Source organism: Myxococcus sp. CA023, from assembly GCF_010998615.1.
Lineage (GTDB): Bacteria > Myxococcota > Myxococcia > Myxococcales > Myxococcaceae > Myxococcus.
Map to the genome: position 1 here is coordinate 57,672 of NZ_JAAEAH010000006.1, position 56,086 is coordinate 113,757.

The 56,086-nt window shown below is 69.1% G+C and carries 48 protein-coding genes and 1 pseudogene (2 of these 49 only partly in view); 34 read left to right on the forward strand and 15 right to left on the reverse strand.

The window, feature by feature from the left end:
- A pseudogene (locus F8M74_RS03545) lies at positions 1-751 on the forward strand (ISL3 family transposase); it begins 899 nt to the left of the window's first position.
- 422 nt (positions 752-1,173) lie between these two features.
- Here the strand turns inward: F8M74_RS03545 and F8M74_RS37685 are convergent.
- Both F8M74_RS37685 and F8M74_RS03555 read right to left on the reverse strand, forming a co-directional pair.
- Positions 1,174-1,908, reverse strand: coding sequence for a hypothetical protein (locus F8M74_RS37685; RefSeq protein ID WP_228559908.1), 735 nt, complete (start codon positions 1,906-1,908; stop codon positions 1,174-1,176).
- Positions 1,909-1,960: 52 nt separating this feature from the next.
- Positions 1,961-2,143 (reverse strand): hypothetical protein, encoded by a 183-nt coding sequence (locus F8M74_RS03555; protein WP_090491820.1) that lies wholly within the window; start codon positions 2,141-2,143, stop codon positions 1,961-1,963.
- Positions 2,144-2,239: 96 nt separating this feature from the next.
- Between F8M74_RS03555 and F8M74_RS03560 the strand changes: the two genes are divergently transcribed.
- Positions 2,240-2,914, forward strand: coding sequence for an SOS response-associated peptidase (locus F8M74_RS03560; protein WP_141257524.1), 675 nt, complete (start codon positions 2,240-2,242; stop codon positions 2,912-2,914).
- Between the two features lie 10 nt (positions 2,915-2,924).
- Here F8M74_RS03560 and F8M74_RS03565 read toward each other — a convergent pair whose 3' ends face one another.
- Both F8M74_RS03565 and F8M74_RS03570 read right to left on the reverse strand, forming a co-directional pair.
- On the reverse strand, positions 2,925-3,314 hold the full coding sequence (locus F8M74_RS03565) for a DoxX family protein (protein ID WP_140876523.1): 390 nt from the start codon (positions 3,312-3,314) through the stop codon (positions 2,925-2,927).
- Between the two features lie 58 nt (positions 3,315-3,372).
- The gene (locus F8M74_RS03570; protein ID WP_141257523.1) at positions 3,373-4,887 is read right to left on the reverse strand and encodes an Hsp70 family protein; all 1,515 of its coding nucleotides are present in this window, start codon (positions 4,885-4,887) and stop codon (positions 3,373-3,375) included.
- A gap of 250 nt (positions 4,888-5,137) precedes the next feature.
- Here F8M74_RS03570 and F8M74_RS03575 point away from each other — a divergent pair, with 250 nt between their 5' ends.
- The 3 genes from F8M74_RS03575 to F8M74_RS03585 all read left to right on the forward strand — a co-directional run bounded on the left by F8M74_RS03575 (position 5,138) and on the right by F8M74_RS03585 (position 7,134).
- A complete protein-coding gene (locus tag F8M74_RS03575) occupies positions 5,138-5,887 on the forward strand; it encodes an AzlC family ABC transporter permease (RefSeq protein WP_141257522.1) in 750 nt (249 codons plus the stop codon).
- Positions 5,884-6,192: an AzlD domain-containing protein gene (locus F8M74_RS03580; RefSeq protein WP_141257521.1), complete on the forward strand. Its 309-nt coding sequence runs from the start codon at positions 5,884-5,886 to the stop codon at positions 6,190-6,192. The genes F8M74_RS03575 and F8M74_RS03580 overlap by 4 nt, the downstream gene beginning before the upstream one ends.
- 99 nt (positions 6,193-6,291) lie before the next feature.
- On the forward strand, positions 6,292-7,134 hold the full coding sequence (locus F8M74_RS03585) for a pesticin C-terminus-like muramidase (protein ID WP_141257520.1): 843 nt from the start codon (positions 6,292-6,294) through the stop codon (positions 7,132-7,134).
- 146 nt (positions 7,135-7,280) lie between these two features.
- Here the strand turns inward: F8M74_RS03585 and F8M74_RS03590 are convergent, their stop codons facing one another.
- Positions 7,281-8,777: a sigma-54 dependent transcriptional regulator gene (locus F8M74_RS03590; RefSeq protein WP_141257519.1), complete on the reverse strand. Its 1,497-nt coding sequence runs from the start codon at positions 8,775-8,777 to the stop codon at positions 7,281-7,283.
- 219 nt (positions 8,778-8,996) lie between these two features.
- Here F8M74_RS03590 and F8M74_RS03595 point away from each other — a divergent pair, with 219 nt between their 5' ends.
- Genes F8M74_RS03595 through F8M74_RS03625 form a run of 7 tightly spaced genes read left to right on the forward strand, consistent with a single transcriptional unit; the run spans position 8,997 to position 17,761 of the window.
- Entirely contained in the window at positions 8,997-9,746 is a 750-nt protein-coding gene (locus tag F8M74_RS03595; RefSeq protein WP_141257518.1) for an OmpA family protein, read from the forward strand.
- 22 nt (positions 9,747-9,768) lie between these two features.
- A complete protein-coding gene (locus tag F8M74_RS03600; protein ID WP_163884324.1) occupies positions 9,769-10,203 on the forward strand; it encodes a chemotaxis protein CheW in 435 nt (144 codons plus the stop codon).
- A 3-nt stretch (positions 10,204-10,206) separates the two neighbouring features.
- The gene (locus F8M74_RS03605; RefSeq protein ID WP_141257517.1) at positions 10,207-10,578 is read left to right on the forward strand and encodes a protein CrdC; all 372 of its coding nucleotides are present in this window, start codon (positions 10,207-10,209) and stop codon (positions 10,576-10,578) included.
- A complete protein-coding gene (locus F8M74_RS03610; RefSeq protein ID WP_141257516.1) occupies positions 10,575-12,362 on the forward strand; it encodes a methyl-accepting chemotaxis protein in 1,788 nt (595 codons plus the stop codon). The genes F8M74_RS03605 and F8M74_RS03610 overlap by 4 nt, the downstream gene beginning before the upstream one ends.
- Positions 12,359-14,176: a methyl-accepting chemotaxis protein gene (locus tag F8M74_RS03615; protein WP_141257515.1), complete on the forward strand. Its 1,818-nt coding sequence runs from the start codon at positions 12,359-12,361 to the stop codon at positions 14,174-14,176. The genes F8M74_RS03610 and F8M74_RS03615 overlap by 4 nt, the downstream gene beginning before the upstream one ends.
- On the forward strand, positions 14,173-16,563 hold the full coding sequence (locus F8M74_RS03620) for a response regulator (protein WP_141341380.1): 2,391 nt from the start codon (positions 14,173-14,175) through the stop codon (positions 16,561-16,563). Before F8M74_RS03615 ends, F8M74_RS03620 begins: the two co-directional genes overlap by 4 nt.
- A gap of 16 nt (positions 16,564-16,579) precedes the next feature.
- A complete protein-coding gene (locus tag F8M74_RS03625; protein WP_141253595.1) occupies positions 16,580-17,761 on the forward strand; it encodes a hypothetical protein in 1,182 nt (393 codons plus the stop codon).
- A gap of 281 nt (positions 17,762-18,042) precedes the next feature.
- Here the strand turns inward: F8M74_RS03625 and F8M74_RS37445 are convergent, their stop codons facing one another.
- Entirely contained in the window at positions 18,043-18,453 is a 411-nt protein-coding gene (locus F8M74_RS37445; protein ID WP_171410112.1) for a DUF6209 family protein, read from the reverse strand.
- A 460-nt stretch (positions 18,454-18,913) separates the two neighbouring features.
- Here F8M74_RS37445 and cheB point away from each other — a divergent pair, with 460 nt between their 5' ends.
- From cheB to F8M74_RS03660, 7 genes are all read left to right on the forward strand, one after another.
- A complete protein-coding gene (cheB, locus tag F8M74_RS03635) occupies positions 18,914-19,972 on the forward strand; it encodes a chemotaxis-specific protein-glutamate methyltransferase CheB (protein WP_011555116.1) in 1,059 nt (352 codons plus the stop codon).
- A 6-nt stretch (positions 19,973-19,978) separates the two neighbouring features.
- A complete protein-coding gene (locus F8M74_RS03640) occupies positions 19,979-21,301 on the forward strand; it encodes a CheR family methyltransferase (protein ID WP_141253594.1) in 1,323 nt (440 codons plus the stop codon).
- An 88-nt stretch (positions 21,302-21,389) separates the two neighbouring features.
- Complete coding sequence (locus F8M74_RS03645) at positions 21,390-22,232, forward strand: tetratricopeptide repeat protein (RefSeq protein WP_171410113.1); 843 nt, start codon at positions 21,390-21,392, stop codon at positions 22,230-22,232.
- A complete protein-coding gene (locus F8M74_RS38400; RefSeq protein ID WP_002634075.1) occupies positions 22,229-22,363 on the forward strand; it encodes a hypothetical protein in 135 nt (44 codons plus the stop codon). Before F8M74_RS03645 ends, F8M74_RS38400 begins: the two co-directional genes overlap by 4 nt.
- A gap of 72 nt (positions 22,364-22,435) precedes the next feature.
- Positions 22,436-23,374, forward strand: a complete 939-nt coding sequence (locus tag F8M74_RS03650; protein WP_141253592.1) for a 5'-nucleotidase — start codon at positions 22,436-22,438, stop codon at positions 23,372-23,374.
- 111 nt (positions 23,375-23,485) lie between these two features.
- Positions 23,486-23,707, forward strand: coding sequence for a 50S ribosomal protein L31 (rpmE, locus tag F8M74_RS03655; protein ID WP_140794272.1), 222 nt, complete (start codon positions 23,486-23,488; stop codon positions 23,705-23,707).
- Between the two features lie 220 nt (positions 23,708-23,927).
- Positions 23,928-24,812, forward strand: coding sequence for a site-specific DNA-methyltransferase (locus F8M74_RS03660; protein ID WP_141253591.1), 885 nt, complete (start codon positions 23,928-23,930; stop codon positions 24,810-24,812).
- A 21-nt stretch (positions 24,813-24,833) separates the two neighbouring features.
- Here F8M74_RS03660 and F8M74_RS03665 read toward each other — a convergent pair whose 3' ends face one another.
- Positions 24,834-26,588 carry a M1 family metallopeptidase gene (locus tag F8M74_RS03665; RefSeq protein WP_141253590.1) on the reverse strand — a complete coding sequence of 585 codons (1,755 nt, stop codon included), beginning with the start codon at positions 26,586-26,588 and terminating at the stop codon, positions 24,834-24,836.
- Between the two features lie 127 nt (positions 26,589-26,715).
- Between F8M74_RS03665 and F8M74_RS03670 the strand changes: the two genes are divergently transcribed.
- Positions 26,716-29,094, forward strand: coding sequence for a 3-hydroxyacyl-CoA dehydrogenase/enoyl-CoA hydratase family protein (locus F8M74_RS03670; RefSeq protein ID WP_141253589.1), 2,379 nt, complete (start codon positions 26,716-26,718; stop codon positions 29,092-29,094).
- Between the two features lie 79 nt (positions 29,095-29,173).
- Complete coding sequence (locus tag F8M74_RS03675) at positions 29,174-30,346, forward strand: thiolase family protein (protein WP_026114036.1); 1,173 nt, start codon at positions 29,174-29,176, stop codon at positions 30,344-30,346.
- A gap of 74 nt (positions 30,347-30,420) precedes the next feature.
- Here the strand turns inward: F8M74_RS03675 and F8M74_RS03680 are convergent, their stop codons facing one another.
- Positions 30,421-32,265 carry a DNA mismatch repair protein MutS gene (locus F8M74_RS03680; RefSeq protein WP_171410117.1) on the reverse strand — a complete coding sequence of 615 codons (1,845 nt, stop codon included), beginning with the start codon at positions 32,263-32,265 and terminating at the stop codon, positions 30,421-30,423.
- A 179-nt stretch (positions 32,266-32,444) separates the two neighbouring features.
- Here F8M74_RS03680 and F8M74_RS03685 point away from each other — a divergent pair, with 179 nt between their 5' ends.
- Complete coding sequence (locus tag F8M74_RS03685; RefSeq protein ID WP_171410114.1) at positions 32,445-33,539, forward strand: hypothetical protein; 1,095 nt, start codon at positions 32,445-32,447, stop codon at positions 33,537-33,539.
- A 12-nt stretch (positions 33,540-33,551) separates the two neighbouring features.
- On the opposite strand, the gene F8M74_RS03690 is transcribed toward F8M74_RS03685, so the two are convergent.
- A complete protein-coding gene (locus tag F8M74_RS03690) occupies positions 33,552-35,273 on the reverse strand; it encodes a HEAT repeat domain-containing protein (protein ID WP_141253586.1) in 1,722 nt (573 codons plus the stop codon).
- Between the two features lie 156 nt (positions 35,274-35,429).
- Between F8M74_RS03690 and F8M74_RS03695 the strand changes: the two genes are divergently transcribed.
- Together F8M74_RS03695 and F8M74_RS03700 are read left to right on the forward strand one after the other, a co-directional pair.
- Positions 35,430-36,200, forward strand: a complete 771-nt coding sequence (locus F8M74_RS03695; RefSeq protein WP_141253585.1) for a metallophosphoesterase — start codon at positions 35,430-35,432, stop codon at positions 36,198-36,200.
- Positions 36,200-36,796, forward strand: a complete 597-nt coding sequence (locus F8M74_RS03700; RefSeq protein ID WP_141253584.1) for a hypothetical protein — start codon at positions 36,200-36,202, stop codon at positions 36,794-36,796. Before F8M74_RS03695 ends, F8M74_RS03700 begins: the two co-directional genes overlap by 1 nt.
- Before the next feature lie 45 nt (positions 36,797-36,841).
- On the opposite strand, the gene F8M74_RS03705 is transcribed toward F8M74_RS03700, so the two are convergent.
- Positions 36,842-38,737 (reverse strand): sulfatase-like hydrolase/transferase, encoded by a 1,896-nt coding sequence (locus F8M74_RS03705; protein WP_228559719.1) that lies wholly within the window; start codon positions 38,735-38,737, stop codon positions 36,842-36,844.
- Between the two features lie 92 nt (positions 38,738-38,829).
- On the opposite strand from F8M74_RS03705, the gene F8M74_RS03710 reads away from it, so the two are divergent.
- Positions 38,830-39,750 (forward strand): LysR family transcriptional regulator, encoded by a 921-nt coding sequence (locus F8M74_RS03710; RefSeq protein ID WP_141253582.1) that lies wholly within the window; start codon positions 38,830-38,832, stop codon positions 39,748-39,750.
- Positions 39,751-39,853: 103 nt separating this feature from the next.
- A complete protein-coding gene (locus tag F8M74_RS03715; RefSeq protein ID WP_163884325.1) occupies positions 39,854-41,425 on the forward strand; it encodes an aromatic amino acid hydroxylase in 1,572 nt (523 codons plus the stop codon).
- 1 nt (position 41,426) lies between these two features.
- Here the strand turns inward: F8M74_RS03715 and F8M74_RS03720 are convergent, their stop codons facing one another.
- The 4 genes from F8M74_RS03720 to F8M74_RS03735 all read right to left on the reverse strand — a co-directional run bounded on the left by F8M74_RS03720 (position 41,427) and on the right by F8M74_RS03735 (position 45,597).
- Positions 41,427-42,005, reverse strand: coding sequence for an SMI1/KNR4 family protein (locus tag F8M74_RS03720; protein ID WP_141253580.1), 579 nt, complete (start codon positions 42,003-42,005; stop codon positions 41,427-41,429).
- A gap of 126 nt (positions 42,006-42,131) precedes the next feature.
- On the reverse strand, positions 42,132-42,878 hold the full coding sequence (gene mrpC, locus F8M74_RS03725) for a Crp/Fnr family transcriptional regulator MrpC (protein WP_002634092.1): 747 nt from the start codon (positions 42,876-42,878) through the stop codon (positions 42,132-42,134).
- 273 nt (positions 42,879-43,151) lie between these two features.
- The gene (locus tag F8M74_RS03730) at positions 43,152-44,615 is read right to left on the reverse strand and encodes a sigma-54 dependent transcriptional regulator (protein ID WP_141253579.1); all 1,464 of its coding nucleotides are present in this window, start codon (positions 44,613-44,615) and stop codon (positions 43,152-43,154) included.
- A gap of 7 nt (positions 44,616-44,622) precedes the next feature.
- The gene (locus tag F8M74_RS03735) at positions 44,623-45,597 is read right to left on the reverse strand and encodes a sensor histidine kinase KdpD (protein ID WP_306341642.1); all 975 of its coding nucleotides are present in this window, start codon (positions 45,595-45,597) and stop codon (positions 44,623-44,625) included.
- A gap of 44 nt (positions 45,598-45,641) precedes the next feature.
- Here F8M74_RS03735 and F8M74_RS03740 point away from each other — a divergent pair, with 44 nt between their 5' ends.
- The 3 genes from F8M74_RS03740 (at position 45,642) to F8M74_RS03750 (ending at position 49,896) form a co-directional block, all read left to right on the forward strand.
- Positions 45,642-48,518: a fused MFS/spermidine synthase gene (locus tag F8M74_RS03740; RefSeq protein WP_141253577.1), complete on the forward strand. Its 2,877-nt coding sequence runs from the start codon at positions 45,642-45,644 to the stop codon at positions 48,516-48,518.
- Positions 48,519-48,683: 165 nt separating this feature from the next.
- Positions 48,684-48,941, forward strand: coding sequence for a hypothetical protein (locus F8M74_RS03745; protein ID WP_026114034.1), 258 nt, complete (start codon positions 48,684-48,686; stop codon positions 48,939-48,941).
- 175 nt (positions 48,942-49,116) lie between these two features.
- Positions 49,117-49,896 (forward strand): MerR family transcriptional regulator, encoded by a 780-nt coding sequence (locus F8M74_RS03750; protein ID WP_171410115.1) that lies wholly within the window; start codon positions 49,117-49,119, stop codon positions 49,894-49,896.
- On the opposite strand, the gene F8M74_RS03755 is transcribed toward F8M74_RS03750, so the two are convergent.
- Complete coding sequence (locus tag F8M74_RS03755) at positions 49,893-51,023, reverse strand: hypothetical protein (protein WP_228559716.1); 1,131 nt, start codon at positions 51,021-51,023, stop codon at positions 49,893-49,895. The genes F8M74_RS03750 and F8M74_RS03755 overlap by 4 nt on opposite strands.
- Before the next feature lie 116 nt (positions 51,024-51,139).
- Here F8M74_RS03755 and F8M74_RS03760 point away from each other — a divergent pair, with 116 nt between their 5' ends.
- The 5 genes from F8M74_RS03760 to F8M74_RS03780 all read left to right on the forward strand — a co-directional run.
- Positions 51,140-52,465: an amidohydrolase family protein gene (locus F8M74_RS03760; protein WP_141253574.1), complete on the forward strand. Its 1,326-nt coding sequence runs from the start codon at positions 51,140-51,142 to the stop codon at positions 52,463-52,465.
- 8 nt (positions 52,466-52,473) lie between these two features.
- Positions 52,474-53,460, forward strand: a complete 987-nt coding sequence (locus F8M74_RS03765) for a class I SAM-dependent rRNA methyltransferase (RefSeq protein ID WP_140864956.1) — start codon at positions 52,474-52,476, stop codon at positions 53,458-53,460.
- 173 nt (positions 53,461-53,633) lie between these two features.
- The gene (locus F8M74_RS03770) at positions 53,634-54,860 is read left to right on the forward strand and encodes a serine/threonine-protein kinase (RefSeq protein WP_141253573.1); all 1,227 of its coding nucleotides are present in this window, start codon (positions 53,634-53,636) and stop codon (positions 54,858-54,860) included.
- A 3-nt stretch (positions 54,861-54,863) separates the two neighbouring features.
- Positions 54,864-55,661, forward strand: coding sequence for a tRNA pseudouridine(38-40) synthase TruA (gene truA, locus F8M74_RS03775; protein ID WP_141253572.1), 798 nt, complete (start codon positions 54,864-54,866; stop codon positions 55,659-55,661).
- Between the two features lie 21 nt (positions 55,662-55,682).
- On the forward strand, positions 55,683-56,086 hold the 5' portion of the coding sequence (locus F8M74_RS03780) for a hypothetical protein (protein WP_141253571.1). 355 nt of this gene lie beyond the right edge of the window; only the first 404 of its 759 coding nucleotides appear in the window; the start codon lies at positions 55,683-55,685; its stop codon lies off the right edge, out of view.

Below are 56,086 nucleotides of genomic sequence, written 5' to 3' on the forward strand. Positions count from 1 at the left end.
AGGGGAACCCCTGCTGTGAATCAGTCGCACGCTGGGGCTGGCGCGAGGAATGGTGCGCAAATATGCCGCCGAAGCCTTTCCAGAACGCGCGGCGCGTGTGCCTGGACCGAGCATTCCCGACCCTTATCTGGAGTACCTGACGCAGCGGCAGGCTGCGGGGTGTGAGAACGCATGTGAACTCTGGCGGGAGGTTCGCGCCCAGGGTTTTCGTGGCACATCACGTCAGGTCCACCGTTGGCTCCAAATGCGAAGGACCGTTCCGCCTCGCTTCGGCGCATGCAGCTACCCCAGTGGCAATTGGTGGTCGACGGGCACGAGCCCCGACGTGCTCGCTTCGCCGAAGCAATTGGCGTGGCTGTGCGTGAAGCGGCCCTCCTGGCTGACCTCCACGGAGGCCGCAGCATTGGCGCGCATCGAGCAAGACGAGGAAGCCGCGCGTGTCATCGCATTGACTCGGCAATTCTGTGAACTCGTGCGCTCGCGGGGCATCGCACGCGGAGCCGAGCCAACGAAGTCCTGTAGTCCCTTTGAAGCGTGGCTAGGTAAGGCTCGCAGGTCCGGTGTTCGCGCGATGGAGACCTTTGCGAAGGGACTCGAACAGGACGGCGATGCCGTCCGGGCCGCGCTGGCGTTTCCCTGGAGTAACGCCCAGGCCGAGGGCCAAATCACGAACCTCAAGCTTCTCAAGCGTCAGATGTACGGCCGCGCCAGCTTCGACCTGCTGCGTCGTCGCGTGCTGCTCACCATTTGAGCCTACGGTCCACACGAAGTGCGGGAGAGCCGCGGAACCGGGGCAACTTCACTGCAACGATGTCGGCACTTGCCCATTCCTGAGCAAGGCAGCGTGGCTGCGAGCCGTTGTGCCCAGCTACTTCGCCTACCATGAAGTACCTACCAATGTGAGGGCGCTGTCGTCCTTCAGAACCCAGGTCATCCGTCTCTGGCAGCGGTTGCTGCGGCGACGCGGCCAATGAGATCGGACGAACTGGGAGAAGATGGGAGGGCGCGTCCGACGGTGGATCCCGACTGCCCGCATCCTGCATCCCTGGCCCGAGGAGCGATTTGACGTCAGAACCCAAGGCAAGAACCCGGTGCGGTAGTTCCGCTCGCTGGGAGCGGTGCGGGGGGCGGCCACAGCCGGAAGCGGCGAAGGGCCGTCCCTACCGCGACCAGTCAGTCCCCCGCGACGGCAATCTGCCAGTCGCCTTCGGGGGTGATGCCCACGCGTAGGCCGAGATAGCTGCCCTGGTCCTTCATCCCTGCGATTTCCTCGTCCGGGTAGACGCCCTTGAGCGCGCCCCAATCCTTGTCGGACGTCGCGCCGGTGACGTGGACGGCCGGCCAGAAGTAGAGATTGTCCTGCTTCGCGTAGGGCAGGTTCAGGACCTTGACGATGCGGGCCAGCTCCGGATTGCCCAGCTTCTCCGCTGCACGCCAGTACTCTCCCGCGTCGGTGTCGTCGCCGAAGGTGAACCGCACGGCCTTGCCGTTCTCGTCCGCCAGCGTGTTGAGCGCCGTGTAATCACAGGCCACCGCCGCGGCGATGATGCGCTGACGCATCGACTCCACGGGCGCTGGCAACGCCGGAGAGGCTGGTGCCACGCGCGGAGACAAGCTCGCCGCTGAGCAGGTGCCCTTCTCCGCGGCCGGCGCTCCCGTGTACTCACCGACGCCCGAATCGGCGTTGGCCGCTTCGGCCGTTGCCGAGCCTGGCACCACGGCATCAGGGCTGCCCGCGCCCTGGGGCTCCGTGCTCGGGGCGGGGGGCTGTCCCTTGCCCGGTGCGGCAGGGGCGACAGGCGCGGTGGCGACACCGGAGTCGACTCCGGCGGCAGGGCTCGAGGTTCGCTCGGTGCAGGCGACGAGCGAGGCGGCAACACAGAGAGAAAGCAGAGAAGTCCGGTTCATGGCCCACTCGTTGTAGTCCAGCGGACAGGCGGCAGGCTCCGGATTCCGTCGCTCAGCCGCCGCCTTTTGGTGACTCGATGACGACGGCGAAGGGGTCGAAGGGCTTGTCATCCTTCTTCTTCGCGCTCGGCATGCCGAACTCGCCGGTGGGGTGCTCAGGCCGGACCGACGTGTACGGGTCGATCTTCACCGGAACGCCAAACACCTTCGGGTTCTTCTTGGGGCCGTCGCTCATGCCGTCCATGCTACCGCAGCGGCCACCCGCCTGTTTGGCTGCACTGGCAAGGTGTCTTCTTGGGCATTCGGCCAGCCAGGGCGATACTTCCTGCCCATGTGTGGCCGTGTCACCGTCCGAACCTCTCCTGAGCAGATTGTCACCGGGCTGGGCCTCGCCGGCATCCGTACCGCCGTGGAACGGCCGCGCTTCAATCTCTGTCCCACGCAGTTGATGCCCGTGGTGACCAATGATGGCGCGCGGATGTTGGATGCCTTCCGCTGGGGGCTCGTCCCGTCGTGGGCGAAGGACCCCGCCATTGGCAACAAGCTCATCAACGCACGGGGCGAGACAGTGGCGGAGAAGCCCAGCTTCCGCTCCGCGCTCAAGCGGCGCCGTTGCCTTGTCGTGGTGGATGGCTGGTACGAGTGGAAGCAGTCCACGAAGCCGAAGACGCCGTACCACTTCCACCGCAAGGACGGGCAGCTCCTGACGCTCGCGGGGCTGTGGGAGGAGTGGACCGCGCCCGACACGGGCGAGGTGCTCAACACCTGCACCATCATCACCGTCGGGCCCAACGCGCTGATGGCGCCCATCCATGACCGGATGCCCGTCATCCTCGAGCCGGAGGCCCAGGAGGTGTGGCTGCGTCCGGAGCCGCAGGAGTCCTCAGTGCTGCTCCCGCTGCTGGTTCCCTGCGCCGAGGAGGCGCTGGACGCCTACGAGGTGTCGCGCGTGGTGAACTCCCCCGCCAACGACACCCCGGAGTGTGTGGAGCGCGTGGCCGCCTGATTCGCGTGGCTCAGGCGCGACGGCGGACCTTCGCGTCGAGGCTCCACGGCCCCGCGCCGATGAGCGCGATTCCGGCCATGACGGCGAGGTAGAGCAGCGCCATTTCCATGCGGCCGAAGGGGTCCGCGCGGTGCCGGTAGAGGGCCACTGCCATGGTGAAGCCCGCCATCGCCGCCGCCGGACGCGTGAAGAGACCCACGGCCACCAGCAGCCCGCCCAGGAACTCCGCCATCGTGGCGCACCAGGCGAAGAACGTCGGAAACGGGAAGCCAAGCTGCGCCACGCCCGCCGCGAACTTGCTCATGTCGCCGGTGAGCTTGGGCAGGCCGTGCCCCAGCGCCAACGAGAGACCGAACACCACGCGGATCAGCGTCAAACCCACCGCGGACTTACCCACCATGTCGTGTACCTCCCAGGTTGCCCACGCATCCTCGCACGGAGGCGTGCGTCACGCTGTGTTACGCGGAGCGCTTGGGCGCGCGCATGTCGCTGATGGCCAGCGGATGCCGGGCACCCTGAGGGGAGACGAGCGCGGCGCTGAGGACGAAGTCCTGACCCATGCGGAGCTCCAGCGTGGTGGGGCCCTTGTAGGTGGTGCGCCAGTCCAACTCGACGCGGACGGTGCCCAGCAGCTCGCGGTCCACGGTGGTGGTGTCCAGCGCCTCGAAGAGGGCGATGGAGAGCGGCCCGGGAATCATCGGCAGCTCCAGCGTCACTGACTTCGTCGCGGGCACGGGGGTGTTGGCGGGGATGACCTCGTGCTGCGCGCCGCCGGGGACCATGATGCTGATGGGCATGGGCACCACGTCCGCCAGGCCGGTGATGCCGCGCGCCAGGTTCCGGCCGAGGATGGCCGCGCCCACCGCGACGCCGAGCTCCGGGTTGACCTCCTTGTCGGAGGACAGGCGCTTGAAGTGGGAGAAGCGCTGGCGGATGGCGGGCATGCGCGTCTGGCCGCCGACGAGGACCAGCTCGTCAATCTGGTCTGGCTTCAGCTTCGCGCGCTCCAGCACGTCGTCGCAGGCGGAGGCGGTGCGCTCGATGAGCTGGAAGGCCATCTCCTCCAGGCGCTTGCGGGTGAGCGTGTAGTCGAAGTCGATGAAGCCGCCGTCCTTCTGGGCGATGCACGGCACGCGGAGCACCGTGGCGTCGCGCTGGCTCAGCGCCATCTTCGCGGACTCAGCGGCGAAGACGAGCCGCTGCATCACCACCTTGTTCCCACGCAGGTCGATGCCGTGCTTCTGCTGGAAGTCGTCCACCAGCATCTCCACGATGCGCTCGTCGAAGTTGGCGCCGCCCAGGAAGGCATCACCGCCGGTGGCCAGCACCTTCACCACCTTGTTCTGCACCGCCAGCAGGGTGGCGTCGAAGGTGCCGCCGCCCAGGTCGAACACCATCACCGTCTGCTCGGGGTTGCGCAGGTTGGCGTAGTAGAGCGCGGCGGCGGTGGGCTCGTTGACGATGGCGCGCACCTGGAGGCCGGCCTGCTCCGCGGCATGGCGCACCGCCGCGCGCTGGCGGCTGCTGGCGTGCGCGGGCACGGTGAGCACGCACTCGCGGAAGGGGGTGCCGGCGGCGTGGTTCGCCAACGTGTGAATCTGCTTGATGATGAGGTGCGCCACTTCCGTCAGCGACGTCTGCTTCCCGTACATCGTCACGGCCGTGTAGCCGTCCTCGGCCTCGACGAGCTCGAAGGCGTACTTGTCCTTGTGCTGGGTGACGTACTCGGACTGGAAGCGGCGGCCCAGGAAGCGCTTGGCGCCGAAGACGGTGTGGCGAGGGTCGTCAATGATTTGCCGGCGCGCGGCGTGGCCAACGATGGCCTTGTCCGCCGCGTGGAACCAGACGACGGAAGGCAGCGTGACGCTCTTGTCCGTCACCGGAACGACGCGGAGCTTGCCGGCCTTGTCGAAGAAGGCGGCGGCGGTGTTGGTGGTCCCGAAGTCGATGCCAAGGATGGAGCCCGTACTCATCACGGCTGACTCTCCCACGTCCCGTGGGCACGTTCAGCCCCTGAAAATGTCCTCGAGTACAGCGTGGGTGGGTCACTTGAAGCCCGGTTGCTCTTCGCTTCACTCCGCGGCGGCGGTGGGAGGCGACGGGCAGTAGAAATGTGCCGTTGGGTGGGCTTAGCGCGTACGCGGGGCTTGCCGGCTCGAAGGCTGGGGCCCCGAGGTCCGTGCCGGTGTTCGTCGTTGACCGGCCCGTGCCTTCGTTTCATGGATGTGCGCCATGGCCATGGGGCATGTGGATCGAAGTCTGGTTCGGGATGTCGCGGCGATTGCCGCCGCCTCTAGCGTCATCGGGGCTTCGTTCGGTGCCATTGCGGTGGCGTCGGGATTGTCGGTGTGGGTCGCGTCGGCCATGTCCGTGCTCGTCTTCGCGGGTGGTTCGCAGTTCATGGCCGTGGGGGTGGTGGCGGGCGGTGGCAGTCCCGTGGCCGCGGTCATCGCGGGGCTGCTGCTCAACGCGAGGCACCTGCCGTTCGGTCTGGTGATTTCGGACGTGCTTGGAAAGCACTGGCTCGTGCGGCTGATTGGCACGCATTTGATGGTGGACGAGTCCGTGGCGTTCGCGCTCGCGCAGCCCACGCCGGAGCGCCGGAAGGCGGCGTACTGGCTGTGCGGTGGGGCGTTGTTCATGGGCTGGAACGTGGGCGTCCTCGTCGGCGCCCTGGCGGGAACGGCGCTGGGCAGCCCGGAGGCGATGGGGCTCGATGCCGCGTTTCCCGCCGGGTTGCTGGCGCTGCTGCTGCCGTCGCTGACCGCCCCCGCCAAGCCTCCGAACACCGAGCCCGGTACCGCGGAGGGTGAGGTCGAGACCGCCCGCGCCCACGAAGACCGCGCGGCGGCTGCTCGGGCGCGCTGGGTGGCGGGGGGCGCGGCGCTCATCGCGCTCGCCACCACGCCGATTCTTCCCACGGGGGTTCCCGTGCTGCTCTCGCTGCTGGCGCTCGGGCTGGTGCTGCGATGACGCTGCTCCCCATCCTGGTTCTGGCGGCGGGCACCTATGCCTTCCGGCTCGCGGGCCCGCTGCTGAGCCAGCGCATGCAGGTGTCCACGCGGGTACAGGGCCTGCTGTCCCTCTCCGCGATTGCGCTGCTCACCGCGCTGGTGGCCACGGCCACGCTGACGTCGAACGGGGGCTTCTCGGGCTGGGCACGTCCGGCGGGGGTGCTCGCCGGCGCCGTGCTGGCGTGGCGGAAGTTGCCCTTCGTCGTCGTGGTGGTGGGGGCGGCGGGGGTTACAGCTTTGTTGCGAATGTCGGGCGTGAGTTGAATTCTGGTTAAATCACGCACCGCGGCTTGATGGAGGGTGATGTAGGTGGCAGGCTCCGCACTGTTAGTCAACTTTTCCCGGACTCAGTGAGGACCTGCCATGACTGGAATCGATCGCTCTTCGTCGTCGAGAAGCTCCCAGCGGGAATCGCGGGTGTCGGGAGGGGACTCCGCCCGCGGCCTCCGGAATGAGACGAACCGGCGCGAGGACGCGCGGCAGTCCGAGCAGAACAAGGCCAAGGGCTATTCGGTGAAGGACGGCTGGGACTCGCGGCCCGCCCAGACGGCGAAGCAGTCGCAACCGGCGGTCGAGGCCCAGGCCGTGGCTGCGGAGGGCGGAGTTGCCGCCGCGACGGAGCCGGACGTCGACTGGGACTTCATCGCCGAGCAGGAGGGCCGGGCGGTACAGGATGGCTATGTCCCGGACGCCACGGGGAGCAAGAGCGGCGTCACCGTGGGCACGGGCGTGGACCTGGGCGCCCGGGACATGAACGACCTGGACCGGCTGGGACTGTCGGACGCGCTGAAGACGAAGCTGGAGCCCTACCTGGGCAAGCAGGGCCAGGACGCCGCGGACTTCCTGGCGGAGAACCCGCTGAACCTGACGGCGGAAGAGGTCAAGGAGTTGGACCGGGCCGTGAAGGGCGAGGCGCTGGACAACGTGGTCAATGAGTACAACACCGAGGTCGAGCGCCTGAACGCGGCGGACGGTGGCAGCCGGCCGAAGTTCGCGGAGCTGCCGCGGGAGATGCAGACGGTGATTGCCTCCGTGGGCTTCCAGTACGGCTCGCTGAAGACGGCCACGCCCAACTTCTTCGCGCAGGTGACGGAGCAGCGGTGGGACGACGCGAAGGCCAATTTGGAGGACTTCGGTGACCGCTATCCGTCGCGCCGTGGCCGCGAGGCGGAGCTACTGGGCGAGGGCATCGCGACCCTGAGCTGAGCCCGCTGCGTCGAACATGGTCCGGAGCACGGCGGCTTCGCCGAGGCTCCGGGCCTGCGCCGGCAGTGCGGGAGCCGCCGGGCTGGAGCGGCACGCGATTGCTTTCGCGCGTCTGAAATTGCTTGGCAGCAATGATGGTCAGGCAGTCAGGATTCGCTCTGTCCGCGCCGTAAGCCCAAGGCCTTCATTTTTTTATAGAAGTGACCGCGTTCCAGGTCGAGCAACCGTGCGGCTTCCGTCACGTTGTCGTGTGTATGGGAAAGCACGTACTGGATGATTTCCCGCTCGGCGTCTTCCACCTGCTCGCGGAACGTCCGGTCCGCGCGAGGCCGGAAGCCCACGGGCGCGGGAGGCTCGGTCGCCACCGGGGCGGCGATGGCGGGCGCGGGCGTACTGGACGCCAGGACCACGGCCGCCTCGGGAGAAGGAGGGGGCAGGGGGCTCGCGGGTGTCTCCATCGGTGCGGGCGGCGGCACGTTCCGGCCCCGGGGCAACAGCTCCAGCGCATCCGTCCGCGTGACGACGGGGCCTTCACACAGGATGGCCAGCCGCTCCACCAGGTTGCGCAGCTCGCGCACGTTGCCGGGATAGTCGTAGGCGCTCATCACCGCCAGCGCGTCGGGGGACAGCGCCAGCGGCCGGCGTCCATTCTTGGCGCAGGCCTCGTCGAGGAACGTCTTGATGAGGTCCGGCAAATCTTCGCGCCGCTCACGCAGCGGGGGCGAGTGAATCTGCACCACGTTGATGCGGTAGTAGAGGTCCTCGCGGAAGCGCCCGGCGGCAATCTCCGCCTCCAGGTTCTTGTTCGTCGCCGCGACGACGCGCACGTCCACCTTGTGCGTCTCCGCGCCGCCCACGCGCTCCAGCTCGCCTTCCTGCAACACGCGCAGCAGCTTGGCCTGCATCGCCTGCGGCATGTCGCCAATCTCGTCCAGGAAGAGCGTGCCCTCGTGCGCCAGCTCGAACTTGCCCCGCCGCACGCTCACCGCGCCGGTGAAAGCGCCCTTCTCGTGGCCGAACAGCTCGCTCTCGATGAGCTCATGCGGCACCGCGGCGCAGTTGAGTTTCACGAAGGGCTGCCCTTTGCGCTTCGAGTGCTGGTGCAGCGCCCGTGCGATGAGCTCCTTGCCCGTGCCGTTCTCACCCGTAATCAGCACCCGGCCCTCGGACGGCGCCGTGCGCTGGATGAGCGAGAAGATGCGCTGCATGGCCGGTCCACTGCCGACCATGTCGTAGCGGCCCAGCTGTGCCCGCAGCTCCTGGAGCTCCGCCATGGCGGCCTGGTGCTTGAGCACGTTGCGCAGCGCCACCAGCAGTCGCTCCCGGGCGATTGGTTTTTCCAGGAAATCCCTGGCTCCCAACTGGGTGGCCTTCACCGCGGTGTCGATGGTGCCGTGCCCTGACATCATGATGACGGGCAGCTCCGGCTTCAGCTCGGTCAGCTTCGCCAGGGCCGTAAGGCCGTCCATGTCCGGCATCTTCACGTCCATCAGCACCGCGTCCACGGGACGGGCGCTGACGACATCCAGGGCCACCTGCCCGCTGTTGGCCAGGTGCGTCTGATACCCCGCCAGTTGGAGCGACTGGCTCAGGGTGAGGAGGATGTTCTTCTCGTCATCGACGATGAGGACAGAGGCGGGCATGAAGGGCTTTCCCCGAGGCGTGCCGCGAGGCGCGCCACACGCGGGTCAATCGTGACAATCTCACGGAAAATATTTGGAGATTCAAGGGTTTCGGCGATGGGGTGGGGTGTCCTGCGCGGGACAAATGTTTTGACTCACCCCCTCCAGTGAGACTACACGCCAACGACTACACCCCGCGGGCGCGGGCGCGTTTTCGACTACAGAATTCTGGAGGAAATAATGCGTCAGATTTCCCTTTTGGCGGGGCTCTCCCTCGCCGTCGCCATCATGGGCGGCTGCACCCCTTCCTACCCGAAGTGCAACGAGGACGAGCACTGCGCGGAGAAGGGCGAAGTTTGCGTCCAGGGCCAGTGCCAGGAGTGCGCCACCGACGCCAACTGCCAGGAGGGTTTCACCTGCCAGGCGAACAAGTGCGCCCCCAAGCCGCCTGAGTGCACCACGGACAGCGCTTGTGGCAGCGGCCGCATCTGCGAGGCCGGCAAGTGCGCCGAGGCCCAGTGCCAGCAGGACACCCAGTGCCCCGGCGGCGGCAAGTGCGAGTCCGGCCGTTGCCAGGTTCCCGAGAACACCTGCGCGTCCAGCTCTGACTGCGGCGAGGGCCAGGAGTGCCAGGCCGGCCAGTGCGTGACGGCCTCCGCGGAGCGCTGCGACTGGAGCCCCGTGCCGTTCGGCTTCAATGAGTCTGGCCTGTCAGCGGACGCGCAGCAGCGCCTGTCCGACCTGGCCCAGTGCCTGAAGAGCGCTCCGGGCCGCGTCACCCTGGCGGGCCACGCCGACGAGCGCGGCACCGAGGAGTACAACCTCCAGCTCTCCAACCGCCGCGCGGCGTCCGTCAAGCGCTACCTGACGGACCTGGGCGTGCCGGCCAGCCAGCTGGGCACGGTGGGTTATGGTGAGACCCGCCCGGTGAACTCCGCTTCGTCCGAAGACGCGTGGTCCGAGAACCGCCGCGTCGAGTTCCAGCGCTAGTCTGAGGTAGGCTGCGCGTGTGATGGCCGTCCAAGAGCCGGAAGCGCGTCAGTCCTATCTCGTCTTCGCCTGTGGCAGTAGCTGGTATGCGGTACCCGCGGAGAGCGCGGCGGAGGTCGTGACCTTCCCCGAGCTCACGCGGGTGCCCGGCGCTCCAGCCCACCTGCTGGGCGTGTTCGCACACCGGGGTGAAGTCATCCCCGTCGTGGACATGGGCCTGCTGGTGGGCGGCGTCAGTCAGGGTTCCCGAAGGGCGGTGCTCGTGCGCCTGCCGCGTGGGACCCTGGCCCTCACGGCCAGTACGGTGGCCGGCGTCTCCCCGGTGACGGGCACGCTGGAGCCCCTGGGCCCCACGGGCGTCCACGTCCACCTGCGCGGCCCCGCCAAGAGCGGCCCCCGGGATGTGGCCGTCATCGACCCGGAAGGGCTCTTCGACCACCTCAGTCAGGGGACCTGAGTCATGGAGCCGCCGGGCCACGTCCGGGGAATGCTCCTGTGCCATGCCGGTCCCCACCGGCTCGCCTTCCATGCGCACGAGGTGGTCTCCATCGCGTCGCCCTCCGGGCACGCGGCGGCCTCCGCGCGCCGGGCCTTCCATGAGACGGAGGGTTCCGCCCGCGTGCTGGTGTCCGCCTCGGGCGGCGCGGTGGGCGTGGACGCGCTGGAAATCGACGCGGAGCAGCGCTGGGTGCTGCCCGCGCCGCCGGTGACGGTGCGCGCGTCGGGGGGCAGCCTTCAGGGTTTCGTGATGGCGCGGGGCGAGCTGTGGCCCCTCGTGGGGCTGGCGGACTTCGAGCGCTTTCTGCGCGGGCATCCAGGGGAGGGCGCATGACGGTGCCCGGGGGCATGAGGGGCCTGGCGCGGTGGACCGCGCGTCCCGCGTTGTTGGGCAGTTCCATGGGCACGGTGCTGGTGCTGCTGCACTGCCAGCTCACCGGCACGGTGCCCGAGGGCACCTGGGGGCCCTTCCTCCTGCTGGTGGGCGTGGCGCTGTCGCTGTCGCTCTGGTTCACCGGCGTCCATGGTCGGCGCACGCTGCGGGTGCTGTACGCGCTAGGCGAAGGCCGGCTGCCGTCAACGCACGAGGCCCTGCTCAAGGCGCTGCTGGAAGCGCGCTCCTTCCCGGAGCGGAGCTTCGCCTTCGTCCTTCAGTGCTGGCTGTTGGCCTCGCTGGGCGTGGCGCTCGTCTTCGTTCCGCTGGTGGGCGGGACGTGGATGCTGGGGATGCGGCTCGCGCTGATGGGCATGTTCCTGGGGCCGCTGAGCGCGCTGTTCGTCTACCTGATGGTGGCTCGCCGCGCCCGCAAGGCGGTGGAGTTGGTGGCGGCCCAGGGACTGTCCCCGCTGGAGGTGGTGGCCACGGCGCCGCCCCGCCGCCTGCACATCCGCCGACGGATGGTGCTCTTCACCGCCATCGCCGTGCTCAGCCCGTCCTTCTTCATCCTCGACGCGTCGGTGACGCGGGCGATGGACGCGGTGGATGCGATGGTGGGCGCGCCGGCCCACGTGCAGCGCGACGTGGCGGGACGGGCGAGTGAGACGAGCGGGCTCGCGGTGGCTGGATTGGTCGCGGTGCTGGTGATGATGACGGCCTATGTGGGCGGCGCCGTCATCGCCGAGCCGCTGCGCTCCATCACCGAGGACGCGACGCGCATCGCCCAGGGCGACTTCCGCCCGCCGCGCATCATCGCCGCGGAGGACGAAGTGTGGGCCACCTCCGCCGCCTTCGCGCAGATGCAGACACAGTTGGGGCAGGCGCTGGCACAACTGCGGCGCGCGGGCCTCCAGATTTCCACCACCACCGAGCAACTGGTGGCCACGTCCGGTGAGCAAGAGTCCGGCGCGGATGAGCAGTCCGCGTCGCTCAACGTGACGAGCGCCACCACGGAGGAGCTGGCACGCTCGGCGCAACAGATTGCCGGCAATGCGGAGTCGGTGTCCGCCATCGCCGAGACGACCTTCGCCGCCGCGCAGACGGGACAGCGAGGCGCCGCCGCCTTCCTGGGCGCGATGCAGCGCATGAAGGAGGACAACCAGGCCATCGCGGACGCGGTGGTGCGGCTCAACAAGCGCGTGCAGCAGATTGGCAAGGTGGTGGAGTTCATCAACGAGATTGCCGACAAGTCCGACCTGCTGGCGCTCAACGCCGAGTTGGAAGGCACCAAGGCGGGCGAGGTGGGCCGGGGCTTCTCATTGGTGGCCGCGGAAATGCGGCGCCTGGCGGAGAACGTCATCCGTTCCACGAAGGCGATTGAGCAGCTCATCGCGGAGATTCGCGATGCGACGCACGCCGCGGTCATGGCCACCGAGGCGGGGCTGAAGACGACGGACGCGGGCACGGTGCTGGCCGCGCAGGTGGACGAAAGCCTGAGCCTCATCCTGGAGCTGGCCCGGCAGACGTCCCACGCGGTGCGCAGCATCTCCCTGGCCACGCAGCAGCAGCAGACGGGAACGGACCAGCTGGCGGCCGCCATGGGCGACATCCTTCGCGTCACCGAGCAGAACTTCGCGGCCACCAAGCAAATGGCGGCGGCCAACGCCGACCTGTCCACCCTGGCGCGTGATTTGAAAGACGCGGTGGAGCGCTTCCACGTCGGGCCAGGAGGTGACGCGTGAGCGCACAGAAGGGCCCCAGGCGGGCCTCCTTCAGCCGGCACCTCATGGCGCCCGTCCCGCTGGCCAACCTGGTGGGCGCGGCGCTCAGCCTGCGTTTCGCCTCGCTCACCCTCGCCGAGCCGCTGGCGGGCCGGATGGGCTTGATGGGTATCCTGGGCGGTGCGCTCTGCGCGACGGCGCTGCTGTCGGGGGCCGCTGTGTCCCTGGGACGGCAGCGCACCCTGCGCGGGCTGGAGCGTGGGGATGTGCCCACCACGCCGCAGACGCTGGCGTCGGCGGTGGCGGAGGTGACGCGCGCGCCGGACGAGGCCTTCCTGGGCTCGCTGGGACTGTGGCTGATCACCACGCTGGCGCTGGGCGTGTGCATGTGGCTGGGCGTGGGCGTGGAGTTGGCGGTGGCCGCTCGCATCGCCGCGCTGGGCCTGCTCTTCGGGCCGCTGACCGCGCTGCTCGTGTACTGCCTCGTCGTGCTTCGTTCGCGCAAGGTGGTGCTGTGGCTGGCGGAGCTGGGCATGACGCACGCGCAGCTCATCGAGGCCATGCCCCGGCGCGCGGAGCTGCGTGCGCGGCTGGCGGCCTTCGCCTTCGTGGCGGTGATGACGCCCGCGGTGCTGTCCGCGCAGCTCGCGTCGGCGCTGAGCAACCACATCTTCACCCGGCTCATGGCGGAGCGGGACGTCAACCGTCAGCTGATGTTGGCGCAGGAGCTTCGAGTCGAGGCGCTGACGCAGGGCGGAGGGCTGGTGCTGCTCGTCTTCGCGCTGGCGCTGACGGCCGCCTACCTGGGTGGCACCATGCTGGGGCGGCCCCTCCGGGAGCTGTCGCGCGAGGCGAAGCGCATCGCCGAGGGGGACCTGGCCAGCCCGCGCGTGGTGCCCGCGGAGGACGAGGTCTGGGACGTATCCGCGGCGTTCACCACCATGCGCGTGCATCTGGCGGACGTGATGTCGCAGTTGCAGCGCGCGGGCGCGCAGATTTCGGCGACCACGGAGGAGATTCTCACCACGTCGGGACGCTACGAAGCGGGCGCGACGGAGCAGGCCAGCTCGCTGGACGAGACGAGCGCCACCACGGAGGAGCTGGCACGTTCGGCGCGGCAGATCGCCGAGAACGCGGGCTCGGTGGCGGAGATTGCCCAGCGCACGCTGGGCGCGGCGCAGCAGGGGCAGGGGAGCGCGGAGGCCTTCCTGGGCTCCATGGCGCGCATGCGCCAGGACAACGGCGCCATCTCCTCCGCCGTGGTGCGGCTCAACAAGCGCGTGCAGCAGATTGGCAAAATCGTCGAGTTCATCAACGGCGTCGCCGACAAGTCGGAGCTGCTGGCGCTCAACGCCGAGCTGGAGGGCACCAAGGCCAGTGAGGTGGGCCGGGGCTTCTCGTTGGTGGCCGCGGAGATGCGGCGGCTGGCGGAGAACGTGCTGGAGTCCACGAAGGAGATTGAGGGCCTCATCGAGGAGGTGCGCGAGGCCTCCGCCGCGGCCGTGTCCGCCACCGAGGGTGGCGTGCGCGCGGTGGAGACGGGCACCACGCTGGCGCAGCAGGTGTCCGAGTCGCTGCGGCAGATTGTCGACCTGGCCGGGCAGACGTCCTACGCGGTGCGCAGCATCTCCCTGGCCACGCAGCAGCAGCAGATGGGCACCGACCAGCTCGCCGACACGATGGCGGACATCCTCCGCATCACCCAGCAGAGCCTCAACGCCACCAAGCAGGTGACGACGGCGAACACGGACCTGCTCGTGCTCGCCAGGGACCTGCAGGGCGTGGTGGAGCGCTTCCAGATTGGCCAGGAGCCGCTGGGGGAGGAGGGCGAGTGACCCCGAGCGAGCGCCTGCTCAGGCAGTTCCGGGACCTGGTGACGGTGCGCCTGGAGCGCATCACCCGGTCCTTGATGGAGCTGGAGTCTGGCGCCAGCGCGGAGGCGGGGCGGGGCGTGCTGCGAGAGCTGCACGGTTTGAAGGGTGAAGCCCGGATGATGGGCTTCGATGACGTCAACGTGCTGGTGCACGAGATGGAGGAGCTGGTCCGCTGCACCGAGCCCCTTCGCTACGCCCTCTCCCCCGCGTCCACGGATGCGTTGCTGACCACGGCGGACGCCGTGCTCGTGTTCTCCGGGACGCAGGCCGCCGATGAGCCGCCGCCCGCGGTGGAGCGGCTCGTCGCGTGGCTGCAGGAGTGCGTCCGCTCCGAGTCGGTGCGGCTGCCGCCCGGAAGTCTCGCGCCCGTGGCCCCCGCGAGTCCGGAGGCCGCCGGCCGCGTGGGAGCGCAAGGTGGCCCCCACTCCTCCGTGCAGACGAACCCGGGGGCTTCTCCGGGGCGGCTGTTGACGGTCCCTGTCGCGGAGGGGAGCCGGCCTCACGTGCCTTCACCGGGCCGGAGCGCGATGCCGAGCCTCGTCTCTCCGCAAGCCTCTGGCGCCGCGGCGTCCTCCGGCGCGGGCGCCCGGGCGGCCTCCTCGGCTTCGACGGTGCAGGGTTCCAACGGCCTCACGGCGCCCCGGCAGCCCGAGTCACGTCCGGACACCGCGGTGCGCATCGGCGTGGAGAGCCTGGACCTGCTCACCAGCGCCGTCACCAACCTCACGCAGGTGGCGCGTCGCCGGGAGTTGGCCAATGCCCGGCGCCTGGCCCTGGCCCGTGAGCTGAGCCAGCTTGCCCGCGAGGCGGAAGACCTGGGGCCCGCGGGCGCCGCGTTGGCGGCACGGTTGGGCTCGGCCAAGGAGATGGCCGCGGTCCTCCACCGCGAGTCGAAGCTGCTCTCCAATGCGGAGCTGCGCGACCTGGGCATGTTGGTGGAGGAGGTGCAGACGCTGCGCATGTTGCCGCTCTCCGTCCTCTTCGAGCCCTACCCCCGCATGGTGCGCGACCTGTCCCGCGCGCTGGGCAAGGAGGTGGAGCTGGTCGTCGACGGCGAGGACACGCGCGCCGACCGCGCCGTCGTGGAGGCGCTTCGCGAGCCGTTGATGCACCTGGTCCGCAACGCCCTGGACCACGGACTGGAGACGCGGGTGGACCGCGTCACGGCGGACAAGAAGCCACGTGGCTGTCTCACGCTGCGTGCCGCTCGAGAGGGCAACCGCATCATCCTCCGTGTCGAGGACGACGGCATGGGCGTGGACCCCGTCCAACTCCGCAAGGTGGCCGTGCGCAGGGGGCTGTTCGACGAGAGCGCCGCCAACGCCCTGTCGGACGCCGCGGCCCGCGAGCTCATCTTCCTGCCAGGCTTCACCTCGCGGGACGTCGTCACCGACCTGTCGGGCCGGGGCGTGGGGTTGGACGCGGTCCGCACCTCCATTCAGGCCCTGGGCGGCGACGTCGGGGTGGAGTCTGCACCGGGCTGGGGCACCATCTTCGAGCTGCGCGTCCCCGTCTCCCTCACCGTGGCCCCGCTGCTCTTCATCCAGGTGGGGACGGAGACGCTGGCCCTGAGCGCCACCCATGTCTCGCGGGCGCTGAAGGTGGACTCGGCGGACCAATGCGAGGTGGCCGGCCGCCCGTCGCTCCTGGTGGAAGGCCGAGTACTGCCGCTGGCCCCGCTGTCGTCACTGCTGGGGCTGGGGCCTCCGCGGCCCGCTCGCGAGGGTGAGCTGGCCCTGGTGGTGAAGAGCCAGAGCGGCGCGGCGGCGCTGGTGGTGGACCGCGTCCTGGAGGAGCGGGTCCAGGCCATCCTCCCCTTGAAGGGCATCCTGGGCCGCTTCGGCCATCTCACCGGGGCCACGTCCCTGGCGGATGGGCGCCTGGCCATGGTGCTCTCGGCGGCCTTCCTCACCGCCAGCGCCCACCAAGGCAATGCCTTGCCGCGTCCGCCCCCGTCGGTAGCGCCCGGCCCCGAGGTCCGGCGGCGCCGCATTCTGGTGGTGGACGACTCGCCCCTCACCCGGGAGCTCATCGCCAACCTCCTGGAGGCGGTGGGGTACGACACCGTCATCGCCTCGGACGGGGCGGAGGCCCTGGAGGTCCTGGATTCTCATCCCGTGGACCTGGTCGTCACGGACCTGGAGATGCCGGGGGTGGACGGCCTGGAGCTGGCCCGGCGCCTGAAGGGGCACCCCATCCATTCGAGGCTCCCGGTGGTTATCCTCACCACCCGTGGGGGGGAGGAGGACCGGCGGCGGGGGTTGGCGGCCGGGGTGGACGGCTACATCACCAAGGGCGACCTGGTGCGCCAGGACCTGGTGGATGTGGTGCGGCGACTGCTTGGCTGACGGGAGGACCACGCCGATGGGTTACGACGTGAGGTGGGTTCGATACGACGACACGCTCCACACTGCGGCGTTCGTAAAGGCAGCCAGCCAGGAGGCAGAAGCGCGCGGAGGACTCGAAGTCGAGTTCAAACGCGGAGCCGGTGTGACCCGCTTGCTCGTCAAGTTGCCGCGCAGCTCACTCGAGGTGCAACCCGGTGAATCGGAACGGGCCTCGGACGAAGGGGAGCGCTGGGGCGAGATCCACTTCAGCGTCATCCCCTCTGCTCAGCGTGGTTTCGATGTCCTCCGACACTTTCCGGATGAGCGAGGTTACATCGCGCTCTCGCGCTCCGGAGACGCCGTGCTGATGCTGCGCGACGACGGAGTGGTGAGCCGGTGGGACGGCGTGGCCGTTCACGACGGGCCCCGCGTGTCCGAAGGATTCCTCGACGATCTCTGGTCTCCAGAGCCGGGGGTGGCGTGGGCCGTGGGGGACGAGACGTTTCACCTCGGTCCCAGCGGCTGGACGCGCGTGGAGACGGGGGCGGGCGTTCCGCTTCATCGGGTCTCTGGTCGCCATGCGCGAGACGTATGGGCAGTCGGAGAAGGGGTTGTCTTTCATTGGGATGGGGCTCAGTGGAGTCGAATCCCTTCGCCCGATTTCGGAGTGGGTTATGGCTTGTGGGTCGACGCCGAGGGGGTCTGGCTTACGGGCTCGGACGTGAAACTGCTTCGGCTCGAAGGCTCGCAAATGGTTCCGCTCGAGATTCCAGATGGCGCCGGCGCCGACCACTCCTGGTATGAGGCCATCTTCCGAAGTGGCGGCGAGCTCTGGCTTGCAGCGGAAGGCGAATGCGTTCGCTGGAACCGCGGCGGGGCCACGGTGCTCAGGACCGGCGTCGAGGGCCCCTCTGCCTTTGCAGGTACTTCCTCAGACGCGTTGGTCCTGGTGGGGACTTGCACCTCGGCCTGGTGGGACGGCGGCAGCTGGTCGCCAGTCGCATCGCTCACCGAACGGTACGTGGATGCGTGCGTTTACAGCGATGGTTCAATCCTCGCGTCGAATCCGGATGAAGGGCTCACGCGTCTGGTGCCCAGAGGCACGCACGCCGTGCTCTCTGTCAGCTCCGGCTTCAGTTCCAATCGCAACCTATGGCTTTCGATCGCTGAACTCGCCGCCGCGATTGCACGTCGCCTGAGCATGACGGTTCAACCTTAGGTCGACAGAGTTCCGACCGTCCGCGCGCCCTCCCGGTTTTCGCTGCACTTGCAGTCTCCATGGGGTACACGCCGGCCCTGGCCACGCTCCCATGAGGTGCGCGGCTGGGGCCTCGCGCATAGAGGCTCAGCGGGTGAAGACGCGCGAAGTGGCATGGCGCGACCACACGACGCGTGTGTTCGCGATGCCATCCCCGAGCGTCGTGCAGGGCACGAAGAAGAGCGTCGTCAGCCCGTCCACTCAAGCAGGTGGCGCTCACTTCGCGACCCAGCAGGTGCCGCTCACTCCACGGCGAAGTGATAGTTGGAGCCGTAGCTGCTGTCGTAGCTCACGCAGGAGCTGCGGTCCGTGTTGCGGAACCACATCTCCAGGTGGCGGGCGCCGGCCGGAGCGGTGATGGCCGTCGGCGCGGACCTGCCGGAGCCGGTGACGACCGTCTCCTGGATGGGGCCGTTGTCGAAGCGGCACTGCGCGACCATCGCCCAGGCCGGGCCGTTGTATGTCGCGCGACACTCGGGCAGGTGGCTGATGTCGTCGTTGACGACCACTTGTTCGCCCACGGGAATCAGCTCCACCGACGGCGTCTCGTTCCAATCGCCATCGAAGGTGATGGAGGTGGGGGTGGTCTGCGCCGCGGCCGTGGAGGCCATCGGCACCAGCGGGAGGAGGGAGGGAAGAAATCGCCGGACCAAGACGCGCTCCTTTCGGGCGGCGGAGGGAGCGGACGGCGGTATCCCGCTCCCGCGCATCAGGTCAACGACCTCCCCGCTCATGTGTATAGAGTGGGCGAAGCCACATTGAGGGTGCGAACCGGAGCGGAGGCAGGCCGCTGACAGAGGGCTGATCGAGCAGTGGGCCCGGCCGGCGGAGAGGCTTCGTATCCCCCTGGGTACATGCCAGCCCTGTCCACGCGCCCAGGAGGTGCGCGGCAGGGGCCTGGCTCTCTTGGCTGTGGCGGCCTGAAGGGGCACCCCGTCCATTCGAGGCCCCCGGTGGTCATCCTCACTACCCGTGGGGGGAGGATGACCGGCGGCGGGGGGCGCCGGCTACATCACCCAGGGCGACCTGGTGGACGTGGTGCGGCGACTACTGGGCTGACAAGCCCCTGCATTGGCTATACTCCCGGGCTCGCGCACGGGGTATGGACAGGGCATGGGCAAGAAAGTGTCGGTGCTGGTGGTCGATGACTCCCTCATCTGCCGACAGCTCATCTGCGAGGCGCTGAGCAAGGACCCCGATATCGAAGTCGTGGGCACCTGCGCGGACGGCAAGCAGGCCGTGGAGATGACCAAGGAGCTGCGTCCCCACGTCATCACCATGGACGTGGACATGCCCGTCATGGACGGGCTCACGGCCACCGAGCACATCATGGCCGAGTGCCCCACGCCCATTCTGGTGCTCACGGCGGACCCGCGCTCACAGGCGCCGGAGCTGACCTACCGCGCGCTGGAGCTGGGCGCGCTCGCCCTGCAAATCAAGCCCGCAATCGACGCCGGGCCGGACGCGTGGAACCTGGTTCGCGAAATCCGGCTGCTGTCCTCGGTGCGCGTCATCCGCCACCTGCGCCGGCCCCAGCGCGGCCCGCTGCTGCCGCCTCGGGTGGCTACGTCGGTGCTGCCAGCGGTGTCCATGGGCGTGGTGGTGGTGGCGGCGAGCACGGGCGGGCCCCAGGTGCTCTTCAAGATGCTGTCGGAGCTGCCCGCGGACTTCCCGGCGCCCATCGTCATCGTCCAGCACATCAACGCCGCCTTCGCGGAGTCCCTGGCGGGGTGGCTGGCCGGGGCCAGCAAGTTGAAGGTGCGGCTGGCGCAGGACGGAGAGCCGCTGATGCCGGGGCATGTCCTCATCGCTCCGCCGGGGCAGCACACCGTCATCCCCTTCCGGGGACGCGTGGGGATCAAGCTGGGCGTGGAGCGGGATGGGCACATGCCGTCCGGTACGGTGCTGCTGGAGAGCGCCGCCCGCACCTATGGCCGGCGCGCGGTGGGCCTGGTGCTGACGGGCATGGGCGCGGATGGCGCGGATGGCCTGCTGGCCATCAAGCAGGCGGGCGGACTGGCGGTGGCGCAGAACGAGGAGTCCTGCGTGGTGTTCGGCATGCCGGGCGCGGCGGTGGAGCGCAAGGCGGTGGACCACCTCATCCACGGTGACGAAGTCGCGGCGACGTTGGTGCGACTGGCGCGGGGAGAGTCCCTCTCGGTGGGGCGCTGAGCCCGGGTGGCTGACGGCGCGCCATGGTCCGGAGTGCGCGCCTTCCTGTCGGCGCGGACGGGGATGGCCCTGAGTGGCCCTCAGGTCCGCCGGCTGGATGAGCGGCTGGCGGCGCGCAGCCAGGGCCTCACGCCGCACCAGTATCTGATGTTCCTCCAGTCCCCGTCGGGCGTGACGGACCTGGAGGACCTCATCGCCGCGGTGGTGGTGAACAAAACGGACCTCTTCCGCGACGAGGTGCAGCTCGCCGCGTTTCGAGCGCAGGTCCTCACCCCACTGGTGGCGAGGAGTCGGCGGCCCCTGCGCGTCTGGAGCGCGGGCTGCGCCACGGGCGAGGAGGTGGCCACGCTGCTCGTCCTGCTCGCGGAGGCAGGGGCCGACCCGGACAGCACGGTGTTGGGGACGGACATCGCCGGGGACCCCCTGCGCCGGGCGCGGTGGCTGGCCTACGGCCGGGAGCAACTGCGCCGCGTCCCACCGGAGCTGCGCTCGCGGTACTTCGTCCGGTCCGGCGCGAAAGAAGCCCTGACGCCCGCTCTGCGGGAGCGCGCGAGCTTCCAGTGCCACAACCTGATGGAGTCGCCGTATCCGGTGGCGCCCGGCGGAGGCGGCTTCGACGTCATCTTCTGCCGCAACGTCCTCATCTACTTCACCGCGGACGCTTTCCAGCGCACCGTGGAGGCGCTCGCGGGGAGCCTGGCGCCCGGCGGCGCTCTGGTGTTGTCCGCGTCCGAGCCGCTGCTCCGGGTGCCGCCAACGCTCCGTGTGCGGCGCGGCGAGCAGGCCTTCTTCTACGTCCGGCCGGAGGAAGGGGAGTCCGAGGCGCCGCCAGCCCCGCTCTCCTGGAACGGCGCTGCGTCACCTTCAAGGAAGCGTGGCACGACCCTGCCCCCAGGCCGAGTCCCTGCGCGCGCACGCACCGAGGCTCACCATGGGTTTTCTATCCCGGCTCCCCTGAAAGTGGGGGGAGCCCGGGGGCCCGTGGCTACCGCGCCCGAGCCCAGCCCGGAGGACTGCGCGGAAGCGGACCTCCTCTTCGCCTGCGTGCTGGATGGCGCCGCCTCGGGGGTCTCCGACGCCGTGGCGGAGCGGGACCTGCGTCGCTGCCTGACGCTGGACCCGGACCACGCCGCCGCCCGGTACCTGCTCGGGCTGCTCTTGGAGCAGTGCCGGCGCACCGCCGAGGCTACCGCCGAGTACCGCCGGGCCCTCCAGGCCCTGGAGTCGGGCCGCTCGCGCCCCGTGGCCTTCTTCCTCAACCCCGACCGCCTCCGGGTGGCCTGCGCGCATGCTGCCGAGCGGCTGGAGTTTTCCATCCAGAAGCGGTGACCAGCCAGCCGGGCAAGCCTTGGCGGGAGCCCCAACTGGACGAGAGAAGTCCGGACGGGCAGGGCGTTTGCGCCTAAGATGGCGCCCGATGCGAAGCTTGGCGCTGATATCCCTGCTGGCCCTCCCTGGTTGCTTCTATCCCGCTGACCGCGGCCGCGCCCTCGAGGCGAAGGTCGACCGGCTCGGCACCGACTCCGCCCAGATTCAGACGGAACTGAAGGAGACGCGCGAGCAGCTCGCCGCCACGCTCCCGAAAATCGACGAGAAGGTCGCGGAGGTCACCAAGGCCCTCAAGGGACTGGACACCGCGGCGCGCCGCAAGGACGCGGACATCGGCGTGCAGTTCCAGAAGACGGTCGAGGACCTCGCCCAGCTTCGTGGCCAGGTGGAGACGTACCTCCACAAAATCACCGAGCTGGAGACGGCGCTGGCCGCGCAGGACCAGAAGCTGGTCGCCATGCAGGGCGAGGCGGCGCTGAAGGAGGCCGAGGCGAAGAAGAAGGCCGAGGAGCTCAAGCGCCCCACGGACAAGAAGGAGTTCCTGGCGCTCGCCAAGGCGAAGGCCAAGGCCGGCGACGTGCTGCTGGCGCGCCAGCTCTACAACGAGTTCATGAAGAAGTGGGCCAAGGACCCGCTGGTGGGGGACGCCCACTTCGGCCTCGGTGAGACGTACTTCTCCGAGTCCAAGTGCCGCGAGGCCCTCTTCGAGTACGGCAAGGTGCTGCAGGACTTCCCGAAGGCGGAGTCCGCGCCGGAGTCGTACCTGCGCTCGTCGGACTGCTTCGCCCAGCTGAAGATGAAGGAGGAGTCGCGGCTGGCGCTGGAGGAACTCATCAAGAGCTACCCGAAGTCCGCCGAGGCGAAGACGGCCAAGGAGCGCATCGCCGAGCTGGACAAGAAGGCGGCGCCCGCCAAGAAGGGCAAGAAGTGAGCCCGCGTCCGGTGAAGCTGGCCGCGCTGGCGCTGCTGCTCCTGCTGCCCCTGGTGGCGGGCGCGGCGCCCAAGCAGCTCGTCCTCCTCTTCACCGGAGACAATGGGGGCGAAGTCGCCCCCTGTGGTTGAAGGCACAACCCATCTGGCGGTCTGGCCAGACGAAAAGTCGCGATTGAGAAGGAGCGCAAGCAGGGCACGCCCGTGCTGGTGCTGGACGCCGGCAATGCGCTCTTCAAGAGCCGGGACAGCGCGCAGGCCCCGGATGCCCGGGCGCGCGCGGAGCTCGTGCTGTCGCAGATGGACGCGCAGGGCACCGCGGCCATGGCCGTGGGCGCGCGCGACCTCGGGTTCGGCGTGGGCTTTCTCCGGAAGCAGACGCGGCAGGCGAAGCTGAAGCTCCTGTCGGCGAACCTCGCGGACGCGCAGGGCAAGTTGCTGTTCCCCGCCTCGCTAGTGACGACGGTGGGCGGCGTGAAGGTGGGCGTGGTGGGCGTCTCTCCCGCCATGGCGAAACCCATGCCGGTGGGGCTGGCCGTTCCGGGTCAGGCCCAGGAGCAGGTGCAGGGCCTGCCGGTGCAGCCCGCCGTGGCCGCCGAGACGAAGCGCCTGCGTGAGAAATCGAAGGTGGACCTGGTGGTGGTGCTCGCGGCGGTGCCCCACGCGGAGGCGCTACAGCTGGCCGACCAGGTGGAGGGCGTGGACTTCGTGGTGCAGTCCCACGAGGGCCGGGGGCAGGGCATCGCCCAGCGGCAGGCCCTGGCCACGGTGATTCCCTCCGGGGCTCGGGGCCGCGAGCTGGCGAAGCTGGTGCTCCAGTTGGAGGGGACGGGCCGCTTCGCCGACGCCTCCCTGCAGGAGCGCACGCGGCAGCAACTGCGCCTGCTCGAAGGCAACCTCACCCGGGCGAAGGCGCGGCTCGCGGGGACCCAGGACCCGGCGGAGAAGCGGCCCCTGGAGGCGACGATTGCCCGCCTGGAAGCCTCGCGGGCGGCCTACCAGAAGGAGCTGGCCGGCGGCGCAACGGACGCCGGGCGCACGCATCTGTTGTCGTACATCCAGCTTGGCAGTGACGTCCCGGCGGATCCGGTCGTCCAGAAATGGGTGGAACGCGTCGAGCCCCCCGGCTCGGCGGCCCATTGAGCCGTGCTGGCCTTGTGAAGCGGTCCAAGCGCCATTATAAGCGCCGACCATCCCTCAGCGCCGGACCTCCCACCCGTCAGCGGGTGGGGGCAAGGCATACTGGAGCGTGCCATGAAGTCTGAAATCCATCCCGTCTACCCGCCGTCCCGCGTGACCTGCATGTGCGGCAACGTCGTGGAGACGAAGTCCACCCGCGGCTCGTTCTCGGTGGAAATCTGCTCGAACTGCCACCCCTTCTTCACGGGCAAGTACAAGCTCGTGGACACGGCCGGCCGCATCGACCGCTTCCGCAAGAAGTACGGCGCGTCGCCGACCTCCGCCAAGAAGGCGTAGGCCGCGGGGGCCACACTCGGGCCCCGCCACAGTCCAGGCAGTACCCGTCGAGCAGGGTGTCGGAGGGCCTCCACGAGAGGCGCTCCCGCCCTGCTCGCGGCGCTTCTACGGCCTGAATCACCCGTCAAGTTTCAGGGTGCTACAGGCCAGAAATTAGACGTAGCACCGAAGCGACCGCACAGTCCGCCGCGTCCACGACGAAGAGTCCGACGGAGGCGAGATGTCCGCGCATGCTGCAGCAGCCCCTTCCCTGAAAGTCGTCCGCCGTTCGCTCAACGAGAGCGTCTACGCGAAAGGGGAGGCCTATACGCTGCTGCACGGCGACAGCCTGGAGCTGATGTCGCAGTTCGAGCCCCAGACGTTCGACATGATTTTCGCCGACCCGCCGTACTTCCTCTCCAACGGCGGCTTCACCTGCAAGGGCGGCAAGCGCGCCTCGGTGGCCAAGGGCGGCTGGGACGTGTCGCGCGGCGTGGAGGAGGACCACAAGTTCACCACTGAGTGGCTCGCGGCCTGCCAGCGCTTGCTCAAGCCCACCGGCACGTTGTGGGTGAGCGGCACCCAGCACGTCATCTTCAACGTCGGCTTCGCGATGCAGAAGCTCGGCTACAAGCTGCTCAACACCGTCACCTGGTTCAAGCCCAACGCGAGCCCCAACCTGGCGTGCCGCTACTTCACGCACTCCACGGAGCTGCTCATCTGGGCCTCGCCGAAGTCCGGCGGCAAGCTGCAGCACACGTTCAACTACGCGCGCATGAAGGCGGAGAACGGCGGCAAGCAGATGCGCGACGCGTGGGTGCTGCCGCCCTCCGGTGACGCCGAGCTGACCGCGGACGGCGAGGGCCGGCTGTGGACGCTCACCGTCCCGCGCGGTGGCGAGGAGAAGGCCTTCGGCAGCCACCCCACGCAGAAGCCGGTGGCGCTGCTGGAGCGCATCCTGGAGGCGAGCTGCCCCCCGGACGCGCTGGTGCTGGACCCCTTCAACGGCAGCGGCACCTCGGGTGTGGCGGCCCTCAAGCTGGGCCACCGTTACGTGGGCATCGACATGGACGAGAAGTACCTCGCCCTGTCGGAGAAGCGCCTGAACGCGGCGGCCTCGAAGTAGTCCCGTCCTGCTCGCGCGTCCTCAGGCGCGCGAAAGGATGAGCTCCACGCCCTGACGGGCGATGGGGTGGTAGCGCTCCCCGTGCCTCTTGAAGAGCTCGCGCGCCAGACTCCGGTGCGCGTGCGACGCGGAGAGCACCCCGTACAGCGGCTTGAGGTACTTCATCCGGCCCACCTCGCCGAGGAACGTCTCGGTGCGAGCCACGGCCGGCTCCCAGCCCGCGCGCAGCGCCGACACCAGCCACGCCACCAGCACCTCCGAGTTGCGGCTCTGGGTGAGGCTGAAGCGCGCGTCGAGCTGCTGGAAGACGTCTCGCGGCGTCTCCTGGGGCAGTGACTCCAGGTAGAGCTGCCACTCGGCCGGCGTCCAATCCTTCGCCTGCTCCGGCGTGGGCACCTTGCCTCGGAGCGCGTCCATGGTTTCCAGCCGCAGCGAGCGCGGTGACGGCGCCCCCGGGGGCACGCCGGGCCGGTGCAGGTACGCCTCCGCGTCCACCTTCGTCAGCACCCCGGGCAGCTCCTTCTCCGCGAAGGCGACGAACTCCTCGGTGGTGAGCGCGCGGAAGCGGTAGGTGGCCAGGTAGCGGCGGAGGAACTCGTCGAAGGCGGGCCGCCCGGCCGCGTCCTCCATGGCGCGCAGCAGCAGGTAGCCCTTCTCGTAGGGAATCTGGGAGAAGGCCTCGTCCGGGTCCACGCCGGCCAGGTGGGTGCGCAGCGACGTCAGCTGGGGGTGCGCGCGGAAGTGCTGCAGCGCGGAGTCCAGCGCGCGGCGGCCCAGCGCGCCGTGCAGCGCCGACACTTCCGGACCGGCCAGGGCCTCCAGGATGCGGCGCTCGGCGAAGACGGTGAAGCCTTCGTTGAGCCAGAAGTGCTCCGCGGAGGCGTTCGTCACCAGGTTGCCCGTCCACGAGTGCGCCAGCTCGTGCGCCACCACGTTGACCAGGCTCTTGTCTCCGGTGATGAGCGTGGGCGTGAGGAACGTCAGGCGTGGGTTCTCCATGCCGCCGTAGGGGAACGAGGGCGGCATGGTGAGCAGGTCGAACCGCTCCCAGTCATAGGGCCCGAAGAGCGACTCGGCGGCGCGCAGCATGTCGTCCACGCCGGAGAACTCCTCCGCCGCGTCCTCCAGCAGCTCCGGCTCCGCCCACACGCGCGAGCGCGGCCCCAGCTCCTTCGGCGCCAGGCTGCCCACCGCGAAGGCCAGCAGGTACGGCGGCACCGGCTGGGGCATCTCGTAGTGCTCCTCCGCCTCCACGCCGTGCTCCTCGCGCCGCAGGAAGCTGGCGGCCATGACGGCCTTGAGCGCCTTGGGGATCCGCAGCGACGCGGTGTAGCGGATGCGGATGCGCGGCGTGTCCTGGAGCGGCACCACGCTTCGGGCGTGGATGGCCTGGCACTGGCTATAGAGGAAGGGGTGGTGCCCCCCGGCTGTCTGGGAGGGCGTCAGCCACTGGAGCGCGCTGGCGTGCGGCGCCGTGCGGTAGCGCACGGTGAATTGCCGCAGCCCCACCGGCAGCTCGATGCGCAGCCGGCTGCCCAGAATCGGCTCGGAAGGGGAGAGGATGTAGGGCAAGGGGCGACCCGCGGCGTCGACGACGTCTCGGATTTCCAAATCCCGGGTATCCAGGTCCAGCGGCCCGGCCGAGGCTTCCTTGAGGGTGTGGGTGACCTCCGCGTGCAGCCGCTGCGTCTTGAAATCGACGCGGGCCCTCCAGTCCAGGGTTTCCGTCTCAGGCTGCGTGCTGTCGTTGTACGAGTGCGGGTCGAGGCGAGCCATGGAGGGCCGGTATCTAGTCGGCTTGTCCTCTGGTGGCGAGTGTCCTGGCCGTCCGAACCGATTGACTTTCGGGTCAATCGCCTACATTTGTGCAATCCCCTCCTTCCCAACAGGGAGCCTTTTCCACATGACGACGCGGATCCGCAAAGTGGCTGTGCTGGGCGCCGGAGTAATGGGCAGCGGCATCGCCGCGCACCTGGCCAACTCGGGCGTGCGTGCGCTCCTCCTGGACATCGTTCCGCCCAAGGCCGCGCCGGGCGAGGACACCTCCTCGAAGGCGTTTCGCAACAAGTTCGCCCAGGGCGCGCTGGCCAACCTGCGCAAGCAGAAGCCGAGCCCCATCGTCTCCGGTGAGGTCTTCACCAACATCGAGGTAGGCAACTTCGAGGACGACCTGCACCGCATCGCCGAGTGCGACTGGGTGGTGGAGGTGGTGAAGGAGGACCTGAAGATCAAGCAGGACCTGTTCGCCAAGGTGGAGAAGCTCATCCGCCCGGGCACCATCGTGTCGTCCAACACCTCCGGCATGTCGATTGTGGGGATGACCGAGGGCCGCGGCGCGGAGTTCAAGAAGAACTTCCTCGTCACGCACTTCTTCAACCCCGTCCGCTACATGAAGCTGCTGGAGCTGGTGGCCGGCAAGGAGACTGCCCCGGAGGTGCTCAAGACGCTGCACCGCTTTGGCGAAGAGGTGCTGGGCAAGGGCATCGTCTACGGCAAGGACACCACCAACTTCATCGCGAACCGCATTGGCGTGTACGGGATGATGCGGACCATCGCCGCCATGGACAAGGCGGAGCTATCCATCGAAGAGGTGGACAAGATTTTCGGCCCGGCCATGGGCCGTCCCAAGTCCGCCGTCTTCCGCACCGCGGACATCGTGGGCCTGGACACGTTCACCCACGTGGCGAAGAACTGTTACGACACGCTGACGCACGACGAAGAGCGTGACGTGTTCGCCAGCCCCGCCTTCCTCCAGAAGATGGTGGAGAAGGGCATGCTGGGCGACAAGAGCGGCGGCGGCTTCTACAAGAAGCAGGGCAAGGACATCCTCGCGCTCGACCTGAAGACGCTGGAGTACCGGCCGCAGGCGAAGGTGCGCTACGAGTCGCTGGGCGCCGCGCGGGACATCGAGGACGTGCGCGAGCGCGTGGCCTCGGTGATGAACGCCGAGGACAAGGCGGCGAAGTTCGCCGAGGGCGTCACCCTGGACGTGCTGGCCTACACCAGCCGCCGCATCCCGGAGATCGCCGACGACGTGGTCAACGTGGACCGCGGCGTGCGCTGGGGCTTCGGTTGGGATTTGGGGCCCTTCGAGGTCTGGGACGCCTACGGCGTGAAGAAGGGCGTGGAGCGGATGAAGGCCCTGGGCCTGAAGCCGGCCGCGTGGGTGGAGGAGATGCTGGCCGCGGGCCGCGCGTCCTTCTACGGCGTGGAGAACGGCAAGGACACGTACTGGGACATCCCCACGAAGTCCGTGAAGGTGGTGCCGGAGAACGCCCGCACGCAGCGCGTGGAGTACCTCAAGCGCGGCAACAAGAAGATCGCCGGCAACGACGGGGCCACGCTGTGGGACATGGGCGACGGCGCGACGCTGCTCGAGTTCCACACGAAGATGAACTCCATCGATGACCAGATCATCGAGATGATGAACACCGCGCTGGACGAGACAGAGAAGAACCACAAGGGCCTCGTCATCGGTAACGACGGCTCCAACTTCTCCGCAGGCGCGAACATCGTGGCGCTGCTGTGGGCGGCCAAGAGCGGCGAGTTCGAGTCCATCCGCAAGCTGGTGACGGGCTTCCAGGCAGTCAATCAGCGCATGCGCTACAGCCCGGTGCCGGTGGTGACGGCGCCCTTCAACCTCACGCTCGGCGGCGGCGCCGAGGTGACGATGGGCGGCAACGCCATCCAGGCCAGCGCCGAGCTGTACATGGGCCTGGTGGAAGTGGGCGTGGGCCTCATCCCGGGCGGCGGCGGCAACATGCAGCTGCTGCGCAACGTGTACGGCCCGTTCGGCACGGACAAGGACTTCGACTTCTTCCCCTTCCTGAAGAAGATCTTCCTCACCATCGGCATGGCGAAGGTCGCCACCAGCGCCGAGGAGGCCCGTGAGGCGGGCTTCCTGACGCAGGCGGATGGCATCAGCGCCAACCGGGACTTCCTGTTGTCCGACGCGAAGGCCCGCGTGCTGGGCATGGCGGACGCCGGCTTCAAGGCGCCCCGTCCCACGCGCTTCCGCCTGCCGGGCACCAGCGGCGCGGCCACCATCGACATGATGCTCTACGACATGGAGCTCAACGGCCAGGTGAGCGCGCACGACCGGAAGATCGCCCAGAAGCTGGCGAAGGTGCTGACGGGTGGCAACACCAGCCCGTCGCTGCTCGTGACGGAAGAGCGCTTGCTGGAGCTGGAGGCGGAGGCCTTCCTGAGCCTGTGCGGCGAGGAGAAGACCCAGGACCGCCTGCAGCACATGATCGAGAAGGGCAAGCCGCTGCGGAACTGACGGCCGGCCAGTATCCATAGGCTACTGAACCTGAGATTCGCTGAATGCCCGGGTGCCCCCCGGGCAAGGAGACATCAAAATGGCTGGTCGAGTCGTGATTGCCAGCGCGGTCCGCACGCCCTTCACCCGCGCGCACAAGGGAGAGTTCAAGGACACCCGGCCGGATACCCTGGCCGCTGTCGCCATCAAGGAGGCCGTTGCCCAGGTCCCTGGCCTGAAGCCGGAGGACATCGGTGACGTCGTCCTGGGCTGTGCCATGCCGGAGGCCGAGCAGGGCATGAACGTGGCCCGCGTGGCCACGCTGCTGGCGGGCCTGCCCGTCACGGTGCCCGCGATGACCATCAACCGGTTCTGTTCCTCCGGTTCGCAGGCCATCGCCCAGGTGGCCCAGGCCATCCAGGCGGGGATGTACGACGTGGGCATCGGCGGTGGCACCGAGTCCATGACGATGGTCCCCATGGGCGGCAACAAGGCGAGCGCCAACCCCGAGGCCATGGAGCGTCTGCCGGAGATCTACACCTCCATGGGCGCCACGGCGGAGAACATCGCGTCGCGCTACGGCGTGTCGCGTGAGGACTCGGACAAGTTCGCCGCCGAGAGCCAGCGCCGTGCCGCCACCGCGCGCGAGCAGGGCAAGTTCAAGGAGGAGATCGTCCCCGTCACCACGACGTACTACGACGACGACGGCGTGGCGCAGAACGTCACCGTCACGGTGGACACCATCCTCCGCCCGGAGACCACGCAGGAGGGCCTGGCCAAGCTGCGCCCGGCCTTCAACCCCAAGGGCGTGGTGACGGCCGGTAACGCGTCGCCGCTGACGGACGGCGCCGCCGCCGCGGTGGTGATGAGCGAGGCCAAGGCGAAGGAGCTGGGCGTCAAGCCGCTGGGCTACTTCATCGACGCCGCGGTGGCGGGCGTGCCCCCGGAAATCATGGGCATCGGCCCGGTTCCCGCGGTCCGCAAGCTGCTGGAGAAGAACAAGCTCAAGGTCGAGGACATCGACGTCTTCGAGCTGAACGAGGCCTTCGGGGCGCAGGCGCTGTACTGCGTGCGTGAGCTGGGCATCCCCGCCGACAAGGTGAACCCCAACGGCGGCGCCATCGCCCTGGGTCACCCGCTGGGCGTCTCCGGCGCGCGCATGGTGGCCACCATCCTGCGCGAGCTGAAGCGCCGCAACGGCCGCTACGGCGTCGTCTCCATGTGTATCGGCGGCGGCATGGGCTTCGCCGCCCTCATCGAGGCGCCCAAGTAGTCACCGCTTCGACGTGAGCCACTGATTCAAGCGCGGGCCTCGGGGGAAACCCCGGGGCCCGTGTCGTTTCGGGCTCAGCGCGCCGTCGCGGCTTCGTCCGGGTCGTTCACCGGTACGCCGGCCAGGCGCAGCACGCGAAGGGCGTTGGTGGTGTCCACCACGCCCTGGCGCAGCTTGTAGTCGAACATCATCTTCCCGGCCTCCAGGTGGTCCCGGAAGTGGACGTTGACGACATGTGCGCCCGGCTCGTCCGCGAGCACCGCCAGGGACAAGTCGTGCGTCGTCACCGCGCCAATGGCGCCGGTGCCCAGCAGCAGGCGCAGCACCTCGCGCGAGGCAATCTGCCGCTCGCGGGTGTTCGTCCCCAGGAGGATTTCGTCCAGGAGGAACAGCACCTGCCCGCGCGCGGCCTGCGCCGCGTCCAGCACTGCCTTGATGCGTTGCACCTCCGCGTAGAAGTAGGAGACGCCGCGCTCCAGCGAGTCCTTCACCCGCATGCTGGTGAGCGTCTGGAGCGGTGTCAGGCGGAAGTGCTTCGCGCTCACCGGCGCGCCGGCCAAAGCCAGCACCACGTTGGCGCCCACCGCGCGCATCAGCGTCGTCTTGCCGCTCATGTTGGAGCCGGTGATGAGCAGCGCGTGCCGGGGGCCGGGCAGGGACACGTCGTTGGGCACCGGCGCGTCCAGCAGCGGGTGGCCCAGCGCCGTCGCCTCCACACAGGGGCCATGGGGCGCCAGGACGGGCCAGGTGAAGTCCGGTCGGTCATGGGCGAGGCCCGCGACGCAAGACAGGGCTTCCAGCTCGGCCAGGGCCTCGAACCACTGGCGCAGCTGCTTGCCGTGGGCCTCGCGCCAGCGCTCCAGCGCGAAGTGCGCGTGGATGTCCCAGAGCGTGAGCCAGTGAATCAGCGGGTGGAACTGGTGGCGCTTGAACTCGATGAAGGAGAACAGCCGGCTGAAGCGCTTGAAGTGCTCGGACACCGGCGGCTGGCCGGGCTGCTGGAGGCCGGACTGGAGTGTCTTCAGGCGAGGGTGCTCGAAGCGCTGGGCCTCCACGCGCTCGAAGATGGGGGCGTAGCGCACGAAGCCGCGCTCACCCACCTCCACGCCTTCGTCCATGACCTTCAGCGGGCGGCGGGTGATGACGGCCACGCCCAGTTGCGCGGCCAGGCCCACCCAGAAGGCCGACTCCGGCAGCACCTCGAACTTGCCCAGGACGTAGACGGCCAGCGTCACCAGGGGCAGCACCACCGCCACCGGTCGGGCCCAGCGGATGCCGTTGAGCTGTGGACCCAACTCCGCCCACTGGATGAACAGCGCCGGGTCCGCCTTCTCGCGCGAGGCGTCCCGCGCGTCCACGCAGAGGTCCTGGCGGAAGTCCAGGTTGGGCGCCAGCTCGCGCGCGGCGCCCTGTCTGGCTTCGACCTCCTGGGCGGACGCGGGGGCGGAGAGCCACGCCGCCAACTGTTCTTCTCCAGCGCGCGTGGCCGTCTCGTTGAGGAGTTGGAAGAGGCTGCCCTGTCCGAAGACGTCCAGGTCCGGGGTGTACAGGTGACTGGGGGACAGGAAGCGTTCACCGCGCTCGGTGAAGTCGTGCCAGCCGGGCCCCAGCCGCGCCAGTCCGCGTTCGTTGAGCGTCACGTACAGCTTCGCCCGGGCCTCGCGGCGGAAGACCTGATGGTGGAGGACGGCGAGCACGCCGTAGAGCACCAGCGCGGCGGCGCTGGCCCACCACCACACCTTGGGCAGACGCCCCGCCAGCACGAAGCCCGCGACGCCGGCCGCGGCCAGGAAGGCGAGTGTTCGTAAGTTGGCGTAGCGGGCGCTCACGCGGTCCAGCGCGGTCAGCTCCGCCTGCGCGGCGGCACGGCGCTCGGTGTACGTACGATGCGGGGATGGGGGCTCGGCGGTGGCGGACACGATGGGCACGCATGCTGCGGTCGCGCGGCGTCCAGGGCAAGCGGCAGGTGCAAATGCGTGACGCCAGGTCGACGGAGGCCCGGCCAGCACCCCGTTTCCCGAGCTGCTTCCTGGCCTGATTCATGTCAGACCCGGCGCGTAGATTTGTCCTCGTCGGCGGTCACGAGGGGGGCACCGGAATGAGCACGTCAGTCATTGATAACCGCGTCGAAATCGTCTTCAGCTTTGACACCACCGGCAGCATGTATCCGTGTCTTGCACAGGTGCGGAAGAAGCTGCGGGGCACCGTGTCCCGGCTGATGAAGGAGATTCCGGGCATCCGCATCGGAATCATCGCCCACGGGGACTACTGCGACGCGGGTTCCACGTATGTCACCAAGATGCTGGACCTGACGGACGACGAGGGCGCCGTCGTCCGCTTCGTGGACCGCGTGGAGCAGACGGGCGGGGGGGACGCGCCCGAATGCTACGAGTTCGTACTTCGCCAGGCGCAAAGCCTGTCCTGGACGGTTGGTTACACGCGGGCGCTGGTCTTGATTGGCGACGACGTTCCCCACGGGCCCGCGCAGAATCCACACAAGCTGGACTGGCGCAAGGAGGTGGCCGCGCTGGGGAAGATGGGCATCCCCGTGTATGGCGTGCAAGCCCTGGCGCGCCGTCACGCGACGGCCTTCTACAAGGAGCTGGCGGAGAAGTCGGGCGGCTTCCACCTGAGCCTGGACCAGTTCGCCCACGTCACCGACCTGCTGCTGGCCGTCTGCTACAAGCAGTCCTCGGACGTACAGCTTCAATCGTTTGAGCAGGAAGTGGTGCGCGAGGGCCGGATGAGCCGCGGCCTCAACGTGATGTTCAACACCATGCTCCAGCGCACGGCGCCGCCGCTCCATGGCGAGGCGGACCTGCGCGCAGTACCGCCCGGCCGCTTCCAGGTGCTGGACGTGGACCGGACCCAGCCCATCAAGGACTTCGTGCAGGAGAACGGCCTGCGCTTCAAGACGGGCCGGGGCTTCTACGAGTTCACCAAGACGGAGACCATTCAGGGCCGGAAGGAAGTGGTGCTCATGGACCGGAAGACGGGTGACCTCTTCAGCGGAGACCGCGCCCGGGAGATGCTCGGGCTGCCGCCCGGGGAGACGGTCCGCATCCGGCCCGCCAGCCTGGAGAAGTACGTCGTCTTCGTGCAGAGCACGTCGGCCAACCGGAAGCTGATGGGGGCCTCGAAGTTCCTATACGAGGTCGAGGACTGGGATGGCGCCCCGTCCGCCGCTGCGTAGCGGGCCGGCGGATCAGTGACTGTCGCCCGGCTCCGTGTCGGCTGGCACGGGCTCGATGAAGTGCAGCGTTCGTGGCGTGTCCGTGCCGGAGAGGACATCCCGGGCCAGCTCCAGGCGGAAGCGGCGTGGCATGCCGTTGGAGGCTGGCGGCTCGGGCATAACGGTGAATGCCGTGCTTTGGCCGGGTGCGCCCTCGGGTTGGATGCGGAGTTGGTCTCCGAGCGCGGTGTACTGAAAGGCGTGGACCCGGCCGTCGGTGCCCAGTCGCTCCAAGTGTCCGCCTTCGTAGAAGTAGAAGCGCTCGGTTGCGGGGTAGCGTTCGGGGACCGCGAGCCACTCCGCCACGCTCTGTCCCGTTCGCGCCGGGTCGAAGAGGAGACGTTCGGCGGGCGAGGCCGCTGAGATGGGCGTGTCGCCAGGGGCTTGCTGTCGTTCGAGCGCCGCGTCCAGGTGCCGCAGAACGTCTGGATCACGTTCGGTGGCTTGGTGGTCGCGCAGGGTTTGAAGGGCCTCTGGGCTGGCCTCAAGGCCAAGGGCTCGTACGGCCATCCGCCGGACCTCGGGCGCGGAGTCCTCGAGCGCAAGCCGCAGGGCGCGGTGGGCCACCTCCGGGCGGCTGTTCATGAGGGCCAGGGCAACGGCCTTCCGCGTTTCTGTGTCGAGGGCGCCTCGCAGGCGCTCCAGCAGCACCGTGGTTGCGTCTGGCGGTGCGGCGTCCGAGGTCCAGGCGGAGATGGCGGCGCGCCTGACGCGGAGGGATTCATCCGACAGTGCCTGGCGAAGCGCCCCCCATGCCTCGGGTCCACCGAGTTGACCGAGCGCGGTGACGAGGTCCGCCCGTTCATCTTCGTCGCGTGTCCGGGCCAGCATCTCCAGCAGGGCGCGCGTCGCACCGGAGCAGCCGAGCCGTGCGGTGGCGAGAATCGTTCTTCTGCGGAGCGAAGAATCAGGGTCGGTCAGGAGCCGGCAAACGGGTTCGCAAGCACTGGCGTCGCTACGCAAGACGAGTGACTGAAGCGCCTGTTCGCGGATTTGTAATGGGGACGACGCGGAAAGCAGCGGGACGAAGACGCTGGCGGGCACGTGTGCACGACGGGACAGCGCGCGAAGGGCTTCGAGTCGCACGTCTTCGGCGGCATCCGTGAGGACTTGGATGAGCAGGCCATCTGTCGCCTCGCCTTCTCGCGCGAGCAGGGCAACCGCCGCGGTCCTGATGGTGGAAGAGGCCGAAGCCAGGCCGAGCCGAGCCAGGGCGCCGGATTCGGGGAGCCCCAGCCGTTGCGCGGTCGCGAGCGCGTTCAGCTTCTCCGCCTCCGGGGCACGCTCGAAGCGCTCGAGGAAGAGGTCGCTCGCGGCTGCCGGGTTCATCCTCGCGAGCGAGTCCATGACGGCGTGCTGCACGGAGGGCTCGGTATCATCCAGCGCCTCCTGGAGGCTCCGCCAGTCCGCGGCGTCCTGTGCGCTCGCCAGCACCCGAGCCGCCAGGGCCCGGACGTCAGCCGCTTCGTCGCGAAGCGCGAGCCGGGCCAGGGCATGGGCTTCGTGTGACGCCAGCTCCCGGAGCACTCGCAAGGCCGTGGTCTTCTCGGAAGGGGGGCCCGACACCAGGACGTCCCGGGCGACTTGCGTGAAATCCGCTCGCGCGAGCAGTGCGTCGAGGTCTTCCCGAGTGCTCCGGGTGGGCTTCGTGGCCACCCAATGCAGCAGCTCCCATGTCGACAGAGGTGCGCTCACGGCACCGCCACAATGCGCGAGGAGAGAAGGCCGCTGGAGGACGCCTGAGTCCGGTTCATATGGCGCGTGAGAATGGCTGCTCCTTGTCGCCGCGTGCTCCTGAATCCGGCGTCACATTCCATGGAAGCATCGGGAGGCCGACGTTAGCGTGCGTCCGTGCGCGTCTGGGTGACATTGCTACTGGTGGGCGTGGGCTGTGGCGCCTTCGAGTTCCACCCCTATGAACTCCGGGGACCCCACCGGGACTTGCATGCGCGCTCGCTCGAGCGGTTGTTCGGAGCGGAACCGAAGCAGGCCTTTCGCTTCGCGGTGGTGGGCGACATGCAGTTGTTCCTGGATGACTCCGCGGCGGCGATGCGGGACCTGGAGCAGCGCGGCGTCGACTTCGTGGTGCAGATGGGCGACCTGACGGAGTTCGGCAGCACGCAGGAGTACGAGTGGGGCGTTGAGCTGCTGTCCCGCTTGAAGGTCCCGTTCTTCGTGGTCATGGGCAACCATGACGCGCTGGGCATGGGGCAGAAGCTCTACCGGCGCACCTTCGGACCGGAGTCCTTCTCCTTCACGTATTCGGGCACGCGCTTCGTCTTCTTCGACTCCAACTCCCGCGAGTACGGCTTCCCGGGCGACATCCCGAACCTGCAGTGGCTGAAGACGGCGCTCGCACCGGAGCCCGCGGTGCTGAACACCTTCACCTTCTCCCACGTGCCTCCTGGGAACGGAGACTTTGACGATGCGCTCGTCGCGCCTTTGGTGAAGCTCCAGCAGAGGCAGGGCGTCGCCATCTCCTTCCACGGCCACGTCCACCAGTACCACGACGTCCATGCGCACGATGTCCGGTACGTCACCACCGATTCGATGAAGGGCCGGAGCTACCTCTGGGTGGACGTCGATGGCACCTCGGTGCAGGTGCAGAGGGCCACCTTCTGATGGCCGCGCACGGGAGTCTCCGAGCCTCGCTGCTGGCGGCGCTGCTGTTGGCGGCGCGGGAGGCGCGGCCGGAGCCGGCTCACGAGGCGTCACCCTGGTACGTGCCCGACCATGCGGCGATGCAGTTTGCGGGCGCCATCGGCTTTCTCTCCGCGGGGCCGGGCTGGAGCTTTCTCGAGGACACCGTGGAGGCCGCGCTGCTGGTGGGCTGGGCGCCGCCCGCGTTGGCGGGGGAAGACTTCTTCACCTTCACGCTGAAGGGGCATTGGCGGCCCTTCCGGCTTGATGCGGCGGGGTGGACCGTCCGCCCGCTCATGGTGGGCGCGATGCTCAGCTACACGGTGGGGGACGACTACTTCGCGGACCTGCCCAGCCGTTACGATCGGGGCTATTACTGGTTCCGCACCGCCATCCGGCCCGCGCTGCTGCTGGGAGCCAGCGCGGGGCGGCCGGTGGAGGCGCTGAACCTGCGATTCGTGGAGGGGTACTTCGAGCTCGTCGCCACCGACTACCGGCTGGTGCAGTTCGTCCGCAATCCTTCCACCGTGAACATCGAACTCTTCACGCTGGCCCTGGGCGTGAAGCTCCGGTTCTGAAGCGGCGCGTGTGAGCAGCGCCCCAGGGCTCGCCGCGAGGTACCGTCAGGGCACGTCCGTGGCCGTGGCGGAGTCGGGAAGCGTCGACTCCGACGTCCCTCTCAGTCGGCGGAGGATGCGCGGGGCCTCGGCCGCGAGGCGCTCCTTGCCATCGGCCAGGGGACGGTCGCGCAGGTCGGTGATGACAGTGCCAGGCCGCCCCGCGCCGAAATGGACCTTCAGCTCCTTGCCGATGAGTGCGTAACGCGCCTCCCAACCCACGGTGGTGAGGAGGTATCGCTGCGGGTCCGGCTGGGACATGGGAAGGCCGTCACCCAGCATCGCCGGGCTGTGCGTGTCTCCCAGCAGGTCGAAGAGCGTGGACACCACGTCGATGTGTCCGGTGACGGCGTCGACCTGGCCCACGGGAAGCTGGTCGTCGAACACGAGCATGGGCACGTGAAGCTGGGAGGCCGTCACGTCGCTGCCATGGCCAACGCGGCCGTACTCGCGGAACTCCTCGCCATGGTCGCCGGTGAAGAGAGTCAGCGGCCGCGCGCCGCGCAAGCTTTCGATGCGTGCCAGCAGCTCTTCGACCTTGGTGTCCACTTCGTAGGCCGCGTTCCACGCGCGGGCCTTGAGATGCTCGGGAGGCACGCGCGCCGTGGAGAGTCCGCCCTTTCCATTCCAGGCGGGCGAGAAGACCTCGGAGCGCGGCGGGTAGTCGTAGTCGAAGTGCGTGCCGGCGAAGAACACGAACAGGAACAGCGGCTTGTCCTGAGGCGTGGCCTCCACGGCCGCCAGCGCGTCGCGGACCATGGCTTCGTCCCGCAGGTGGCTGCGGCCCGTGTAGTCCGTGCGCAGGCCACCCGTCACGTCGCGGAAGACGGTGTCCTTGAGGCCCATCCAGTCAACGGAGGACGCGGCGAAGAAGAACTGCTGGTAGCCATTGTGGGCCAGCGCGGGGAAGAGGAGGGGCGTGCGGCCCGCGCCCACCACGGCATTGCGGCGCTGGGCCTCCAACCCGAAGAACATGCTGAACAGCGAGTAGTCCGTGGAGCTGGCCGCGCTGTGGTGATGCAGGAAGCGCGTGCCGCTCTGCGCCCTGCGCCACATGTTCGGCATGACGTCGGCGGTGAAGAAGTCGTCACGCAGGCTCTCCACCAGGACGACGACGATGTCGGGACGGCGGGTGAAGCGCACCGCCGCGGGGTCGATGCTCGCCGCGGGCACGCCCGCCTCGGGGCTCACGCCCAGGCGCAGGCCGGATGCGGGCGCCTTGCCCGTGATGCGCGAGAGGAGGGTGTTCATCCGCACCGGTGCCTGGAGGGGCAGGGTGGTGGTGGCGTGCTGCACGGCGCCGCCATGGGCGAAGATGAGGGACGCGGTGACCAGCCGCTCGATGGTGCACAGGGCCGTCATCAGCACCACCGTGCGCGCCACCCGGCGAGGGCCAAAGCCCCGGCGCAGGAACCAGATGCCCGCCGCCGTGTCGAGCGTGAGAATGACCGCCATCGCCCCGGCCAACAGCGCCACCTCCGACGAAGACAGCCCCGTCTCCGCCAGGGCATGCGGCTGGAGGGCCACCGCCAGTACCAGGCCGTTGATGTGGAAGCCCAGTGAGTTGAGCACCAGCGCGTCCAGCCCGAGCAGCACGCCGCCCACCGCCGTCAGCACCGGGAGCGCGAAGCGGTAGCGGTGGCCGAGCAGGACGGTCAGCGGGAGGGTTCCAAGAAAGGCCACCAGCCCCAGGAACAACGCCTGGGCGAAGCTTCCCGCGAGCAGGAGGGGGCGGAGCCCCGGCGCCAGCCGCTCCACGGCCACGCGCAGCGCGCCGCCGAAGTACATCAATGCGACGAGCCCGTGGAGCACGCACCAGGTCAGCGCGGTACTCAGGTAGGGCCGGGCTGCTTCGAAGCGCTGGAGGAAAATGGCGGCTGCGGTGGACGCCGCGTCAGACATCCGTGACATTGCTCGGCGCAGGTATTCCGGACGCCGGAATTTCGCAAGCATCAATGAAGCCCGGCGGCGCGTCCCGCTGATGGCGTGCAAGGATGCTGCTCATGCCTCCGCGCAAGCTCGTCCGGCACCTCGTCTGGTTGGAGTCCTTCGCCGCCGCCGTGGAGGCGGGCAGCATCGAGGCCGCCGCGGAGCACCTGGGCGTGGCGCGCTCGGTGGTGAGCGAGCACGTTCGCGCGCTGGAGCTGGCGCTGGCGGATGGCGCGCCGTTGTTGGAGCGCGGGCCTGGCCGTCGCCTGCAGCTCACCGCCCGGGGGGAGCGGCTCTTCGCGGGCACCCAGACGCCGCTGCATCAACTGGACATGAAGCGGCTGCGCGACCTGGCCAGCGCCGAGCCCGTGGTGCGGCTGGGCCTCAACCCGACGCTGTCCTTGTCCCTGGTGGGCGCCGTGGCGAGGGACGCCGCCGCCGCGGACCTCAAGCTGGTGCTCAGCTTCGGAGGGCCCCACGAACTGACGCGCCAGGTGCAGACGCGGCAGCTCGACCTGGCGCTCGACTTCACGCCCCTGCCTAGCCATGAAGGCGTGGAGTCGGAGTCACTGCTGCGCATGCCCTTCGTGGTGCTCGCCGGGCCGGACAACGTGCTCGCGCGGCAGGCCGCGTCCCGGAAGTCCCTGCGCGTGAAGGACCTGGAGGGGCAGCGCTTCGTGGACTGGCTGCGTGATGACCCCTACGGCGGCGCCAACAGCGCCCGCTTCGCCGCCCACGGTGTGACGGTGGATGAAGTGGGGCGCGCGGAGAGCTTCCTTCTCCTCTACGAGCTGCTGCGCGCGTTCCGCGCCTGCTCCATCACTCCGGACCTGCGCCCCATGCACCCGTTTCCACCGGACCTCCATGCGTGGCCCCTCTTGGAAGAGGAGCCCCAGGCGGTCGAGGTGGTGGCCTTGTGGCCTTCGGGAGCGCTCAGTCCCGGCGCCCGGTTGGTATTGGATGGACTTCGCCGCAAGCCAGGCTAGTTCGACGTTAAAACGACGAACGCGTCGATTTCTGACGGATTTCCGTTCTCCCTGAGAAGGGGTATCTTCAAAGCGTAGAAGATTCCGCCTGAGGTGAATGATGATGACTCCCACGGAACGGACGATTGCCCGCCTGCCTGCTCATCTGCGTCGCTACGTGGTGAGCCAGGACTACGCGGCGTATACGTCGCGGGACCAGGCCGTCTGGCGGAACATCCTGGGCTCCCTGAGGGGCCACCTGGCGGACAAGGCGCACCCCGTCTACCTGGAGGGCCTGGAGGCCACGGGCATCGGCTCGGAGTGCATCCCCAGCCTGGATGAGATGAACGAGAAGCTCGCTCGCCTGGGGTGGGCCTGTGTGGGGGTGCGTGGCTTCATTCCTCCCGCCGTCTTCACGGAACTCCAGGCGATGGGCGTCCTGGCGATTGCCGCGGACATCCGCACCCACGAGCACATCGAGTACACGCCGGCGCCGGACATCGTCCATGAGAGCGCCGGGCACGCGCCCATCATCGCCAACCGCCGCTACGCGGAGTACCTCAAGGCATGCGGGCTGGTGGGCTTCAAGGCCATTGCCAGCATGGAGGACCAGGCCGTCTTCGAGGCCATCCGGAACCTGTCGGTGGTGAAGGAGGACCCGGACGCCAGCGAGGAGGAAGCGGCGCACGCTCAGGCCCGGCTGGAGGCCGCCAGCGCGAGCCGCCGCTACGTCAGCGAGAGCACACGGGCGAGCCGCCTCTACTGGTGGACGGCGGAGTATGGCCTCATCGGGAGCGTGGAGTCGCCGCGTATCTACGGCGCGGGGCTGCTGTCCAGCATCGGCGAGGGGCAGCACTGCCTGACGCCGGCGGTGAAGAAGCTGCCGCTGAGCGTGGCCTGCGCGGACATGGACTACGACATCACCCGCATGCAGCCGCAGCTCTTCGTGGCGCGGGACTTCGAGCACCTGTTCGAGGTGCTGGCGGAGTTCGAGTCCACGCTGTCGTGGAAGCGGGGCGGCGACTTCGGCCTGACGGAGGCGCTGCGCGCGCGGACCGTCAATCACCTGGTGCTGGCGGACGGCCGCGAGGTGACGGGCCGGGTGCTGGAGATGCTGGCCGCGCCGCGCGAGGTGGCGCCGGGTCTGGGCACCGCGCTCGTCTGCATGGAGGGGCCCATCATGGCCTCGCGCGGCGGGCGCTCCCTGGACGACAAGCCGTGGAGCGGGCCGGCGCTGGTGGCGTTCGGCGCGGGGACGTTGCCGGAGCGCGGGCCCTTCAAGCTGTCGCTGGAGAGTGGGCTGGAGCTGGAGGGCTTCGCCACGGACGGTGGCCAGGTGCTGGCGCTGCGCGGCCGGTTGGCGGGGCGCGAGCTGGCGCTGCCCGCGGTGGCGAAGCTCTTCGTCAGCACGCACCTGCCCTCGGTGGCGGGTGGGCCTTCGGACCCGGCGACGTGGGACCGCTGGTACGGCGAGCTGAGCGCCTTCGCGGAAGGGGATGGCGAGGAGAAGGCCCGCACACGCAAGGCCCTGGCGCTGCACCCGGCGCTGGCCGCGCTCTACCGCGAGGTCCGGAAGATGCGGGAGACGCACTCCGTGAAGCCCGAGCGGCTGAGCCAGATTGCCGCGGCGGCCACGGACTTCCCGGACGACTGGCTGCTTCGCGCCGAAGTGGAAGAGCTGCGCCGCCGCGTTTGAGTCAGCGCCCCCAGTCCTTCTCCTCCAGGCCCTCCCGGAGGACCCAGCGCAGGTGTTCGTCGAAGTCGAAGGTGCAGCCCGAGACGTCAGGCGCTCCATCCAGCAGCCACGTCGACAAGTCGAAGTCGTCGTGGCGCGCCGGGAAGATGAGCAGCCCGGTGTCGCGACGCATCCCCGTGTCGAAGTAGTAGTAGTCGCTCACGTTCGAGTAGGCGCTGTACTGGAAGGGGATGAGCCGGCCGCGGAGCTTCTGCTCGAGGATGGCGGCTTCCAGTTCGTCCTCGTTGTCGCCGAAGGCGCCCTCCTCGACGTACTCCTTGGACCACTGGAGCGTCTCCAGCACCTCGGTGGGGCTCAGCATCCGGGCCCGCTCGTGTCCCTGCCAGTCCACCGCGGAGAACAGGCCGTGGCGGGAGATGAAGTCGAGGTAGGCCTGGGGAAGCAGCGCGCCCAGCGAGGACTCCAGCACGTGGAGGTCCTTGGCGAGCACCGGCGTGAGCGACACGGACCGGAGCGGGAGCTTTGTCTCGTGCTTCAGGCGCTCCTGGAGCGCGAGGATGGAATCAATGGCGCCAGACATTCGCGCGACATCCTACGCACACCGGGGGAGCGCCGTTCGCTGGAAACACCACGGGCCCGGCCACGCGGCATGCGCATGGACAGGCCCGTCTGGTGTCCTGCTGCCCGTTCGCCGCGGGCGCGCGGACTACTTTTCCTTGCCGGCGATCTTCCGCAGGGCCTTCTGGTCTCTCACGCAGAGGATGCGGCCGACGTTGCCGAGCACGCCCTCTCGCTTCATCTCGTTGATGAGCGTGGACACGAAGGAGCGGGAGGCGCCCACGAGGTCCGCGAGGTCCTGCTGGGTGATGCCGCGCAGGTCCGTCTCGCCGCCGTGCGGGCAGCGCTCGCCGTGCGCTTCAACCAGGGTGAGCAGGGTGTCCGCCAGGCGGGCCGGAACCTCCTTGAACGTCAGGCCCAGCACGCGCTTGCGCAGGGCACGCACGCGCTCGGCGTAGGCGCGGACCACGTCCACCGCCAGGGCCGGACGGGCCTCCAACTGGGCGCGGAAGTCGCGGCCCTCGATGCTCCAGACCTCGGCCTCGCCGGCGGCGATGGCCATCTCCTCAATCGGCGTGCCCTCGGGGCGGAACAGCTCGCCGAAGAGGTCGCCCGGGCGGAGGATGGACACCACGGAGCGGGTGCTGTTCTTGCCGATGCGCATCAGGCGCACGCGGCCGGACTTCAGCAGGTAGACGCGGTCGGTGTTGTCGCCGGGGCGGTAGATGGTCGAGTTGTGCGGGAAGGACTCGACCTTGAAGTAGCCCTTGAAGTCGATGGCCTCCTGGCCGGGCACCAGCTTGTTGGCGGTGACCATCATCCCGGAGCTGGTCGTCTGCAGCGGCGCCACGACGTTGGAACCGATGGGGCCGAGGGGGCGGTTGAAACCGTGCATGGCATTACTCCTGGGAAGGAAGCTTTGGGAAGTCGGGCCGTCTGCTTCAGCGGCGAACGGGACTTCGCTTCTCCAAGGTTCGTGCCAGCGGGAATTGAAATGCCGCCGGGACAACACCTCCTGAAATGCCGGGTACTTAGCGCTACAGGCCCGCACCAGAGCCCGTTCTGTGTCCAAAACCTGAAACAGAACGTTCAAACAGTCTGATCAATTTGAACGAAACGTTCAAACCGGGGGCATGAGTGTCGGAGCAACGACACTGTCCAGGAGTGCTCACGACGCATCCTTCACAGGGAAGGTGTGCACTTGAGGGCTCTGGCCCTGTGCAAGACCGTACTTCTGGAGCTTGCGCTCCAGGGTGGGGCGGCTGATTCCAAGGATCTGACAGGTGCGACCCTTGTGCCCCTTGGTGACGGTCATCGCACGGGCGATGAGTTGGCGCTCGGCCTCTTCCAACGTGGGAATCAGGCTGGCGTCGTCCTCGGCCGGCGCGGCGAACATGGCGCTGGCGGTGTGAGCGGAGGTGGCCCGGCCCGGCTCCGGCGAGGGGAGGGGAGACTCCAGGGCGGGCAAATCGTCCCCGCGCAGGACGTCCCCGGGGGCCAGCACCACGGCGCGGGTGAGCACGTTCTCCAACTCGCGCACGTTGCCGCGCCAGGGCAGGCGGGTGAGGCGCTCCATGACCTCGCCGGGCACGCGGGTGACGCGCTTGTGGACCTTTTCGTTGATGCGCTCGAGCAGGTGCTTCACCAGCGGGGGGATGTCCTCGCGCCGCTCGCGCAGCGGGGGAATCTGGAGGGTGATGACCTTGAGGCGTTGGTAGAGGTCCTCGCGGAAGCGGCCGGCCTCCACCTCCTCCACCAGGGCGCGGTGGGTGGCGGCGATGACGCGGGCGCGCAGCTTGATGCGTTTGACGCCGCCCACGCGCTCGAACTCGCGCTCCTGCAGCACGCGCAGGAGCTTGGCCTGGAGCATCAGCGACATGTCGCCAATCTCGTCCAGGAACACCGTGCCGTCCTCGGCCAGCTCGAACTTGCCCGGCTTGCCCGCCGTGGCGCCGGTAAAGGCGCCCTTCTCGTGGCCGAAGAGCTCGCTCTCCAGCAGCGTGTCGACGATGGCCGAACAGTTGATGCCGATGAAGGGCCGGGGCTCGTCGTAGGAGTAGTTGTGGATGACGCGGGCGATGAGCTCCTTGCCGGTGCCGCTCTCACCCGTAATCAGCACGGTGGCGTGGCTGCCGGTGACTTTTCCAATCTCCTTCACCAGCTGCTGCATCAGCGGGCTGGTGCCCACGATGTCGCCCAGGCGGGCGGCGGCGTTCTCGCGGTGGACCTCGTCCGCGCGGCGCGACAGCTGGCGGTACTCCAGCGCGCGCTCCACCACCAGGTCCAGGGCGGCCGGGTCCGGGAAGGGCTTGTGGATGTAGTCGAAAGCCCCGGCCTTCATGGCCCGGATGGTGGTCTCCATGTCGTGGTACGCGGTGACCAGGATGATGCGCGCGTCCCCGCACAGGCCCTTCATCTCCTCGATGATTTCCAGGCCCGTGCGGTCCGGGAGCATCATGTCGAGGATGACCACGCTGGGCATGGCCTCCTGGGCGGCGCGCAGTCCTGCCGCGGCGCTGGTGGCGGTGGCCACCTGGTAGCGGGGCTGGCCGTCCTGCTCGATCTCCTCGAAGTGCATCTTCAGCGTTTCGAGGAGCGAGACGTCGTCGTCGACGATGAGAAGGGTCTCCATGGCGCTCTCAGGTGGCGAACGTCAGCGTCAGCACCACGCCCGGCTCGGCGCTGCCCCGGGCAGCCACGTCTCCCCCCACGCCCGTCATCACCCGGCGCAGGGCGGCCAGGGACAGACCGGCGCCCCGGGCCAGCCGGGAGCCGAAGGGCTCGAAGAGCGAACCGTTCTCCTCAGGGGGCAGGGCGGCGGCGGGGTCGTGGAGCACCATCATCACCTGGTGGGGGCCACCCCGGCGCAGGGCCACCTCCATCGGGCTGCCCTCGGCCTGGCCCATGGCGACGTTGAGCAGCACCTGGGCCAGCACGGGCCGCAGCCGCGTCGGGTCCACCCGGACGCGGGGCAGGTCGGGCTCCTCGTCCACGCGGACCTCCACGCGCCGCTCGGCCAGCTCGGGGGCCACCATCTCCGTGGCCTCCTGCACCACGCCGCGCAGCGGATGGGCGTCCATCTTCGGGGTGGTGTCGCGGCCGTATTCGGAGAGGAGCCAGAGCATGCGCTCCATGGTGCGAATCTCCCGGTTGGCGATGGTGAGCCGCCGCTTGTCCCGGTCATTGAGGCCGGTGTTCCGGGCCAGCGTCTGCACCGCCATCTTCACCGAGGAGAGGGGGTTGCGAATCTCGTGGCTGAGCGAGGAGGACAGCCGTGAAATCTGCACCGGGGGGGCGCCGTCCAGCACGGCGTTGAGGTCCAGCACGGCGGCGCTGGCCTCGCCGCCGTCCAGTCCCAGGGACAGGCGGAGGGGGCACGCATCCTCGCCGCCGAGGTTGGCGGAGACGAACTCCACCGCGCGGCGGTCCTCGCGGGCGCGGGCGTCCAGCTCACGGGCGCGCTTGGGCGACACGCCGAGGACCTCGTGGAGCGGCTGCTCCAACAGGGCCCCGGCGGGGCGCCGCAGGATGCTGGAGAGGTCGCCTTCGGCGCGTGTCACCCGCAGGCTCGGAGTCCAGGCGAGCATCGCGGCATGCAGGAGATGGGTGTTCATTTGATGGGCCTGAAACATACCGACTAAGGTTCCGCGCTGTCCCCATGTCATCTCCGGCGCGTTTTCCTAAGAACCTTGTGGCCTGCCTCCTCTTCCTGTCCGGGGGCACTGCGCTTGTCTACGAACTCGTCTGGTCCAAGTACCTCGGGAATGTCCTGGGGAACAGCGGCCAGGCTCATGCCGTGGTGCTCGCCACGTTCATGGGAGGGCAAGCGCTGGGTGCATTTGTCTTCGGGCGGACAGCTGACCGGGCAAAGAACCCCCTGGCCCTTTACGGCCTGCTGGAGCTGGGCGTGGGCCTGTACGTGCTGGCCTTCCCCTATGTGCTCGATGTGCTGGGGGCGCTATGGCTGAACGTGGCCCCGTCCGTGCCGGATGGCTGGCGACTGGGGCCCCGGCTGCTGGTCTCCTCCGCGTCGCTGCTGATTCCCACGCTGCTGATGGGCGGCACGCTGCCGGCGCTGGTGCGGCACTTCGCCTCCAGCCTGTCGGGGGTGCGCTACGAGTTGGCGCGGCTCTACGCTGTCAACAGTCTGGGCGCGGCGGTGGGTGTGTTCATCGCCGGGACGAAGCTGGTGCCCGCCATCGGCCTGTCCTCCTCGGCAGGGCTGGCCGCGGGGCTCAACATTCTGGTGGCGTTGGCCTCGCTGGGGCTGGCCCGGCGCTTCCCGCCCGCGCTGGTGCCGGGACAGACGCCTCCCGCGGAAGAGGGCGACGCGGAGGTGTCCTATCCGCGCATCGCGGTGAGGGCGGCGCTCATCGGCGTGCTGCTGTCTGGCTTCACGTCCATGCTGTACCAGGTGACGTGGATCCGCCTGCTGTCCATCGTCCTGGGCGCGTCCACCTACGCCTTCACGCTCATCCTCACCGCGTTCATCATGGGCATTGGCCTGGGCAGCTTCTGGCTGATGACGCGCAAGGGACAGGTGGACTCGCTGCGCCTGTTCGGCCGGCTCCAGGTCGCGCTGGTAGCCAGCATCTGCGTGGCGCTGCCGCTCTACGTCCGGCTGCCGCACCTGTTCCGCAAGGCGCAGTGGATGATGACGCGCTCGCTGGACACCTGGCCGCTGTTCCAGGTGCTGACCTTCGGCTTCTGCTGCCTGGTGTTGCTGGTTCCCACCTTCTTCATGGGCGCGGCCTTCCCGGCGGCGGCGCGCGTGGCCACGGCCAAGGTGTCCGAGGTGGGGCGCCAACTGGGCGGCGTCTACCTGTGGAACACAGTGGGCACGATTACGGGTTCGGCGCTGGGCGTGCTGGTGCTGATGCCGTGGTGGGGCATGGAGGGCAACTTCATCGCGGGTGTGGCGGCCAACCTGCTCGGCGCGGGGCTGGCCTTCCACGCGGCCCCCGGCCGTCCCGCGCAGCATGCGCGCGCCTTGTGGCCGGTGGCCGCCACGGCGGTGCTGGCGCTGGTGGTGCTGGGCGGGATGAGCGGCTGGGCGGTGCGGTTGTCGGGCATCGCCTCCATCCGCTCCCACGAGAAGCCGCCGGAAAGCTACGCGAAGCTGGTGGCGGACACGGAGGCCATCATCCGCCCCATCTTCTACCAGGACGACACCTTCGCCACGGTGATGGTGGCGGACGTTCCCGTGGACAACCTGCGGTTCATGAAGCTGAACGGGAAGGTGGACGCGTCCAACGGGAGCGACGTGGAGACGCAGGTGGTGGCCGGTCACCTGGGCGCCCTGTTGCACCCGCGTGAGCCCAAGTCGGTGCTGCTGGTGGGCGCCGGTGCTGCCATCACCGCGGGCAGCGTGCTGGTGCACCCCGTGGAGCACCTGGACATGGTGGAGATTGCTCCCGCCGTCATCGACGCGGCGCGCCTGTTCAAGGCGGACAACCGCAACGCGGTGGATGACCCGCGCACCCACGTGCACGTGGACGACGCCAAGACGTTCATGGCGCTGTCGCCGCGCAAGTACGACCTGGTGGTGAGCGTGCCGTCCAACCCGTGGGTGTCCGGCGTGTCCGGCCTCTTCACGCGGGACTTCTTCCAGACGGTGGACCGGCACCTGGCGGACGACGGCGTGCTGGTGCAGTGGATCCACACCTACGAGAGCAACGAGGACCTCATCAAGCTGGTGGTCCGCACCCTGCGAGACACCTTCCCGCACGCCACCACGTGGCTGGGGCCACATGACCTGGTGATGGTGGCCAGCCGCAAGCCCCTGGCCTTCGATGCGGCGCGCCTGGCCGAGCGCATGGGGCATCCGGAGGTGCGGAAGGACTTGTCCCGCGTGGGCATCAACGACGTGTTCGCGCTGCTGTCCAAGCAGGTGCACAGCGAGGCCGGCCAGCTCGAGTTCGCCGGTGAGGGCCCCATCAACACGGACGACCACAACCTGCTGGAGTACGCGTCGCCCATCGCCTTCTTCGTGTCGAATCTGGACGTGCGTGTAAGGGACGAGCGGCGCGCGCCCGAAGGGGCGGACCGCCTCTTCCTGCACGACTACGTCCAGCAGCACCCGCCCACCGCGGAGCAGGCCGCCGGGCTGTACCGGAACATCGAGCGCTACCACGCGCCCAATGACCCCATGGTGCGCGGCGCGGCCGCGCAGTGGCGGCGGCTGGCCCCCGACAGCCCCGAGTCCGCCCTGGCCCTGGGCAAGGCGGCGCTGGCCCAGCAGGATTTGACGCTGGCCGCCTCGCTCCTGGAGCCCGAGGTGGCGCGGGGCGGACGCGAGCCCGCCCTGGTGACGGCCTACCTCCGGCTGGTGACGGCTCAGACCTGGGCTTCGCGCACCATGTGGACGCCTGTAGGTGCCCTGCATGACACCGTGGCCCTGGGGCGCGAGGTTGCGTCCCGGCACCCGGACGACGAACATCTGGCCCGGGCGCTGCGCTCGCTCTGCGAGGCGCTGCCCCGTTCGAGCTGCGAAGGCACCGCCCAAACGCCCGTTGCCGCGCCCGGGAGCCCCTGAAATGGGGGGCTTGGATCATCCCAATCGGGCCAATTGCCTGGAATCACTGAGAATTCCTGGCATCCTCCCGATGACCGATGGAGGTGGAAGTGGGATCTGCCCTAGGGTGCGAATCACCCAAGCAGCAGGGTGTTTTTTCCACCACTGCAATCCCCGGAGAGTTCCATGAAGGCGATCTCGAAGAAGCAGCAGCTCCGCAAGGCTCGTGGCCAGGGCATGACCGAGTACATCATCATCGTCGCCCTCATCGCGATCGCCGCCATCGGCGTGGTGACCCTGTTCGGCGACAACATCCGCAAGCTGTTCGGCGCCTCCGCCGACGCGCTGGCCGGTAACGCCTCCGTCGACTCCGAGGCCACCGAGCGTCAGCGCCAGCTGGAGAAGAAGACCATCAAGACGTTCGGCCAGAACAACGCGTACTGAGCCGTGTCCTTCCGGGGGGAGCCCTACCTGCCTCGTGCAGGTGGCTCCTCTCGGGCGGCTGAGGTCGAGGGCTGAGTCGTCAGCCCGGTGCCCGGCTGGAAGTGGCAGCACCCCCGCCCAGGGGCTTGACCCTCACGCGACGTGAGGCCCTACACCTCCTCATCAAGAGGTGGAGATGGCCCTGACGGTGAGCCAGGTCGCCCGGCTGGCGAAAATCAGCATCCGCGCGTTGCACCACTATGACGAGCTGGGCCTGTTGTGTCCTTCGGACCGCAGCGAGGCCGGCTACCGGCTCTATTCACAGGCGGACCTCCAGAAGCTCCAGCAGGTGCTCTTCTTCAAGGAGCTGGGCTTCCCGCTGGAGGACATCCGCCGCATCCTGGGCGACCCCACCTTCGACCTGCGCACCGCGCTGCGGATGCAGCGGCAGCTCCTGACGGAGCGGGCCGCCCGTCTGGACGCGCTGGTGCACGCCGTGGACACGGCGCTGGACGCGCTGGAGAAGGGGACGCACGTGGACAAGGAAGCGATGTTCGAGGCCTTTGGCGACTTCGACCCCTCGAAGTACGAGGAGGAGGCGAAGCAGCGCTGGGGGGACACGGAGGCCTACAAGGAATCCGCCCGGAGGACGGCGCGCTACAAGAAGGAGGACTGGAAGCGCATCAAGGAGGAGGGGGACGCCCTCTTCCAGGCGTTGGCGGACCTGCTCGCGGCGGGCACCAGCGCCGCGTCGGCCTCGGCCATGGACCTGGCCGAGGCGCATCGGCAATACCTGGGCAAGTGGTTCTACGCGTGCCCGCCCGCCATGCACCGGGGCCTGGGGGAGATGTACGTGGCGGATACGCGCTTCACGGAGAACATCGACAAGGTGCGCCCTGGCCTGTCGCTGTTCCTACGGGATTCCTTCGCGGCCAACGCGGAGCGACAGGGGGCCGCCGATGCTCCCTGCGGCTAGCTGAAGCCCAGCCGCTTCAGCATCACCGCGCGGATGGAGGGAATCCGGAAGCGGTAGATGAGCGCGTCCGCGAAGTAGTGCGCCAGCACCACCGCGAAGCCCAGGGACGTCATGGCGCGCAGCAGGGGATGCGTCTCCGCCACGCCCATGTTGCTGCCCAGCGCGCCGCGCACCACGCCCTGCTGGAGCAGGCCGTGCACCGCGCCCAGCGCCAACAGGGGCAGCATGGACGCAATCATCGCCGGGACGATGAACTTCCGCGGCAGCCGGGGCGTATCACCCTCGCGCGGCTCCAGCATCCGCGCGGTGAGCATGTAGTACTCCAGGCCGTGCATGCCGGGCAGCATGACGTAGCCCCAGGTGGGCGCCACCAGCACCAGCCCGGTCGCCGTCGCCATGGCCAGGAGGTAGAGCACCTTGGGCCCGCTGACGGCCTCCGCGCGCAGCACCGTGCGGAACAGCAGCATGAAGTAGCCCAGCCACACCGCCAGCAGCACCCCTAGCGCGCCGTGCGGGAGCACCGCGCCCTGGCCAATGTCGAGGTACGCCGGCGCATCGGGCCCTGGGGCCTCCGGCACGAAGAAGATGCGCACCAGCAGTAGCGTGAGCAGCAGCGGGACGTACATCTGTTGCAGCTTGCGCTCCAGCGCCGACGCGCCGGGCAGGCCCGCCTTGCCCGCGCGCAGCCCATGGAGTGACCAGATACCCCGGTGCTGGGACAGGGTGTGGTGCGTGCCGAAGACGTTGAAAATCACCGCCACGCCATACGTGTGCGCCGTGCGCTCCGCGTAGAAGGTGAAGAAGAGCACCGTGCCCACCGCGAGCATGCCCAGCGAACCCGCCAGCACCTGCCGGGGTTGGCCCGGGGCAGACGTCAGCACGTCCCGGTGCACCGCGAAGAGCAGGAACGTGAGGATGACGTGGGTGGCGTTGCCGAGCAGGTTCTGCGCCGTCCAGGCTGAAAGGCGGTGCGCGCCTTCCGCGGCGCCCGGGGCCAGCCAGACGTTGGCGGCCGCCGTGCACAGGGCCAGGGCCAGGGGCAGGGCGACGATGAGGGCATCTGCCCGCGGTGAGAAGAGCCACAAGTCCCGGAAGGCCAGCGCCCCTCCTGGGGAGGGGGTCGTCACGGGAGAGGGGGAGTTCACGGCGGGGCTCAGCGGCGTCATACCGTACGGACCCTAACATGCTCGCTGGCGGCGGCGCCGCTCGCGCCGCGCCGCGCCCGTGTTAGAACAGGGCTTTCATGGAAGGCCGCCTGCTTCTGAAAAACTGTGCCGTGTTCAGGGCGGACGGACGCGTCCGCCATGGCATGGCCGTGGTGGTGGAAGGCAACACCATCCGCCGCATGGCTCCGGACGCCCAGGTGCCCGTGCTGCCCGGGGACTGGGAAGTCGCCTGTCATGGCCGGCTGGTGGCGCCGGGCCTGGTGGACTGCCACACGCACCTCGTCAACGGCCAGCTACTGCCGCCGACGGGACACTTCCTGATGCTCCCGCCCCGCGAGCGCCTGGACCGGCTCCGGCACGTGGCGCGGCTGCTCACGAACGAGGACGTGGAGGCCCTCACCCGCTACGCGGCGGCCCGGGCCCTGCGTCACGGCGTCACCCTGGCGGTGGAGCACCTGTCCTGCCAGGACGTGGCCGGAGGACTCGCCGCCCAGGCTCGCGCCGCGGAGGCGGTGGGCTTGCGGTTGGTGACGAGCCACTCCACCCACGGATTGGACGGCGCGGCGCAGGCGCAGGCGTGGCTGGACGCCAACGCGGACTTCACGCGCGCGCATCGGGACCACCCGCTGGTCCGGGGCGCGCTTGGCTTCCATGCGTCGTTCACCTGTGACGACGCGCTGCTGCGCCGCATCGCGGAGCTGAGCCGGGTGCTGGACGCGCCCACCGTCTTCCACCTCGCGGAGAGCGAGGACGACCTCTCCTCCACCTACTCGCAGCACGGCAAACGCGTGGTTCCGCGGCTGGATGCGCTGGGGCTGCTCGGGCCGCGTGCCATCGCGGGCTATGCGCGCGTGCTGGACAGCGCGGAGGCGGAGCTGCTGGAGCAGAGCGGTGCCTTCGTGGCGCTGGCGGCCCGGGGCGTGCGCGCGCTGGAGCGTGGCGCGGACCCCATGGACGCGGTGCTGTCGCGGGTCCACCTGCTGGGGCTTGGCACCGGGGGCCACGGCAGCCTCCAGGATGAGCTGCTCGCCGCGCTGGTGGGCGTGCTGCGCATCTCCCGTTCCGGAAGGCTGCCGGACGTGGATGGCGCGCTGGCGCACCTGCTCGTCAACGGCCCGGCGGAGCTGTGCACGCGGCTGTTCGGCCTGCCCTCCGGGAGCGTGGAGGAGGGGTGCATCGCGGACCTCGTCGTCTACGACGTCGTGCCCACCGCGGATCCGGAGACGGGCTACTCGCCCTATCTGCTCGGGCAGTTGGCGCATTCGCCGGTGGGGTGGACCATCGTGAACGGCCGGGTCTGCGTGCGGGAGGGGCAGTTGCTGGGGCACGACTACGTGGTGCTTTCTCGTGCGGCGACCCAGGCGCTGGAGCGTGTCTGGACGCGCGCGCGTCTGGGCAGTTGAGCGGCGGCATGGGTACATTGCCTTCTTCTCTCGTGGAGACGCTGCGCGCCTCGCGCGGCCGGCGCGGGCCGCTGCTTGGAGACGCGCGGACCACGGCCTGGCGCGTGGTGAACGCCGAAGCGGACGGCGTGCCGGATGTGACGGCGGATGTGTTTGGTGACGTGTACGTCATCAGCCTCTACCGGGACTTCACGCCGGACGAGGAGGAGACGCTGCTCGACGCGGCCATGGCCGCCTGGGCGCCTCGAAGCCTCTACCTCAAGCGCCGGCCCCGGGAGGCGCGTGTCCTGGCCAACGTGGCGAAGGAGTCGCTCGCGCCCGAGGCACCCGCCCGGGGCGAAGCGGTGGAGTCCTTCACTGCGCTCGAAAACGGCCTGACGTTCCTCATCCGTCCGGCGCAGGGGCTGTCGGTGGGGCTGTACCTGGACATGCGGGACACGCGGGCATGGCTGCTGTCGCAGGCGCGGGGCCTCACCGTGCTCAACCTCTTCTCGTACACCTGTGCCTTTGGCGTCGTGGCCATGGCGGGCGGCGCGAAGCGGGCGCTCAACCTGGATGCGAGCCGGCGCGTGCTGGAGTGGGGCGAGGAGAACGCGCGCCTCAATGGCCAGACGGTGGACCGGTATGACTACGTGGCCGGTGACGTGTTCGATTGGCTGAAGCGCCTGGCGAAGAAGGGCGAGTCCTTCGACATCGTCATCTCGGACCCGCCGTCGTTCTCGACGACGCGCAGTGGCCGGTTCTCCGCGGCGCGCGACTATGCCCGGCTGGCCGAGGCCGCCGCGCGTGTCGTGAGCCCGGGAGGCCAGTTGGTGGCGTGCTGCAACCACGCGGGACTGCCTGCCCGCCGCTTCGAGGCCATGGTGCTCGAAGGGGTGTCCCAGGCGGGACGCCAGGGGAAGTCGTTGGGCTCGCTGGCGCCGTCCGCGTTGGATTTCCCTCCGCCGCCTGGGCAGGAACCGGCGCTGAAGGTGCACCGGGTACAGGTTCGGTAGTACCAGGGGCCGGGGAGGTGAGCCCTTGGCCCGCTCACTCGCAAGCCGCTCCGCTCATTCGGATGCGGCCTGGAATGAATCGCAAGAGGCTTACAGCTTCGAGTCGAGGCCTATCGAGCGTCGCCCAAGTTTGTTGCCACTCCGCGGCTCGGCACAGGTAGGCTCGCCGGGCCATGCCTCCCGCCGCCCCGCAGCGCGACACCGGCCGCTTTGGAAAGTACCGCCTCATCGACCGCATCGCCGTGGGAGGCATGGCCGAAATCTTCCTCGCGCATCAGCAGCAGGAGGACGGTCGCGAGTCTCCCGTCGTCATCAAGCGCATCCGCCCGCATCTGTCCAAGCACGCGGCCTTCGTGAAGATGTTCCTCAACGAGGCCCGGCTCGCCGCGCAGCTCAACCACCCCAACGTGGTGCAGATTCACGACCTGGGGAAGATCGCCGACAGCTACTTCATCGCCATGGAGTACGTGTCCGGGCGGGACATGCGCCGCGTCGTCCCCAAGGCGGAGGCGCTGGGGATTCCCTTCCCGCTGGTGTACGCGGTGAAGATTGCCTCGTGCGTCTGCGCGGGCCTGCACCACGCGCACACCAAGGTGGACCTGTACGGCAACCCGCTCAACATCGTCCACCGGGACGTGTCACCGGAGAACATCGTCGTCGCTTTCGATGGCTCGGTGAAGATTCTGGATTTCGGCATCGCCAAGGCCGCCAACCAGATGGAGCAGACGCGCAACGGCGAAATCAAAGGCAAGCTCAGCTACATGAGCCCGGAGCAGTGTCTGGGCAAGCCGCTCGACTGCCGCAGCGACGTCTTCTCCCTGGGCGTGGTGCTCTACGAGTGGCTCACCGGCTTCAAGCTCTTCACTGGTGAGTCCGAGGCCGCGGTGATGCGCAGCATCACGGAAGGGAAGATCTACGCGCCGTCGTACTTCCGCGAAGACCTGCCGGAGCGCCTGGAGACCATCCTGATGCGGGCGCTGGAGCGCGACCGGGACAAGCGCTACCAGACGGCCGCGCAGATGCAGAAGGACCTGGACGCCTTCCTGGACGCGTACGACTTCACGCCCACGGCGCTGCACCTGTCCAACTTCATCAAGCAGCTCTTCGAGGAGGAGCTGGCCGCCGAGCAGCGCCGCCTGGCCGTGCGCGCCGCGGCCGCGCCCACGTCCGAGGAGGCCCTGGAGCTGTCTGATGTGGAGGACGCGCTCGACACCGCGAAGGCCATGCCCGCTCCGGAGCCGGAGCCCCCGGCCCGCGATGACCGCACCGAGCCGCGCACCCTGGCCGTGCCGCTGAGTCCCGCCGTCTCGGAAGCGCTGGAGGCGGTGGCCCGCCGCAACAACGTGCCCGCGGGCCGCATGGTGGCCGAACTGCTCGAGTCCTGGCTCAAGTACCGCTGACCCATGCCCCGGCTGAAGCTGACGCTCGAATACGAAGGAACGCGCTACGTGGGCTGGCAGGTGCAGCCCAACGGGCCCTCCATCCAGTCGGTGCTGGAATCGGGACTGGAGCGGCTGCTGGGGGCGCGTGTGTCGGTGGCGTCGGCGGGGCGCACGGATGCGGGCGTCCATGCCTCCGGGCAGGTGGCTTGTTTCGACGCGCCCCGGGTGTTGCCGATGAAGGCCTATGTCATGGGGCTCAATGGCCTGCTGCCGCCCGACGTGGCCGTGGTGGACGCGGTGGAGGTGGCCGAGGATTTCGACCCGCGCCGGTGGTCCCGGGGCAAGCGCTACCGGTATCGCGTGAGCAACCGGCGCACGCGCTCGCCCCTGCGGCGGATGACGCACTGGGAAGTCTTCGCTCCGTTGGATGTGGAGGCCATGCGGCAGGCGGCCACGCACCTGCTGGGGCGGCATGACTTCTCCGCCTTCAGGGCCGCGGACTGCCAAGCGAAGCACGCGGTGCGGGAGATACGGAGCCTGGCGGTGGAAGGCACGTCGGGGGACGCCGTGTCCTTCGTGGTGGAGGGCACCGCGTTCCTGAAGCACATGGTGCGCAACCTGGCGGGGACGCTAGTGGAAGTGGGGAAGGGACGGCGGCCCGCGTCCTGGGTGGCGGAGGTGCTGGTCTCCAAGGAGCGCAAGCGCGCCGGGCCCACCGCGCCGGCGCAGGGGCTGGTGCTGGAGGAGGTCTTCTACGGGGACGGCCCGCCTGCCCGCACTTCGGGGGGGACGACGGACGCGGAAGAGGATGAGGGCTGAAGTGGAGTAGGCTGCCTGCCCGTGAGCTCCAAGACGAGTGTCCTCGAACCGCTGCGCGTCCGTGTCCGTCGCTTCCAGTTCATCATGGGACTGGGGTTCATCGCGCTCATCGCGGGGTCGATTCTGAGCGTGGCGCTGACGCTTCGGCTGAGCGTGCGCATCCAGGCGGTGCCGGTGGGCGTGCTGCGGGTGGCGTTGGCGGTGCTGCTGGAGAACCTGTGGGTGCTCGGGATGTTGCCGGTGCTGTGCTACGGCGCCGCGCGGGTGATGGAGCTGCGTCCGTGGACCACGGCGGGCGGTGCGGCGCTCACGGGTGCGGCCTTCCTGAACGCGATGGCCTTCATCCAGAACGGCGTGTACGGGCTGTGGGCCGGGGACATCGGCTCCGTGTTCAGCCTGGCGGCCTTCGCTGGAGGCGTCGTGCT

What these genes read in the sequence shown, in the direction of transcription:
- F8M74_RS03560 (WP_141257524.1), top strand. Translation starts at nt 2,240, where the DNA reads ATGTGTGGCCGTGTCACCGTCCGAACCTCTCCTGAGCAGATTGTCACC.
- F8M74_RS03575 (WP_141257522.1), top strand. Translation starts at nt 5,138, where the DNA reads ATGTGCGCCATGGCCATGGGGCATGTGGATCGAAGTCTGGTTCGGGAT.
- F8M74_RS03705 (WP_228559719.1), bottom strand. Translation starts at nt 38,737, where the DNA reads ATGTCTGACGCGGCGTCCACCGCAGCCGCCATTTTCCTCCAGCGCTTC.
- F8M74_RS03610 (WP_141257516.1), top strand. Translation starts at nt 10,575, where the DNA reads ATGACGGTGCCCGGGGGCATGAGGGGCCTGGCGCGGTGGACCGCGCGT.
- F8M74_RS03625 (WP_141253595.1), top strand. Translation starts at nt 16,580, where the DNA reads ATGGGTTACGACGTGAGGTGGGTTCGATACGACGACACGCTCCACACT.
- F8M74_RS03760 (WP_141253574.1), top strand. Translation starts at nt 51,140, where the DNA reads ATGGAAGGCCGCCTGCTTCTGAAAAACTGTGCCGTGTTCAGGGCGGAC.
- F8M74_RS03565 (WP_140876523.1), bottom strand. Translation starts at nt 3,314, where the DNA reads ATGGTGGGTAAGTCCGCGGTGGGTTTGACGCTGATCCGCGTGGTGTTC.
- F8M74_RS03700 (WP_141253584.1), top strand. Translation starts at nt 36,200, where the DNA reads ATGGCCGCGCACGGGAGTCTCCGAGCCTCGCTGCTGGCGGCGCTGCTG.
- F8M74_RS03730 (WP_141253579.1), bottom strand. Translation starts at nt 44,615, where the DNA reads ATGGAGACCCTTCTCATCGTCGACGACGACGTCTCGCTCCTCGAAACG.
- F8M74_RS03765 (WP_140864956.1), top strand. Translation starts at nt 52,474, where the DNA reads ATGGGTACATTGCCTTCTTCTCTCGTGGAGACGCTGCGCGCCTCGCGC.
- F8M74_RS03570 (WP_141257523.1), bottom strand. Translation starts at nt 4,887, where the DNA reads ATGAGTACGGGCTCCATCCTTGGCATCGACTTCGGGACCACCAACACC.
- F8M74_RS03685 (WP_171410114.1), top strand. Translation starts at nt 32,445, where the DNA reads ATGAGCACGTCAGTCATTGATAACCGCGTCGAAATCGTCTTCAGCTTT.
- F8M74_RS03605 (WP_141257517.1), top strand. Translation starts at nt 10,207, where the DNA reads ATGGAGCCGCCGGGCCACGTCCGGGGAATGCTCCTGTGCCATGCCGGT.
- F8M74_RS03735 (WP_306341642.1), bottom strand. Translation starts at nt 45,597, where the DNA reads ATGAACACCCATCTCCTGCATGCCGCGATGCTCGCCTGGACTCCGAGC.
- F8M74_RS03710 (WP_141253582.1), top strand. Translation starts at nt 38,830, where the DNA reads ATGCTGCTCATGCCTCCGCGCAAGCTCGTCCGGCACCTCGTCTGGTTG.
- F8M74_RS03555 (WP_090491820.1), bottom strand. Translation starts at nt 2,143, where the DNA reads ATGAGCGACGGCCCCAAGAAGAACCCGAAGGTGTTTGGCGTTCCGGTG.
- F8M74_RS03720 (WP_141253580.1), bottom strand. Translation starts at nt 42,005, where the DNA reads ATGTCTGGCGCCATTGATTCCATCCTCGCGCTCCAGGAGCGCCTGAAG.
- truA (WP_141253572.1), top strand. Translation starts at nt 54,864, where the DNA reads ATGCCCCGGCTGAAGCTGACGCTCGAATACGAAGGAACGCGCTACGTG.
- F8M74_RS03600 (WP_163884324.1), top strand. Translation starts at nt 9,769, where the DNA reads ATGGCCGTCCAAGAGCCGGAAGCGCGTCAGTCCTATCTCGTCTTCGCC.
- F8M74_RS03740 (WP_141253577.1), top strand. Translation starts at nt 45,642, where the DNA reads ATGTCATCTCCGGCGCGTTTTCCTAAGAACCTTGTGGCCTGCCTCCTC.
- F8M74_RS03750 (WP_171410115.1), top strand. Translation starts at nt 49,117, where the DNA reads ATGGCCCTGACGGTGAGCCAGGTCGCCCGGCTGGCGAAAATCAGCATC.
- F8M74_RS37685 (WP_228559908.1), bottom strand. Translation starts at nt 1,908, where the DNA reads ATGAACCGGACTTCTCTGCTTTCTCTCTGTGTTGCCGCCTCGCTCGTC.
- F8M74_RS03590 (WP_141257519.1), bottom strand. Translation starts at nt 8,777, where the DNA reads ATGCCCGCCTCTGTCCTCATCGTCGATGACGAGAAGAACATCCTCCTC.
- F8M74_RS03665 (WP_141253590.1), bottom strand. Translation starts at nt 26,588, where the DNA reads ATGGCTCGCCTCGACCCGCACTCGTACAACGACAGCACGCAGCCTGAG.
- F8M74_RS03770 (WP_141253573.1), top strand. Translation starts at nt 53,634, where the DNA reads ATGCCTCCCGCCGCCCCGCAGCGCGACACCGGCCGCTTTGGAAAGTAC.
- rpmE (WP_140794272.1), top strand. Translation starts at nt 23,486, where the DNA reads ATGAAGTCTGAAATCCATCCCGTCTACCCGCCGTCCCGCGTGACCTGC.
- F8M74_RS03675 (WP_026114036.1), top strand. Translation starts at nt 29,174, where the DNA reads ATGGCTGGTCGAGTCGTGATTGCCAGCGCGGTCCGCACGCCCTTCACC.
- F8M74_RS03670 (WP_141253589.1), top strand. Translation starts at nt 26,716, where the DNA reads ATGACGACGCGGATCCGCAAAGTGGCTGTGCTGGGCGCCGGAGTAATG.
- cheB (WP_011555116.1), top strand. Translation starts at nt 18,914, where the DNA reads ATGGGCAAGAAAGTGTCGGTGCTGGTGGTCGATGACTCCCTCATCTGC.
- F8M74_RS03660 (WP_141253591.1), top strand. Translation starts at nt 23,928, where the DNA reads ATGTCCGCGCATGCTGCAGCAGCCCCTTCCCTGAAAGTCGTCCGCCGT.
- F8M74_RS03595 (WP_141257518.1), top strand. Translation starts at nt 8,997, where the DNA reads ATGCGTCAGATTTCCCTTTTGGCGGGGCTCTCCCTCGCCGTCGCCATC.
- mrpC (WP_002634092.1), bottom strand. Translation starts at nt 42,878, where the DNA reads ATGCACGGTTTCAACCGCCCCCTCGGCCCCATCGGTTCCAACGTCGTG.
- F8M74_RS03745 (WP_026114034.1), top strand. Translation starts at nt 48,684, where the DNA reads ATGAAGGCGATCTCGAAGAAGCAGCAGCTCCGCAAGGCTCGTGGCCAG.
- F8M74_RS03645 (WP_171410113.1), top strand. Translation starts at nt 21,390, where the DNA reads ATGCGAAGCTTGGCGCTGATATCCCTGCTGGCCCTCCCTGGTTGCTTC.
- F8M74_RS03585 (WP_141257520.1), top strand. Translation starts at nt 6,292, where the DNA reads ATGACTGGAATCGATCGCTCTTCGTCGTCGAGAAGCTCCCAGCGGGAA.
- F8M74_RS03715 (WP_163884325.1), top strand. Translation starts at nt 39,854, where the DNA reads ATGACTCCCACGGAACGGACGATTGCCCGCCTGCCTGCTCATCTGCGT.
- F8M74_RS03580 (WP_141257521.1), top strand. Translation starts at nt 5,884, where the DNA reads ATGACGCTGCTCCCCATCCTGGTTCTGGCGGCGGGCACCTATGCCTTC.